This is a genomic window from Deinococcus planocerae, from assembly GCF_002869765.1.
Classification (GTDB): Bacteria; Deinococcota; Deinococci; order Deinococcales; family Deinococcaceae; genus Deinococcus; species Deinococcus planocerae.
This window is the reverse complement of the sequence record NZ_PNOR01000017.1, coordinates 57,058-106,416: the sequence shown is the minus strand read 5'-3', so window position 1 is coordinate 106,416 and position 49,359 is coordinate 57,058. Positions and strand designations below refer to the sequence as shown.

Sequence of the window (49,359 nt, the reverse complement as noted above, 5' to 3'; positions counted from 1 at the left end):
AGGTGAATCGGCTCAAGACCATCAAGCGAAGCATGTACGGCCGGGCAGGGTTGGACCTTCTCAAGGCCAGGGTGCTTTACCGGCCTTGACGCCCGGCGGCCCGCGTCACCAAAAGCGAGGGAGACCCTTAAACATGACCGGCAGGGGCGGATTCTGCCCGAGGCCCGCCCGGCGCTCGCACCCGCAGACGACCTGCGCCGCGCGAACGTGTTCGTGGCGCACGGTATTGATAACGCGAAACTCGGCCCCCACCACGGTTACGTGAGCCGGTCGCCGCTCACCGACCCTACGTCCCACGAGGACGACCTGGGCCACGAGATCGGCACGCCCGTTCCTGTGCAGGACTGACTGGGTGACCCCGGGACACGGGCGAGGGTTCCGGGGCGCGCGCGGCCCTCTCTCGCCCCTCAGGTGCGGCCCAGGGACGGCAGCAACACATGGTCGACCACGCGCAAGATCAGCCTCTCGTCCACGGGCAGACCGAGGGCCGCCGCGTAATGGAAGGCGATCCCCGGAAACACCTCGGCGACGATACCCACGTCCACGTCCTTCGAGATCAGCCCGATGGAGGCGGCGCGGCCCAGCACCTCGTGGAACAGCCGGTCCACGGGGGACCCCAGCGCCTCCCGCGCGGCGGCGCGCAGCTCTGGGTCGTGCCTGGCCGCCGTGTGCAGGCTGGCGAGCACCCGCTGGCTGCGGCCATCCTCCTTGAGGTACGCCCGCCCGCACGCCAGCAGGTCCTCCCGCAAGTCCCCGGTGTTCGGCACCTCGGGCACCGGGAAGAGGTCCGAGGCCGCCGCCATGACGAGCGCCAGCTTGTTCGGCCACCGCCGGTAGATCGTCGCCTTGCTCGACCCGCACCGCCGGGCGACGGCATCGCAGGTTAACCGCTCGTAGCCCTCCTCGATCAGGAGGTCCTGCGTGGCCCGCAGCAGGGCGGCCTGCACCCCCGCGTCGAGCGGGCGACCAGCAGGGCGAGGGGGGGCGGTCATGCTTGACAGCATAGCACCCGATACGGTACGGTCTCGTATCGAAACGTGGAGGTTTCGGTATCCCACTTCCTCACCTCTGCGCCAGAGAGGGCCCTCGCCACGAAGGAGCAGAGCCATGAACGAGCAGGCCGAGATCACCCCCCACGCCGTCAGTGTCCAGGCAGCGCCCCTGTACTGGCAGGTCGGCATCCTGTGGGCGGTGCTCGCCACCGGGGCACAGACGGGGGGCGCCTACGCCCTGATGTGGGAACTGTGCCCGAGAGGGTCCGGACCGCCGCCCCACTTCCACGATCAGGACGAGCAATTCTACGTCCTGGACGGCGAGATCACCTACCGGGCGAACGGCCAGGAACTCAGGGCCACGGCGGGTTCGTCCTGATCCCGCGCGGGACCGTGCACGCCTTCCGGGTGGACTCGGAGACCGCGACCCTCCTGAATTCCTATACCCCGGCGGGCTTCGAGCGCGTGATCACGGAACTCGGCGAACCCGCCCACGTCCCCACCCTCCCGCCGGAAGGTCGGCCCGCGGCCCCGGGCGACCCCGAAAGGGCCGAGCGGCTCTTGCGGGAAGTCGGGCTGCACCGCGTCCAGGAACCCGACGTGCTGCGAGCAGGCCACGCCGGGGCCCGGCCTTGACGGTCACGTGGCCCGGTGTGCCCCCCGGCCCCGCGCGTCCTCTGTCCTGACCTCCTCAGCCCCTCACTCCCCACCCGGAGGCCGAATGACCACCCCAACCGTCCCCACGACCCTGATCGAGCCGTTCCACCTCTCCGTTCCCGAGGAGCAGCTCGCCGACCTGCGTGCCCGCCTGGCCCGCACCCGCTGGCCGGAACAGGAGACCGTCCCCGACACCAGCCAGGGGCCTCAGTTGGCAAAAGTTCAGGCGCTGATCGAGCACTGGCAGCACCGCTACGACTGGCGAGCCTGCGAAGCCCTGCTCAACGGCCTGGGCCAGTTCCGCACCACCATCGACGGGCTGGACATTCACTTCCTGCACGTCCGCTCGCCCGAGCCCAGCGCGCTGCCCCTGCTCATGACTCACGGCTGGCCGGGCTCGGTGCTGGAATTCCGCAAGGTGATCGGCCCGCTCACGGACCCGGCGGCCCACGGCGGCGACCCTCGGCAAGCTTTCCATCTGATCCTGCCCTCGCTGCCCGGCTTCGGGTTCTCGGGCAAACCCAGCGGGACCGGCTGGGGGGTCCCGCGCATTGCGGATGCCTGGATCACGCTGATGGACCGCCTCGGCTACAGCCGCTGGGGCGCGCAGGGCGGCGACTGGGGCAGCGCGGTCACCGCCGCCATCGGACGCCGGGCCCCGGCGGGCTGTGTGGGGCTGCACTTCAACTTCGTGATGTTCCAGCCGACGCCGGAGGAGGTGGCCGGGGCGACCCCGGAGGAGGGGGCGATGATCGCCAGCGCCCGGCATTACGTGGACGTGCTCTCCGGCTACGCCAAGCAGCAGGGCACGCGCCCGCAGACCATCGGGTACTCGCTGGCGGACTCCCCGGTGGGGCTGGCCTCGTGGATCTACGCGATGTTCCAGGACGTGTCCGACAGCGGGGGGAACGCGGAGGCGGTGTTCAGCCTCGACGAGCTGCTCGACGACATCATGCTGTACTGGCTGCCCAACACCGGCGCGTCCTCCGCGCGGCTGTACTGGGAGGCGGCCCAGGCCGGACGGGCGGGCCCGCCCCCCACGGAGCCGATCACCGTCCCCGCAGGCTTCAGCATGTTTCCGCGCGAGATCATCCGGACATCCAGGCGCTGGGCTGAGCGCCGCTACAGCAACGTGATCCACTTTGGCGAACTCGACCGGGGCGGACACTTCGCGGCGCTGGAGCAGCCGGAGCTGTTCACCCAGGAGCTGCGGGCGAGCTTCGGCCACGTCCGCTGAGTCCAGCCGAGGCCGCGTCATCCTCTCTCTTTCCAAGGAGCAACGTCCTCTCATGACGAATCCTGAATTCCCTGTCCCCGTCCGTATGGACGGCCTGAGCCTGCCCGTCGCCGACGTGGCGGTATCCGTCGCCTTTTACACCCGCCTGGGGTTCACGGTCGAACTCACCGACCCCTCGGGCAAGGGGTTTGCGCTTCTCAGGATCGGCGGCGGGACCATCGGCCTCCAGCGGCACAAGGGCGAGGACGCGCCGCGGATGCGCGACGGCATCCATGTGGAACTGAGCACCGAGGACCTCGACGGCCTGTACGCCTGGATGCAGGAGGCGGGCATCCCGGTGCAGAAGGCGCCGCACGACCGTCCCTGGGAGCGGGTGATGGTGCTGCGCGACCCCGACGGCTTCCGGGTCGAGTTCGCCCAGGGCGAGCGCGGGCACAACCGGCCCGGGTAGGCCGACCCAAGTGGGCGGAGGGTCAGGTCCGTAGGGAATGGAGTGTGCGAGTCAGACGCCAGCCGCCCGGACCTGACAGCCTTCAGAAGGAGAAGGGCCGTCGCTGAGCTTCTGTGACGGTCCCTCGAATTTGCTTCCGTGCCCAGACGCACTGGACTCCCGTGTCCACATTCCGCGGCATCTCAGGACGGCCCCCAACACTGTCCCGAATTACTCTCCGTTGCCCAGGGCCGCCCCCGTTCGCGCTTATTTCCCAGTATAGGTGAAGGCGAGGACGCTGCCGGGGTTGGCCAGGTCCGTCACGGGCTGGTTGTCCTGGCCGAGCATCTGCCCGGCGCTGTCCGTGATGACGTAGATGGTGCGCCCGTCGTTCGACACGGCGGTGTCGCGGTAGCGGTTGTTGGTCGGCAGGGTCTTGATGGCCTCGCCGCGCGTGTTCAGGCCGCTGGGCATGATGGGAACGCGGTAGACCGCGCCGTGCTTGAGGCTGGGGACGAGCAGCGAGCGCTCCCAGCCGGGAATCCCGGCGCTCTCGTACACCTCGATGCTGCTGGGCGCCATGTTGGGGCGGTAGAGGTTGGTGTTCGGGATGGGCGTGTCCGTGAAGTCGTGCCCGTTGGGGACCGTCCAGAGGGTGATCAGGGCGTCTTTGAGGTTGGGGGCGCTGAACTCCGTCTCCCGGCTCTGGGGCACGCTGTCGGGGATGGTGTAGGGGGCCCAGGTCAGGCTGGCGCAGTTCGGGGCGGCGCTCCAGTTGCCGTACACGTACGATTGGTCGTCCTGGTACCCCACGACGTTCGGCCAGCCGTAGTTGCCCGCGCGCTCCAAGACGTTCACCTCGTCGTCGGTGTTCGGGCCCTGCTCGCTGGAGTACAGGACGCCCTGGCGGCTGAAGTCGATCCCCTGCGGGTTGCGGTGCCCGACGGTGAAGACGTGGCTGACCACGCCGTTCAGGCTGGGATTGTCGTCCGGGATGCTGCCGTCGAGGTTCAGGCGCAGGGTCTTCCCGGTGTAGTTCACCCAGTTCCCCGCGGTGATCTCGGCGGCGGTGGGCAGCACCTGCGAGGTGATGGGTTTGCAGTAATTGGCGAACTGGTTGTGCCCCAGGTCACCCATCGTGAAGTACAGCTTGCCGTCCGGCCCGATCTTGAGGCGCCCGGCGTTGTGGTCGTTTCCGGCGGGCAACTTGTCGATGACGAGGCTGGGCGCGGTCAGTTGCCCGCTCGCCCGGTCGAAGGTGTAGCGCACGATCTTCTTCGTGGGGGCCTCGGCGGTGCCGGAGGTGTAGGCCACGTACACCCAGTCACGCCCAGCGTTTTTCAGCAGGTCGGGGTGCAGCGCCATCCCCAGGACGCCCTGGTGCTGCCCGCCCGCCAGCACGTCGGGAATGGTGACGGCGACCTGCTTTCGTCCGGTGGTGGGGTCCACCCGCACGACCCGCTTCCCGAGGCGTTCGGTCACCCAGAGTTGACCGTCGGGACCGAGGGTCATTTCCCAGGGCATTTCCAGGCCGGTCGTGACCACGCGCAGGGTGAAGGGCTCGCCGACGGCCTCGCCATTGCCGGGAACGCCGGGAAGGGTCGAGGCACAACCGGCCAGGGTGACGGAGACGAGCAGGGTGCCCAGGGTAAGGGGGGTAAGTCGGAAGTTCATGACAGACCTCCTTCAGGGAAGCGGGGTGAGGATAACTTACCTCACGCGGGGGCGCCCAGGGCCGTGAGGTCCGCCCCCAGGACCTCGGCCAGTCGCGCCGCCCGGCCCAGCCGCACGTGCCCGGTCTCGGTGTCCACGACGAGGGCGGGAACGCCTCGCACGGCACGGGCCGCGTCCAAGGCGTCGGCCCAGGCGTCCCCGCCGGGCGTCAGCGGCACGTTCGCCCGCCCGTCGGTGAACAACACGAGCTGCGCCCCCCTCTCCCCCGCCAGCACCTCGGCGGCGAGGCTCAGGGCGTGCGCGAGCGGCGTGCGGCCCCCGGTCGGCGCGGCGGTGATCGCGGCCTCGGCGGCGTGCGGGTCGGTCGTGAAGCCCAGGTCGAGCGTCGCCCCCGTCGCGCGGAAGGTGATCAGGGCCACCCGGTCCCGGCGCGTCTGCTCGCGCAACAGGGCCAGCATCGCCCCCTTCACCGCCCCCATCCGCTCGCGCGTGCCCATGCTGCCGCTCGCGTCCGCCACGAAGAGGACCCGCCGCCCGCCCGTCTCCTCGCGGACGGGGGCGTGAAAGTCCTCGCGGCGGAGGGTGACCGTGCCGCCCCCGCTGACCGCCGTTCGCGTCAGGGCGGCGCGCAGGGTGTCTGGAGTGGCGAGTGTGATCGGCTGGGCCTCGGGGACGGCGCGGACGGTGCGGCCCGGGCCACCCTCGCCCCGCCGCGTGCCGGGGATGGGGGAGGGGAGAGGGAGGGTGAGGGAACCCGCGCTCACGCTGGGGGCGAAGACCTCCTCGGGCCCGTCCGCCGAGGGGACTTGAGCGGACTGTGACCGGGATGTGTCCGTCTGCGGGGGTGGGGTCTCCTGCGGCGGCGCGGGGGGAGGCGGTGGGGGAGACGGCGGCAACCGCGGATCGCGGCGGTGCGTCAGCACGAGGGGGGCGATCCGGTGCAAGTCGCCTTCCCGCACCTCCTCCCGGCCCTCCAGCGCGGCGAGCGCCCGGGCGGCCCGGTGCAGCACGAGGTCGGCGCGCAGGCTCCGCACTCCCGCCCTGGCACTCAGGGCGGCGATGGTGTCGAGGAGCCCGTCCGGCACGGTGACGCGCGGCAACCGGGCACGGGCCGTGGCGAGGCGGGCGGCGAGTGCCTCCTCCGCCTGCTCCCACTCTCCCGCAAAAGCCAGCGGGTCGGCCTCAAAACGCATCCGGCGCCGGACGATCTCCGCCCGCTCCCCCGGCGCGGTGGGCGCTTGCACGTCCACGCACAGCCCGAAGCGGTCGAGGAACTGGGGGCGCAATCCACCTTCCTCCGGGTTCATGCTGCCGACTAGGGCGAGGCGGGCGGGGTGCTCGGCGCTCAGGCCGTCGCGCTGTACCCGGTTCACGCCCATCGCCGCCACGTCGAGGAGCACGTCCACGAGATGGTCGGCGAGCAGGTTCACCTCGTCGATGTAGAGGACGCCGCCGTGGGCCGCCGCGATCAATCCGGGCCGCAGCCGCACCTCACCCCTGAGCGCCGCGTCGAGGTCGAGGGTGCCCACCACCCGGTCCTCGGTCGCGCCGAGGGGCAGGTTGACGAAGGGGGCAGGCGTGCCGTCCGGCGCGGGGGGGAGCAGGGCTGCGAGCCCGCGCGCCGCCGTACTCTTCGCCGCGCCGCGGTCGCCTCGAATCAGGACGCCGCCGATGTCCGGCGAGACGGCCAGCAGGGAGAGGGCCAGCACGAGGTCCGGCTGGTGGGCGACGGCGGAAAGGGGGTAGAGGGGAGTCATGCCCTCACCCCGAAGGAAGCAAACTCAATCTGAACGAGGCTCGGTGGATGTGGGAGGCGGCGAATCCTGCCGCTCTGCCTCCGTGTCCTCCAACGGCAGGAGGCGGGCACAAGGCCGACCATAGCGCGTGAGGATAACCTCCTCGCCCTGGTGGGCACGTTCGACAAACTCGTCCCACTGCTTTCGCGCGGCAGTGAGGCCAATGATGACCATGCGTGTAGTGTATGACCCCTCATCCTCATGGTCTGGAACTCTCCACCCGCCCCACCTCGCCCCGCCCCTCCAGCAATCCTTCGCTCTCGGCGAGCAGGTTCTGGAGGGCGCCCAGCGTCTCCGGCTCCGGCCTCCACAGTTCGCGGGCGTGGGCTTCGAGGAGGCGACCGGCGATGGCGTTCAGCGCCCAGGGGTTCGACCCGCGCAAGAACGCCTGGTTCTCGAGGTCGAGGGCGTACGCCTGCGCCACCCCCTCGTACATGAAGTCGTGTGCGATCTGCGCGGTGGCATCGAAGCCGAAGAGGTAGTCCACCGTCGCCGTCTGCTCCAGCCCGCCCTTGTAGCCGTGGCGGCGGATGCCCTCCAGCCACTTGGGATTGACCACCCGCGAGCGGTACACCCTGAGCGCCTCCTCCCCCAGGTCACGGACACGCGCCCGCTCGGGGTTGGCCGTGTCGCCGAAGTAATGTCGGGGCTGGGCGCCACTCAGGCTGCGCACCGACGCGATCATTCCGCCGAAGAACTGGAGGTAGTCGTCGCTGTCGAAGATGTCGTGCTCGCGGTTGTCCTGGTTGTGCAGCACGAGCTGGGTGACGGCGAGGCGGGCGCGGAAGTCCTCGCGGGCATCGGTCCCGGCCTCGGCGGCGGTGTAGGCGTACCCGCCCCAGTTGACGAAGGTGCGCGCGAAGTCGGCCTCATCCTGCCAGTTCCCCTCGTGAATGAGGTCGAGGATGCCCGCCCCGTAGGTGCCCGGCGCGCTCCCGAAGAGGCGATAGGCGGCACGGGATTGAGCCTCTTCTGGCGGCAGTTCCCCGAGGCGGCCCGCGAGGTCGGCCAGATAATGCTTGCGCGGGTAGTTCTGCTCCTCCGGCTCGTCCGCCCCCATGGCGAGGTTCACCGCCTCATCGAGCAGGGAGATCAGGTGCGGGAAGGCGTCGCGGAAAAAGCCGCTGATCCTCACCGTCACGTCGATGCGGGGGCGGCCCAGTTCCTCCAGCGGGATGAGTTCCACCCCCGTCAGACGGCGGCTCTGCGGGTGCCACACGGGCCGCGCGCCGAGGAGGGCGAGAATCTGCGCCACGTCGTCCCCCTGCGTGCGCATGTTGCTCGTACCCCACACGCTGATGGCGACGTGTTCGGGGTAGGCGCCCGCCTCCTTGAGGTGCCGCTCCAGCACCTCCCGCGCGAGGTTGCTCCCCACCGTCCACGCCGCCTGCGAGGGCAGGGCACGCGGATCGACCGCGTAGAAGTTCCGCCCCGTCGGCAGGATGTGGGCGAGCCCGCGCGAGGGGGCGCCACTCGGCCCGGCGGGGACGTACCGCCCGGAGAGGCCCGCGAGCAGGTGCGCGATCTCGTCGGTCGTGGCATCCAGGTTTGGCTTCAGGACCCGGCAGGCATAGTCGAGGGTGGCGGGCAGAGTGCCAAAATCCTCCAACGGTCCCAGCGTGATCGCGAGCGCATCGGGAATGGAGGCGGGGTCGAAGTCCCGCGCCTGAAGCGTCTGGTAGAGGTGTAACGCCAGTTCGTCAATGAGTTCAAGCGCGTCTCCGTTAGAGAGGACGGGACGGCCTGCGAGTTCGCTGAGGTCGCGTTCTTTTCTCCCTCTCCCCTCGTGGGACTGGTACAGCTCTGCGGGGCAGCTCTGCGAGTCCGAAGGAGAGAGGGCCGGAGTGAGGGGGAACGCAGACGACTCCACCGCCAACCGCCCCCCCGGATTCTCCAAAAGCGCCCCCAACTCCAACCCCAGCACCCCCGCCAGCCCCGCGTGCAGCCCCGGCACTTCCGCATTCGCCAGCCGCGTCAGAGCCCGCAGCATCTCGGGCAACCCCTCCCCTCTCGGCGCCTGCCCCAGCACGTGCAGCCCATCCCGAATCTGCGCCATCCCCAGCTCGCACAGGTAGCCGTCGATGTCTTCGAGGAGGTGCGCCACGTCCGCCCCGTTCATCTCGGTCAGGGTGACAGGCACGCCCTCCGGGGTGAACGCTTCGTCCCACTCGTGAACGTGGTCGCCGTGATCGCGCCGCAGCATCGTGCCGAGGTCGGTGCCCAAGTTCGCCCGCTGCACGAGGTCCCAGATTTGCCCCTGAAGGAGCGGCAACTTCGAGGGGTCGAGGAGTTCCAGTTGGTAATACTCGTCCACCAGCGCGGCGAGTTCGGCGAGCGGCCCGTAGGTGTCGGCGCGTGTCAGGGGCGGCGGCAGGTGGTCGAGGATCGTCGCGTGCGCCCGCCGCTTGGCCTGGGTGCCCTCGCCGGGGTCGTTGATCACGAAGGGGTAGAAGAGGGGCAGGTCGCCCAGCAGGGAGTCGGGGAAGCACTTGGCACTCAGCCCCACTCCCTTGCCCGGCAGCCACTCCAGCGTGCCGTGCTTGCCGACGTGGACGATGGCGTCCGCACCGAAACCGCCCCGCTCCGGAGACTCCCGCAGCCAGCGGTACAGCGCGTGGTAGTGGTGGGTGGGGGGCAGGTCGGGCGTGTGGTAGATCGCGTCCGGGTCCATGCCGTACCCGCGCGGGGGTTGCAGGGCGACGAACATCTTTCCGAAGTGGACCCCAGCGAGGGCGAGGGCACCGTCGTGGACGTAGGCTGACCCCGGCGCCTCGCCCCACTGCTGCCGCATCCGGCGTTGCTGCGCGTCTGGGAGGTCGGCAAACCACGAGCGGTAGAGGTCTGCCGGGACGTGCGCGGCGGCCTGCGCGAGTTGGGTGGGCGTGAGTTGCGTCGTGTCGTACGTGGTGCGAGCAAGAAGGGCGTGCATGAGTTCGTCGCTCGTGGCGGGCAATTCGCCCACGTCGTACCCCTCGGCCTTCAACGCGCCGAGGATGTGCAGCAGAGAGGCGGCGGAGTCCAGCCCCACCGCGTTCCCCACCTGGGACGCCTTCGCGGTCGAGTTGGTGAAGACGAAGGCGAGGCGCTTTTCGGCGTTCGGCAGGTGACGCAGACGGGCGAGGCGCACGGTGATTCCGGCGAGGCGGGCGGTGCGTTCGGGATCGGCGACGAGACGCGCGGCGTCCCCCGCTTCCTTCTCCTTGAAGGCGAAGGGCACGCCGATGATGCGCCCGTCGAACTCGGGCAGCGCGACGTTCATCGCGGTATCGAGGGGATTGAGCCCGCGCGCGCTCGTCTCCCAGGGTCCGCGCGCCCCGCCGCTCGTGATGCCCTGCACGACGGGCACGCCCAGCCGTTCCAACGCTCCCACGTTTGCCCCCGCCGCCGTCACGTCGCCCGCCTGCACGTCGGCCATAGCGAAACTGAGGGTGGAGATGAGGGCGTCCACCTCTCCCCGCAGCAGCGCGAACGCCTTCGGGTCCCCATTCCCATCCACATCCTTGAGGCTGGTCGTGAAGACGGGCAGAGCATTGGCTCCCGCCTCGTCCAGCGCGGTCACGAGCGAGTCGATAAAGGCCGTGTTGCCGCTCAGCGCGTGGGCCCGGTAGAGCAGGACGCCGACGGCGGGGCGGCCCGGGGTGCGAAGGCGTTGCCAGTCCTCCAGCGTCGCGATCTCGGGCAGGTCGGGGTGGTAGATGCCGTGTTCGGGCAGGGCGAGGGGTGGCTGCGCGCCGTATCCTGTCAGCCGTAGCGTGTCGCTGAGGGAGAGCAGGAGTTCGCGCGTGTTCTGCCACCCACTCGCCGCCAGATACGCCCGCGCCGTGTCGAGCGTGTGGGCGGGCGCGAGGCTGAGGGCCGCCAGCTCCGCGTCCGGCTCGTTCGTGCCGCTGACGAGGAGGAGGTGTTGCCCGGCCTTGCGGGCATGGTCGAGTAGGAGTTCCGCCCCCGGCACTGCCGAGAACTTCCCGTGAATCCGCAGGAGGACGACCTCGGCCTGTCCGACCGCCCCTGAGAGCAGCGTCGCCATCTGCGCTTCGGAGCGGATACCGCCGAGCGCCACGCCGGTGACCGGGCCGAAATCGGCGGGCAAGGTCTCCTGCGCCGCGCGGAGGTTGAGCAGGTCCGTATCCGCGTGGGTCAGGAAGGCGAGGCCGAAGAGTTCGGCGGGCGCCTCGGGGGTGGCGAGGGGCGGGGCGACGGTCCCGGCAGCCGCGCTCCCCGCCGCGTCCCACGCGTAGTAGTTGAAGGTGTACTCCACGAGGTCGGGCGGGGGCGGCAGGTAGCCGTCCGCGTTCAACATCGCCTCGATGTAGTCGAAGATGGCGCGCACCAGCCACGCGTCGTTGACCGAGTGGAACCACACGTCGTGCCCGTCGAAGACGAGGTGGGCGACGTTGGCGAGGGAACAGGGCCCCAGGCAGCCCCCCTTCGTGAGGTGGACGGCGTTCCTGATCTTGCGCCGGGTCCACTCGTCCTTGTACACATCGGCGGGCGCGGCGGCGTACCCCTTGTCCGTCCGCCCGCAGCAGCAGCCGTGGAAGCAGTAGCTCAGGTGCCCACGCTTGCGGACGACGTTGATCGTGCGCCCGTCGGCCCGGGTCACGCGCTGTCTGGAGGTGGGCTGGCGGGGGGCGGGGCGGGTCACGCTGACCTGCCCCGGCGCCAGCGGGACCACACCTGCGCCGTGAGGAAGAGCACGAGGGCCACCCCCGCTAGCCAGAAGCCCAGCGGGGAGATGTCCACCGCCTCCCACGCACTCAGGGCGCGGGCCGACGGGAAGTGTTCGCCCACCCACGCCGCCAGGGTTACCACGCCGACCACGAGCGCGAGGACGCCCGAGAGCCCGGTGATCAGGAGGTTATACACACGCTTTGCGCCGGGTCGGTCGAGCGCCCAGGCGTAGGCGTGGGTCATGAACGCGCCGTTGAGGGTATCGAAGAGGGTCATGCCCGCCCCGAAGAGCAGCGGCAGGGCCAGGATGGCGCTCCAGCCCAGATGGTCCTGCCCGGCCTGCCCGGCGAGGGCGAGCAGGGCGATCTCCGAGGCGGTGTCGAAGCCCAGCCCCATCAGGAAGCCCAGCGGCAAGACGTGCCACTGACGGCTGACCAGCCGGGTCAGGGGGGCGATCACGCGGGCGAGGAGGCCGTGGTGGTGACCCTCGTCCCGCCCCTGTAGGGTCCGCCACACGGCGTGGAGGTTGAACCCCGCCACGAGCAGCAGGTACACCCCCGCCACGAAAGGCCCCACCCAGCCGCCGAAGACGCCGATCTCCTCCTGCGCCCCCAGCAGCGCCCGACCGATAACCGCCGCCGCAATCGCCATCAGCAGCACCACGCTGGAGTGCCCCAGGCTGAAAAAGAGTCCGACACCGTACGCGGGCCGTCCCAAGGTCAGCAATTTGCGAACGGTATTGTCGATCACGGCGATGTGGTCGGCGTCCCAGGCGTGCCGCACCCCGAAGAGGTAGGCGGTCAGCCCCAGCCCCCACACCAGCGGTTCGGCGAGCGCCGACGGCACCAGCAGCCCGAGGGCGAGGACGTGGAGCGCCAGCACGGCCAGCAGGTAGGGCGCGCTCAGGGTCACGGTCTTCCGCGCCGTGACGGGAAGGAGGCCCGGCACGCTCATCTCAGGCCCACCGCTGCGGAAGCGCCTTTTGCAGCGCCTCGATGACCTTCTTGCGGCTGACGTGGTAGCCGATGAAGACGAGTTCGTTCGGCGCGTCCGGTCTTGAGGGGGCCGGGTGCGTCTCCACCCTTGAGCGGACGGCCTGCACCGCGTACCGCCCGCCGTCCCCCCCCTGCACGAAACCCTTCACGCGCAGCACGGGAAAGACGCGGGCCACGTTCTGCACCGTCCTCACGAGGTCGGGGACGCTCTGCACGTCGTCGCTCGTCAGGCGGAAGGACTGCCAGCCGGGGTCGTGCTCGTGGAAGTGCTGGTGGGTGCTCAGGCTGTGGACGTGGGCGTCGAGGTCGCCGTGCGAGTGCCCGTCGAGGGTGGAGTGGTCGTGGAGCGGCCCTGACAGCTCGCCGGGCGCACCGCTCACCGGGCCGTGGTGGGCCGCGCTCCGCCGCGTGCCGTGCAGGTTCAGCCCGAGGGTGAGCTGGGTGTCGAGCTTCGCCCCGTAGGCGAGTTCCAGGAAACGCACGCGGGGAGCGCGGTAACGCACGTCCGCCTCGGCCTGGAGGAGGTCGGCGTCGCTGAGATCGTCGATCTTGTTCAGCACCGCTACATCCGCGAACTCCAGTTGGGCGTCGAAGACGCGGGCGGCGCCCCGGGTGGCCTCGTCCTCGGCGTCCGGGCTGAAAGCTCCTGCGAGCAAGAGGGGCGTGTCCACGACGATGAGCGTGGCGTCGAGCGCGAAATCGGCGGCGAACTCGCCTTCCTCCAGCGTGACCATCACGGCGGTCGGGACGGCGAGGCCGCTCGTCTCGATCAGCACGTGGTCGAAGGTGTGGCGGCGTTCCCGCAACACTCGCAGGGTGCGCCGGAAGGCGTCCCCCTCCCCCCCGTAGGCGAGCAGGCCGCCGTGAACGTCGTGCAGCTCCACCCCGTCCTCGCGGACCTCCAGCAGGGGGCCGTCGATGCTGACCTCCCCGAACTCGTTGACGATCAGGGCCAGGGTGCGGTCGTGCGTCTGCCCCAGCAGGTTGCCGAGCAGGGTGGTCTTGCCGCTGCCCAGAAAGCCGCTGACGATGGTGACGGGCGTTTTGAAAGTGGTCATGCGTGCTCCATGAGGGTCTGGAGGGCGGCGATCAACTCGTCCCCGCTGTGGAAGGCGCCGGGGACGGGGGCCGGGCGGCGGACGACGATCAGGGGCAGGCCGAGTTCCCGGGCGGCCTCGCGCTTGGCAGTGAAGCCCCCCACATCCCCGCTGTCCTTGGTGACGACGGCGCCGATGTTCCAGGCCCGCCACTGGGCCACGTTGAACTCGCGGGTGAAAGGGCCGATCATCGCGCAGATACGGTCGGGGCGGATACCCAGGCTCAACGCCCGTTCGAGGACGCCGGGCTGCGGGGTGAGGCGCACGAACACGTCGGCACCCGGGGCGGCGTGCAGGAACGTTTCGAGGTCCTTGCTGCCCGTCGCCAGGAAGACGCGCCCGGAGTGCGAGGCGACGCGGGCAGCTTCATCAATGTCGTCCACCAGGGTCAGCCCGGTCGTGTCCTGGGGCAGTCCGCTCGCCCGCTCCAGGCGGAGGTAGGGCACGTTCAACTCGGCGCTCAGTTCCCGCAGTTGCGCGGTGATGGCTTGCGCGTAGGGGTGGGTGGCGTCCACGATGGCCCGTGCCCCGCGTAGTGCCCGTCGCCGCGCCTCCACACCGGGCGGACCGTCGTACAGGTGCAGGTTCGGATGCTTCGGCGCGACCTGGGCCCCCAGCTTGGAGGCCACGCTCAACGTCACCCGCTCGCCTTCTTCCGCGAGGCGCAGGGCCAGGGCGTTGCCGTCGCGGGTGCCGCTGAAGACCCAGACGGCGCCTTCGGGCTGGGAGACGGGGGCGACCTCCTCCCCCCGCCAGTCGTTGTAGCCGCGCGGGGTGTACATCCACCGCCCCTTGCGCGTGGTGAAGCGGTTGCCGATCACGACCGTCGTCAGCATGTCGAACTCATCCGAGAGCAGCGCCTCCAGGGTGGTGACGCGCACCTCCTGATCCTCGCGGTAGGCGTTGCGGACGACGCCGCAGACGGTATCGGGCCGCTTGTGTTCGAGCATCAGGCGCAGGACGCGGTACACGCCCTCCCGCCGCGCCCGGCTCTGCACGTTGTAGAGAACGCAGGCGAGGTCGGCCTGGGCGATGTGCCGCGCCCGCTCCTCGATCCACTCCCAGGGGCACAGCAGGTCCGAGAGGCTGAGGGTGGCGAAGTCGTGGGTGAGGGGCGAGCCTAGCAGGCTGGCGCAGGCGGTCGCGCTCGTGATGCCGGGGATGACCTCCACGCCGAAGGGCGGCTCCTCGGGCAGGTCCTCGAAGACCAGGCCCGCCATCGCGTACACGCCGATGTCCCCGCTGCTGACGAGGGCCACCCGTTTGCCTTCCCCCGCCTTCTGGATAGCGAGTTGCGCCCGCACCTTCTCCTGGGTTAGCGGCGGCGTCAACACCTCCTGGCTTGTGATCAGGGGCGCGACCCAGCGCAGGTAGAGGTCATAGGCGACGATCACGTCTGCCTCCACCAACGCCTGCCGGGCCCGTTCCGGCACGAGCGAGAGGTCGCCCGGCCCGACGGAGACGAGGCTGAGGTGCCCGGTCACGCGCTCACCTCCAGGGGCAGGCGGTCTTCCACCACGGCGACGGTCACACCGTTTAGTGCCGTCTTCGGCACGATGAGCCGACCGCGCGGGCTGGCGATCAGGGCGCAGGGCTCGCACACGCCGGGCAGTCCCACGCTTTGCTGCACCCACGCGCTCGGCTGGGTAACGCAGGGGCGGGCCTCTATGTCGGCGTGCGCCATCACCCGCAGCGGCAGCCCGTATTGGTCGCAGAAGGCGAGCAGTCCGGCCTCGTTCGCCTTGAGGTCCACGGTCGCGACCTCGCGCACGTCGGTGAGGGGACGACCGGCCAGGGCGTGGGTCACGGCGGCCTCCACCTGCTCCACGCTCACGGCGCGCCGACAGCCGACTCCCAACGTCAGGGGGCGCGTGGCCTCGGTGGCGGTGGTGACGACGGGGACGGCCCCGGTCAGGCGGGCGACCCGGTAGGCGAGAACGTTCGCTCCCCCCTCGTGCCCCCCCAGCAGAGCGACGGCGAAGCGGGCCGCGTCGTCCAGCACGACGACCGCCGGGTCGCTGTGCTTGCTCTCGGGCAGGCCGGACAGGAAGCGGACCGCGATCCCTACTGCGCCGATCAACACCCAGGCCCGCGCGGTGCGGAAAGCCGTCTGGAAAGCGGTGAGTTGCCGACCCGCCTCCTGCCAGGGTCGGTGCAGCGCCGCTCCCAGTCCGTCCGCGAGCCGTTCGGCCAACGCCTCGGATTCGCGGCGCACGGGCCACACGGCCAAGTCAGACAGGGCAGCCGTCACGCCTCCCCCCCTTCCTTCACGGCGCGGCGGAAACGGTGGGCGTAGGCGGGGTCGTACAGGCGGCTCGTCGTCTCCAATGCCTCCGGCTCGCTCAACGCCGGGCTGACGATCAGCATGGTCGTGAGGGCCCACTCGCTGACCCGAATCTCGGAGAGGAGGCGGCCCAGGGTGCTGACATGCCGCCGCTCCTGGGGCTGGCTGGCCCGCTGCACGAGGGCGACGGGCATGTCAGGACCGTAAGTGTCGAGCAAGTCCGCCACGATCTCGGGAAGCTGGTTCCCTCCCAGGAAGACGCACAGGCTCGCCCCGTGCTCTGCGAGGCCGCGCAGGTTCTCGCGCTCGGGCACCGGACTCGCGCGGCCCGAGGCGCGGGTAAGGATCACCGTCTGGGTGACGTTGGGGCGGGTCAGTTCGGCCCCCAGCACAGCGGCGCAGGCGGTGAAGCTGCTCACGCCCGGCACGACCTCGTACTCGATGCCCAGTTCCCGCAGGGCGCGCATCTGCTCGGCGGTCGCCCCGTAGATGGCGGGGTCGCCGCTGTGGACGCGGGCCACGTCCAGCCCCTGTTCCAGCGCGCGGCGGTAAAGGGCCACCTGCTCGTCGAGGTTCAGCCCCGCCGTGTTCACCCGCTCGGCGCCTTGGTGCGCGTGTTCCAGCACCGCCTCGGGCACGAGCGACCCGGCGTAGAGGATGAGGCGGCACGACCCCAGCAGCCGCGCGCCTCGCAGGGTGATCAGATCGGGGGCACCGGGACCGGCGCCGATGAAATAGACCTTCAAGAAAACCTCCGAGGGGGCTCGCGGCGAATCAGCAGGACACTCAGGTAGCCGAGTCGGCCCGCGTCGGGGGCGGGATCAAGCGAGGGCAGCACGACCTCGCCGTCCAACCCGAGGCGATGTGCCAAAGCGCAGTGTTCGAGAATGCCGAGGTCGGAAAGCAGGCTCAATACACCCGCCATCCGCCGTCCCACCTTCATCAACACCACCACGTCGTGCGAGAGGATGTCGGCCCGCAACGCCTCCAGATCGTCCGGGCACGGCAGGATCAGCACCCGTTCTTTCCCCTCCCCGAGGCTGAAGCCGGTCAGGGCGGCGGCGGTCGCGTAGCTCGTCACGCCGGGGAGGACGCGCCTGGGCAACTCGGGCGCCTCGCGTCCCAGGGCGGCGACGAGGTAGCCCAGCGTGCTGTACGTCATCGCGTCCCCGATGGTCAGGTAGGCGACGCTGTGCCCGGCCCGCTGGTGGGCGGTAATCTCCCGGGCGAGGGCGGCGTAGTGCTCGCCCAGCCGCGCGTCGTCGCCGTCCATGTTGAATTCCACCTCCCGCACCCGTTCGCGGGGGAAGTCGAGGTCCCGCAGGGCCGTCAGCGCCACCGACGCCTCCGACACCCGGGAGCGCGGGGCGTAGATGAGGTCGGCCCGTTGCAGGACTTCGAGCGCGGCGACGGGGAGCAGACCGTAGGAACCGGGACCGACGCCCAGGCCATAGAAGGTGCCGGGATGGGTCACGCCTCCGCCTCCCCCAGCCCGGCGCCGTCGAGGGCGAAGAGGGCGGCGCGAACCCGCTGCACTCCCGGCGCCCGGCCATGCAGGGTGCGGGCCACCTGCCGGGCGACTTCTTCCCACACCTCCGCGCCGCGTTCGTGCCCGGCGAGCAGGGCGACGCAAGCATCCACCGTGTTCGCCTCCGCGAGAGCTTGCACGGTCGGCGCGGCCACCCCCAGCCCCTCAGCGACTCTCGCCACCGCGTTCATCGCCATGCCGCTGTGCTGGCTGTGCGTATTCCAGTCGCCGTTGAGCACCTTGGCGAGCTTGCCGGGATGCCCGGCGACGAGGAGGAGGGGAAGGGGGTGGACGGTCTCCTCCAGCGCGTCCTGAAGAGCATCCAGCGCCGCCCCCACAAAATTGCTCATCTGGACGATGGCCTGTGGAGGCACGTTCAACGCCTCCCGGGCGTAGTCGCGGCCCAGCTTGCCGGGCGTGAGGACCACCGCCTCCGGGCGGGCGTGGACGGCCACCCGCACGTACACCTCGACCGAGGCCATGTACGCCTCCAGACTCATCGGCTCCACGATGCCCGTCGTGCCCAGGATGCTGATGCCGCCGACGATGCCCAGCCTCGGGTTGAAGGTCTTGCGGGCGACGGCCTCCCCGTTCACGCAGCCCACCGTCACCGCGAACGCCTCGTGGCCCGCGACCTCGTGCGCCGCCCGCCGCATCATCTCGCGCGGAACGGGATTGATGGCGGGCTCGCCCACCGGGACGCGGATGCCGGGAGCGGTGACGGTGCCAACCCCCTCTCCGGCATAGAAGGTCATGGGCAGGCGTGGGTCAGCGAGCGGCGTGACGGTCGCCCAGATCGTCGCCCTATGCGTCGCGTCCGGGTCATCCCCACCGTCCTTGATGACCTCCGCGTATGCCCCTACATCCGTCAAACGCACGTTCTGCACGGGTAGAAGGAGGCTCTGGTCCCCGTCCGGCAGGGTGATTTCCACCTCCGCCTGATCCTCTCCACGGACGAGCAGCAGCAGGGCCGCCTTCAGGGCCGCCGTCGCCGCGCTCCCCGTCGTGAAGCCGCGCCGCATCCCGTTCGGCGCGGGGAGGTTCAGGTCGAGGCGGGTAGGGGGCGTCATGAGCAGGCTCACGTCCCCGCCCCGGCGGCGGACACGGCGGCCAGGCGGTTTTGCGCCTCGATCATCAGCGCGTTCACGACGCTGCTCGCCCAGGGACTCCCACCGCGCGTGCCCGCGTTCGTGACCCGGGGGACGCTCAGGCAGGCGCGCAGCGCGGCCTTGCTCTCCCGGGTGCCCACGAAGCCCACGGGCAGACCGATCACCAGGCCGGGCCGCCAGCGCCGCTCGCGGATCAGGCGCACCGTTTCAAAAATCGCGGTGGGCGCGTCCCCGATGGCGACGATGCAGTCATTCCCGAACTTCTCGTAGGCGCGGCGAATGCCCGCCGCCGAGCGGGTGATCCCGGCCTCACGGCTCAGCAGGTGCGTTTCCGCGTCGTGCACCCCGCACCAGACCTGCACGCCGAGTTCCGCGAGAAGCTGGCGCTTGAGGCCGCTTTGCACCATTGTCACATCCGTGACGACGGTCAGGCCGCGCAGGATCGCCATGACGCCCGCCTCCGTCGCGCCCGGCGAGAAGAAGAGGTCCTCCACGATGCCCGGATCGCCCGCCGTGTGGACGAGGCGTTGCATGGCGTAGCGGTCCGCCGCGTTCACCGCCGACCAGTCCCGCAGCCCCTCGATGATCTCGAAGGACTGCGCCTCGATGGGGTGGGGCTCGTAGGGCTGGATGGTTTTCCGTTTCGGTGCCTCGCCGCCCGCCAGCAGCCCCCGCACCGCCCCGTGGTGCCCCACCTGCGGCTCGCCGACCTGCGCCTCGTAGCCCACGACGCCCACCCGGTACTTGCACAGGGAGCAGTTCATGTGTCCGTGGCCCTGCACGCCCTCGCGCGCCCGTTCCAGAAACACCCGGGCCACCTTGGGATGCGGCCCCAGATGCCCGGCGGTCAGGAACTCGGTGCCCGGCCAGCGTTGGGCGGCGGCCTCCACCGCCGAGCGCACCCGGCGGGCGAGCACTCCGTCGAAGAGGAGGTACGGCAGCACGACCACCCGCGCGAAACCGAGACGGGCGGCGCGGGCGAGGCCGGTGGGAAGGTCGGGCTTGGCCGTCCCGCTGTAGCAGACCAGGCTCGCCCCGTACCCCAGCCCCTCTTCCAGAAAGCGGGCCAGCTTGTGAACGTCCCCGTTCGCGTCCGGGTCGGTGGTGCCCCGCCCGACGAGGAGGAGCAGCGTCTCATCCCGTCTGACCTCACCCGCTGCGCCCGCCTCCGCCTCGATCAGCCGTTCGCGGCACACGTCGAGGAGAGCGGGGTGGAGGTCCATCGCCGCCCCGTAGTGGAAGGTGACGTGGGGAAACTCGCGGCGCAGGGCGTTCAGCTCGCTCGGCAGGTCGTTCTTCGCGTGGGTGGCGGCGAGGAGGACGCCTGGAACAAGCACAATTTCCTTCGCTCCCGACGCCACCGCTTCCCGCGCCGCCTCGTCGATGGTGGGGGTGTTGAATTCGAGAAAGCCGTGGGTAATGACCCGATCCGGCTCCAGCGCCTTGACCTCCCGCACCAGCGTCTCGAACTGCGCCGCGCTGGCCGGGTCGCGGCTGCCGTGCGCGGCGAGGACAATCGCGTAACCGTTCATCGTTCTCCCTCTAGACCTGTGGGCAGGGGCGTCAGCGCGCGGATCAGCAGGATGCTCATGTCGGAGAAGTCCCGCCCCTCCAGCTCGCCCAGCGTGCCCGCCCAGGTCGCCTCGTGCCGCGTCAGGTTCTCCCAGACCTCGACCCGGTGGGCGGCGCCGACCCCTCCCGCGAGAAGGTACGAGGCCACGTCCTTCGGCATGAAGTCCCAGGGGCGCGGGATCACGATGGCGCCTCTCCCGGCCCGCAGCACGTCGCGCAGGTGGGTCTTGAAGGGCGTCAGGTCGCCCCGGCGGTGGAAGGTGAGGAAGGTCGTCTCGTCGAAGCAGACGCGGCCCCGGCTTGCCAGGATCTGCGCGCTGGAGATGCCCGGCACCGTCTCGACCGGGTGCCCGCAGGCCGTCTCCACCCGCTCCAGGTATTGAAAGCCCGAGAAGTGGATGTCGCCCATGAACACGACGACGCAACGGTTCCCGGCGTGGTGGAGGGCGGCGACCTCGGCGAGTCGGGCCACCTGATCGCGGTAGCTCATCGTGACGACCTCGGCTCCCCCGGGGATCAGGGGCCGCACCACGTCCACCACCGCATCGAAGCCCGCCACCACGTCGGCTTCCCCGATCAGGGCCGCGCCGCGCCGGGTCAGGAAGTCGAGGTGGCCGGGGCCCGCACCGACACAGACGATCACGCCGTGCCTCTCGGCGGGGGGCGAACATGAAGGAATGCACCTTCCGGGACCACGAGGAGTAAGGGGGGGGATGACACAGCGGCGACTCCGGGATGCAGGGCGGAGACGGTCCGGAGGGGCGCACATCGAAAGCCCGCTCCAGCCGGGGCCGGAGCGGGCAAAGACGGCCAGGGGGGCCGGATATGCGCGAACTCACAGGGTGGCCCTCTGACGGCGAGAGGTGCCCCGTCTTCACGGGGCGTCCCTGGGTGGCATTCGGGCTGACAGGTCTTCTCGCCTGCTTACCGCTGCGCGACAGCGCCGGACTCTCACCGGACTTCCCCAACACCAGGTCGGGCCAGAGTAGCAGAGAAAAGGTCAGGTGGTCACTCGTGCCTCAGGCCGGGGCTCCCCCCGAAGTTTGGTCGGTCACCACTCTGTGCCGCGAGCGCCTCACCGGGATGCCTGGACTGGGGTCACGTTCCCCGCGCTCGACACCCCCCCGCGGGCAATCAGGTCTTCGTGTGATGACGCCCTGTGAGGCGCGGCGCGTCAGCTCAACGGCCTGTGTGGGGAGGGGAGACGGTCTCGAACACGGCCACTCGAACGGAGACGACCGTTTGCCTGGGCAGGCTTGTGCCGCGAACACACCGCCGGGGCCGCTCCGGGGGCGAGGTCGTCAGAGAAACTGCCTTCCCCCGTCCACGATCAGCGTCTGCCCAGTCACGAAGGCGCTGCCGGGCGAGGCAAGGAAGAGGGCCGCCCCCACCACGTCCCCCGGCTGCTGGGCGCGGCGGATGGCTCCCCGGTCGACGCCGTAAGTTTGTGCTCCCTCCATCAGCCCCAGGCTGGCCTCGGTGAGGGTGAAGCCCGGGGCGATGGCGTTCACGGTGATCCCGTCCGCGCCGAGTTCGCGGGCCAGCACGCGGCTGAGGGCGATCACGCCTCCCTTGCTGGCGACGTAGTGCGCCCAGAGGGGACTGCCGCTCATGACCGTGGCGCTGGCGATGTTGATGGTGCGGCCAGCCCCACGGGCGCGCAGGTGGGGCGTCACCGCACGGGCGCACAACCAGGGGCCTTTGAGGTTGACGCCCATCACCCGGTCCCAGGTGGCGGGGTCGATCTCCGTGAACGGGGCGCGTTCCAGTCCGCCGTACAGGCTGGGATTGTTGATCAGCACGTCGATACCGCCGAACGCCCCCGCGACCTCCTCGGCCATGCGGAGGGTGCGCCCCTCGTCGGAGACATCCACATGGACGCCCACGGCCTGCCGGGTGTCGGCGTACTGGCGGCGCACGGCGTCGGGGCGCGCGGCGGCGGCGTAGGCGAGGAGCTTTTCTTCCTGGGCGGCCTCGTAGGTGGGCTCCAGGCGCAGCACCGCGTCACAGGTGGCCTGGGCCTCGGTGAGCTGGCCGGAGCGGCGGTAGAGGCTGGCGAGGCGGGTCATCGCCGTGAGGTGCATGTCGCGGAACCAGGCGCGGCGGCCCCAGCACCATTCCAGGGTGGCGTTTGCCGAGCCGTCGAGCGGAACGTCCGCCAGGAACTCGCCGGTGTACAGGCGCTCGGCGGACTGGTACGCCAGAATCGCCTCCGAGAAGTCGTTGGCGGCGTCCAGGGCCGCGCCCTGGTGGCACAGCTCCTGGTACATCGGGACATCGAGCCAGGTGTGTTCCGGCACGTCGAGCAGGTAGCGCCCGTACTCGTGGCGCAGGAAGGTGCGGCCCTCGCCCCCCGGCTGGGTGAGCACCTGCCGCAGGCAGCGGACCAGCAGGTAGAGGCGGCCCAGGCCCACGTCGAGGTCGTCCGTGTCGGGCCATAGCAACTCCACGAGTTCCTCGGGCGTGGCCCCCTCCTCGGCGCGGAACAGCAGGAACGCGAACAGTGGCCGCAGCTTGCGGGTGGAGGCACCTGGGCCCCGCCATTCCAGCGGCGTGCCGTCCTCGCGGTACACGCGCAGGCCGCCGAAGGTCCGAATCTTCCACTTGCCGCCCGCGCCCCCCACGATGACCAGGGGCGGCAGGGTGTCCAGCGTGTAGTGGGGCTGAACCGGCGACGGGGTTGTGGCGGACTGCGGGCGCTCCTGAAAGGCCGGGTCGAGCCCTTCCAGCCAGTGCCCAAAGTGCGCCCGTTCGTCCTGGCGGGTGATCAGGCGCGGCGGCACGAAATGCGGGTTGCCCAGCACGCGCCCGTCCGGGGCCAGGACCTGCGGGTGCAGGTGCAGGCTCGCCAGCAGTTGCCCGCCCAGCATCAGGTGGCGGGGGTGCAGGCAGAGAAAAGCCACCGGCAGCTCGGCGGTGAGGTCGTGGACGCCCGCCTCGTACTCCTGGTGGTACACGGCCCCGGCGGGGGTGCGGACGGCCCAGCCCAGTTCCACCATAATCAGCACGCCCGCCGCCCCGCCGTCGAGCGCCTGCCCCACCTGCGCCCGCAGCCGCGTGAGGATGGTGCTCACCCGGAAGGGCGCGGCGTGGAAGCCCAGTTCGGACGCGGGCCGCACGTCGCCCTCCCAGTCGCCCAGCTCGGCACGAACGCGGTCCACCACCCCATCGTCCGCGATGTACAGCCAGGCCCAGCCCCGCTCGCGGTATGTCTGAATCTGCTTCCGCAACAAACCCCAGGGCCGGGTGTGCCCCTCGTCGTACACGGCGAGGTGACGGCTCACGCCCCCTGCCTCCCGGTAACCAGGGCCAACTTTCCTGGGCTCACGGTGACTCCAGTGTAGGGGGTCGTCTTGGGGGCACCCCGGCTCATCTGCGGAGCGTGGGACCCTCGGGCTGTGGGCAGACGATGACAAAGGCCAGGGGGGCGGAAGGAACTCCCCTCCGCCCCCCGCCGACCGTTAGCGTCAGGACCTGCCGGGCTTGACCGGGAGGCTGGTGCTGAGCTTGACCTGCCCGCCCCCGACCTTCATCACGTACAGGGTGGCCGCCTTGCGGTCCCCGACGCTGTTGAAGCTGGCCGTGCCCGACAGCAGCCCGCTGAAGTTGCCCTTGCGGATGGCGCTCTCCACCTGGGCGCGGGTGGGCGCTTTGTTCCCGTTGGCCTTCGCCGCGTTCAGGATGCCCTGGAGGACCACCTTGGCCGCGTCGTACCCGTATACCGCGAAGCCCTGGGCGGGCTGGCCGAACGCCTTCTGGTAGTTGGCGGCGAAGGTCTTCGCGGCGGGCAGCGCCTCCACCGGGGCCGCGCCGGTCGTGAAGTACAGGTTCTCGGCGCCCGGCCCGGCGATCTTGAGCAGTTCCAGGCTGTCCAGCCCGTCCCCGCCGACGACCGGGGTGGTGACGCCCGCGTCGCGGAGCTGGCGCAGGAACACGCCCACCTGGTTGTAGATGCCGCCGAAGTAGATCGCGTCGGGGCGCTGGAGCTTGATCTTGGCGACGATCCCGGAGAAGTCGTTCTTCTCCTCGGTCCCCTCGTTCGCCACGACCCGAACGCCCTTCGCCCGCAGCGCCTTCTCGACCTCGTTCGCCAGCCCCTCGCCGTAGGCGGTCTTGTCGTTGAGAATGTAGACCTTCTTCGCCTTGAGGGTGTTTTGGATGAAGCCTGCCCCCGCCGGGCCCTGCGCGTCGTCGCGCGCCACGATGCGGTTCATGTTGCTCAGGCCCCGGTCGGTGACGTTGTTCGCGGTGCTGGCCGAGCTGACCATCGCCACCCGGCTGGGGGCCAGGGCGGCACTCACCGGAATGGTCACGCCGCTGTTCAGGGCCCCCACCACGGCGAGGACCTGACGGTCGGCGGCGATCTTGCGCGCGGCGGCGGTGCCGGTGGCGGGGTCGGCCTGGTCGTCGAAGGGCACGAACTGGAGGGTCAGGCCCAGCTTCTTAAACTGCGGCTGGTACTCACGGACCGCCAGCTCGATGCCGTTGCGGGCCTGGGTTCCGATGGCGCCCTGCCCCCCGGAGAGCGGCGCGAGGCTGGCGACCTTGATGGTGCTCTGGGCGCTGGCACCCCCGAGGGCGAGGGCGGCGATCACGGTCAGGGAGGTCTTCGTTTTCATCGGTGCTCCTGGAGAAAGGGGATGGCGTGAGGGAATGTGACGCTGAATCCCGGGGAAGTTTAGCTACGGTCGGGAAACGCTTGATTGCCCAGGTGTGAGAAGGCCCGTCCTGCGTTCAGGAAGTGGGGACGGCCCGCGGCGCGGACGATGTGCTCCGGACCGTAGAACTGGGGCAGCGTCGCCGACGGTGCGGCCCGCTGGTCCCACGCCCCGGGACGAAACCTCAGGCGTTGTAGGTGCTGCTCGCCGTCGTGCCGCCGCGTCCGGTCCAGTTGGTGTGGTGGAACTCGCCGCGCGGGCGGTCCACCCGCTCGTAGGTGTGCGCGCCGAAGTAGTCGCGCTGGGCCTGGAGCAGGTTCGCGGGGAGGCGGGCGGTGCGCGAGCCGTCGTAGTACGCGAGGGCACTGGAGAAGGCGGGGGTGGGAATCCCGCCCAGCACCGCCATGCTGACCACCTGCCGCCACGCCCCCTGCGCCCCCGCGATGGCCTCCCGGAAGTAGGGCGCGAGGAGCAGGTTGGGCAGGTCGTGCTGCTCCCCAAACGCCTCCGCCACCCGGTCGAGGAAGGCCGCCCGGATGATGCACCCCGCCCGCCACATCCGCGCGACGCTTGCGAAGTCGAGGTGCCACCCCGCGTCCTGGGCGCTGAGCTTCAGCAGTTGGAAGCCCTGGGCGTAGGCAGCGATCTTGCTCGCGTAAAGGGCCTGCCGCACCTGCTCCACGAAGGCGTCCCGGTCGGGGACGGACACGGGTGCCTCCGGGTCGGGCAGAAAGTGGCTCGCCGCCACCCGCTCGTCCTTGAGGGCACTCAGCGCGCGGGCGAAGACGGCCTCCGCGATGGTCGCGGCGGGGCTCCCCGCGTCGAGGGCCGCCACGCTCGTCCACTTGCCGGTGCCCTTCTGCCCGGCGGCGTCGAGAATCACGTCCACCAACGGTTGCCCCGTCGCCTCGTCCGTCTTCGTCAGGATGTCGGCGGTGATCTCGATCAGGTAGGAGTTCAGCTCGCCCCGGTTCCACTCGGCGAAGACCTGGGCCAGTTCGGGCGGGGTCAGGCCGCCGACCTCCCGCAGGAGGTGGTACGCCTCGGCGATGGTCTGCATGTCGGCGTACTCGATGCCGTTGTGAACCATCTTCACGAAGTGCCCGGCGCCCTCCGAGCCCACCCACTCGCAGCACGGCGTGCCGTCGGACGCGCGGGCGGCGATCCCCTGAAAGATCGGCTTGACCGCCTCCCACGCCTGCGGGTTGCCGCCGGGCATGATGCTGGGTCCGGTCAGCGCTCCCTCCTCCCCACCCGAGACGCCCGTGCCGACGAAGAGCAGACCCTCGGCGGCGAGCTCCTTCGTGCGCCGGGTCGAGTCGGCGGGGTGGCTGTTCCCGCCGTCGATGATGATGTCGCCGGGTTCGAGGTGGGGCTTCACGAGCGCGATGAAGTCGTCCACCGCCTGTCCGGCCTTCACCATCAGCATGACCTTGCGCGGGGACTTGAGGGCCGAGACGAACTCCTCCAGGGTGGCCGCGCCCACGATGGTCTGGCCCCTCGCGCGCCCCGCCGTGAACTCGGTGACCTTGCTGACGGTGCGGTTGAAGGCGGCGACCGTGAAGCCCTTGCTCGCCATGTTCAGGATCAGGTTCTCGCCCATCACCGCCAGCCCGATCACGCCGATGTCGGCCTGGGCGGGATTCTGGGCGGCGGGGACGACCTCCGGGGTGGGCTGGGTCATGACAGTCTCCTTTCGCGGTTCGGGGGGAGCAGGCCTTTTTCTTAACCGGGTGCGGCATGTCCGCGCCGACGACAGCGAGCTTGGATGTCTTGCTGGCTCTTTCGACCCTCTCCCCCTGCGGGACTTGCAAAGCTGCGAAGCAGAGAGGGCGTTGCGAAGCAAAGGGTGAGGGGGCGTGTGACCAGCCAAACCTTCTCCTCAGAGCCAAGCGAAAGAACTGCTCTGGGTTGATAGAAAAGCCTGCACCTTCCGGACCGCTGCGAATGAGGGTGGGCGCCGAGGGTTACGCCGGTTCAGTCGGCGCCGGGTCGGCCAGCTCGGCGGCGAGGCGCTGACTGATCTCCTCCAGCGGTCGGCTGATGTCCACGGTGAGGGCGCCTCTCGGCACCTCCAGCGCGGCGAACTGGCTGTCGAGCAGGGTGACGGGCATGAAGTGCTGCCGCGCCCGCATCCGCTCGGCGATGAGTTCCCGGCTGCCCTGGGCGAAGACGATCCGCACGCCCTGAAGGTCACCGATCAGGATGCGGCGGTAGCTTTCCTTGAGGGCGGAGCAGGCGAGCACCACCGGCTTGTCCCGGCGCACGTGGTCGGCGATCATTTCGTGCAGGGCCTCCAGCCAGGGCACGCGGTCCTCGTCGGTCAGGGGAGTGCCGCGGCTCATCTTCTCGCGGTTCGCGGCGGGGTGGTAGTCGTCGGCGTCGGCGAAGGCCCACCCCAGCCGCCCGGCCAGCGCCGCCCCGATGGTGGTCTTGCCGCTGCCCGACACGCCCATGACGATGACGGCGTTCGTCTTCACGGCAGACTCCAGGGCCAGTTCACGCACGAGCGCACCTCGGGGAAGAGGACGATATCCGCCTTGCCCTTGAGGGTCAGGGTGGTGACATGTGCGGGGTCACCCAGAAGCCCGGCGGCGAAGCGCAGGGTCGCCCCGCTCACGCTCACGTCGTCCACCAGCAAGACGCGTTTGCCGCCTAGGTCCATGTCGGGCGGGAGGAGCAGCCGTGGCTCGTCGCCGCGCGGCTTGTTGTCGTCGTCGCGGTAGTTCACCCGCATCACGGTCAGCGGGACGCGCAGTTGGTGGGCGACGAGGCTGGAGGGCACCAGGCCGCCCCGGGCGATGCCCACCACCAAGTCCACGTCCGGCAGGTCGGCGCCGTGCAGGCGGTCGCTGATCTCGGAAAAGGTCAGCGTGACTTTGGCAGTCGCCGTGGTCATTCCTCCCCCCTGTACCTGTACAGTGTCTCCCCGGCCTTACGAACGAGCAGCACGCCCTCGTCCTCGCGGCCTTCGTAGTCGTCGAGGTTGATGGAGTCGGGGTCGAGGTAACCCAGGTTCAACCGGGCGCAGTCCTCGGGGCTGACGCGGCTGGCGAGGGTCACCTTCACGCGCGGCACCTCGTGGCCGTCCACACACTCGCCGTCGCCACGCACGTGGGTGCTGTGGGCGATCACGCCGAGCGGCACGTGGTCGAACTTTTCCCACTGGTTCAGGAAGTACGGTACCGTGTGATAGCCGATCTCGGAGATGTAGCGCCCGTGGACGACGCTCACCTCCTCCAGGTGCGGTGCGTAGATCACCAGCTCGCCGCCGTCGGCGAGGGCGGGGTCCAGCTTGTACATCGCCTTGCCCGCCGTCCACAGCTCGTCGTACATCGGGGGCGCGGCGGACAGGATGAAGCGGTAGGGCTGCTCCACCCAGACGATGTGCCGCTCGCTCGACAGGTCCGCCGCCGCCGACCAAGCCTCCAGGTGATCACCGACGAACATGCCCCCCAGCCCCTTGCCCTGCACCACCAGGGCGATCAGGGTGAGGGGCGTCTGAAGGTGGGTCGCCGCCTCGTGGATCAGGGCGCGCACGGGCGTGTCCTTGATGCCGATGGTGCCGCGCACCCCTGCCAGGGCGCCGAGCCAGTGGGTGACGTTGATCATGTCCGCGCCGCTGATCCCCGGGAAGAGGTACTTCGCCCCGCCCGAGAAGCCCACCACCTCATGCGGGAAGGTGGGCCCGAGAATCACGAGTCTATCGGCCTCCACCGCCGCCCGGTTGATCAGGATATCCACGTCGCCGCCCAGGGTGGGGTGCCAGCGTTCCCCGGCGATCTCCTTCACCTTCTCCTGCGTCACGGTGCCGATGCTGACGAGCGTTTCGGGGTCGGCCCACTCGTGGTTCAGCAGGCGGATGTGGCCGTACTTGCCTTTCCGCTCCTCCTCGGTCAGGCCGAGAATCTGGCGGATGTGCTCGTCCGTCATCGGCGGGTGGGTGCCCAGCGCCACCATGAAGTCGAGCTGCGAGGCGTCCGAGAGCACGTCTGCGAGCAGGCGGAACAGTTGCGGCAGCGGCAGGGTGCGGGTGTGGTCGGGGATCAGGACGAGGACCTTCTGGCCCGTGAAGTGGCCCCGCAGCGGCTCCAGGGTGCGGGTAATTGTCCCCTCATCGAGGAGTTCGCCTGGAGGGGCAACGGCTCGGGCCAGAAGGGTCACCGCGACAACTCCTTTTCGCCGCGCTGGGGACTGGACACGGCCTGGCCGGAGGACGGCTCGCCCTTTGAGGGGCGGTCCACCCAGAACTCGCGCAGGACGTGGGCGGCCATCTTCGGCGTGCGCTGGCGGGTGAACACGCCCTTCATATTAAGCCCGCCCACCCGCATGATGCTCTGCACGGCGGCGAAGTCCGCGAAGTTCCAGACCTGCATCCCGGCCACGTAGTCGCGCTTCTCGGCCTCCTCGAGGTGGAAGCGGATGTAGTCGGCCTGGTACTCCTCGGTCCACATGACGGGCGGCTGGCCGTGCATCCCCGCCATCGTGTCCGCGCCGAACTCGGTCATGATGATGGGCCTGCCGAACTGCTCCCACAGGCGGTCGAGTTCCGCCGTCAGCCCTTCGCGCGCCTCGCCCAGTTGCCCGCCCAGGATGTACCAGCCCCAATAGCGGTTGATGCAGATTACGTCCGTCTCCGCGAGCCAGGCGGTGGGGCCGCCCATCAGGCCGACGAGGGTGACGGGCCGCGTGGGGTCGAGGTCCTTGGCCTGCCGCAAGAGGGTGTTGAGGAACTTCTCGCCGCGCTCGGCGGTGGGGTCGTCCTTGAACTCCTCTTTCGTGCCCGCCCCGGCGAGCCTCAGGTTGCCGGGCATGGGCTCGTTCGCCACGCACCACATCACCACCGAGGGGTGGTTCTTGTCGCGGGCGATCAGTTCGTCGATCTGCTGCTGGCACATCCGCAGCCGGGCGGCGACGTTCTCCTCGTTCTCGAAGTTCAGCGAGACGGCGGGAATCTCGTCGATGATCAGGAAGCCCTCCTGGTCGGCGAGCATCATCTCCTCCTCGGAGTACGGGTAATGGCTGGTGCGGTAGGCGTTCGCGCCCGTCCAGCGCATGAGCTGATAGTCCTTGACCAGCAGGGGCAGGTTCAGCCCCTTGCCGCTGGCGATGAAGTCCTCGTGCCGCCCGAAGCCGTTGAGCTTCACCGGCTCGCCGTTGAGCAGAATCTTCCCGCCCTCCACGGCGACGGTGCGGATGCCCACCTTGAGGCTGTAGTGGTCGTCCTCCGTGCGGACGTGCAGGTCGTAGAGGAAGGGGTCCTTGTCCGACCAGCGCCGGGCGTTCGGGACGCGCAGCTCGGCCTCGGCCACCCCGTTCTGGAAGGTCAGGTCGGCCCCCAGGTCCCCCAATTCCAGGCGGCCCGTCCCGGCGTCCGCGTGGACCGTCACCCTGACCACGCCGTCCGTCCCCTGGAGGTCGGTCACGACCCTCACGTCCTGGATGTGCCGCTGCGGCACCGAGTACAGCCAGACCGGGCGGTGCAATCCCGCGAAGGGGAAGAAGTCATAGGTCGTCTTGGGGTAGGACGCGAAGGCGCCGATGGCCGAATCCATGTTCCCCGACGGCACCCGCTGGGGCGAGAGGTTGTTCTCCACGCTGACGGCGACGGTGTTTTCCTCGCCCCACCGCACCTGATCGGTGATGTCGAACTCGAAGGGCAGGTGCCCGCCCTCGTGCGCGCCGACCTTGGTGCCGTTCACGTACACCTCGGCGTAATAGGGCGCGGAGCCGACGCGGATCATGACCCGCTGACCCCGCCAGCCACTCGGCACGTAGGTCTTGCGGACGTACCACGACAGGTCGAGGTAGTTGAACAGGTCGGCGTACTGCTCGTTCCAGCTTCCGGGCACGGCCATCGGGCGGACCTCGCCGCTCAGGCCCCCGGCCCAGCCCTCGGCCTCGCCCACGTGGTTCGGGTCGGTTCGGAAATCCCAGATGCCGCTGAGGTCGAGGCGGTTGCGCTTGTCGTTCTGGACGGGATAAAGCATGGGGGTGCTCCTTTCGCGAATCGGTGAGGGAGGCGAGCCTGACCCACCTCCCTCGGGGGTTCAGTCGGTGGCGGTGGCGGTGGCCCTGACCAGGGCGTCCATTCGGGCCTTGTCGCGGGGGTAGGTGCGGTAGAACAGGAACCAGTACAGCGCGTTGACCGCGTAGGGCACGGTGACGAGCCAGAAGAACACCGGGCGCAGGCCGTACTGCTGCGCGAGCCTGCCGAGGTACAGCGACAGGATGGCCGCGATGCCTCCCTGGATGAAGGAGAACAGCAGCGCGAACGAGGTCGAGCGGTACTGCGGGGGAACGACGGTGGAGACCATCGGCAGCACGCAGCCGGAGAAGCCGATGGAGCCGATCAGCCCGAAGATGAACCAGATGCCGTAATCGAAGGTCCGGCTGGGCCAGTCGATCTGGGTGGCGAGGAAGCTCATCCCGGCGAAGAGCACGAGGTAGATCTGCATCAAGACGATGCGGCCCTTGTCTCCCATCCTCTTCACGAAGGAATCGCCCATCAATCCGCCGAGAAAGGAGCTGATGCCGAAACCCGCGATAAAGGTGGTGTAGAGGTAGGTCGCCTCGGTGGGGCTGTAGCCGCGCACATCGGTGAAGAAAAAGATCATGAAGGCGAGCAGCACCAGGCTGGTGATGAGCAGCAGTTGCACGGCGAGCAGCGCCATCGTCGGAATAGCCAGAATTTTGGGCACGTCGGCGAAGCGGAACTGGTCTTCCTTGCCCTGGCGCAGGCCCGCCTTCTTGAGGGCGTCGCGGGGGTCTTTCACGAAGGCCCACACCATCACGCCGGTCAGGAGGCCGATGCCGCCCATGATGTACATGCCGTAGCGCCAGCCCTCGTTGTCGGGGATGTTCCCCAGTTGTCCGAGGACGGGCGTGATCACCAGGCCCAGCAACGTGCCCACGGAGCGGAGCGTTCCGAACGCCTTGCCACGTTCCGTGTCCTTGTACAGGTCGGAGAGGATGCCGTTGCTGATGGGTTCTGCGGCCACGGTGCCGATGAGTCCGATGCCGTACAGCAGCAGAAACTGTTGATAGGACTGCGCGAAGCCCGCCGCCAGCGTGAACACACCCCAGAAGGCCGTGATGATCAGCACGCTCTTGCGGCCCCAGCGGTCGGCGATCATGCTCCACAGCGGCCCGAAAACCATGCGAGCGACGCGGCCCAGGGCGGTGATCACACCGATCTCGGCCAGGCCGATGCCGAAGCCGTTGCGGATCAGCGGCCCGATCACGTTGAGCAGGCTGCCTTCCGTGTTCTCGATGGCGTTGAAGAATGACAGCGTGCCCACCGAAGCGCCGCGTGACCTGCGGGCCTCGTTCAGGACGGCCTCCTCCGGGGTGGGCGGCAGCGGGGGCTGAGGCGTCTGGCCGGGCAACATGGTCGTCATGGCTTCCTCCTGAGTGAGGGGGCGAGGCGGGGAAGAGGGCCGCATCCTTGGGCAGGGCCAGGGGCGCCTGCGCGGTCGGTCACTTCAGGTCGAGCCGGTACGCCCGCACCGCCAGGTCATGCGCCGCCAGCCGGGCCAGGTGCCGCGCCTCTTCGGGGGCGAGGATGCCCCGTCCCACCTGCCCGGCGAGCCAGTTGCAGACGGTTCGGCGCCAGACCTCGTGGCGGGCGGGGATGCTGGGGAAGGCGCGGGTGTCGTCGTTGAACCCGGCGGTGTTGTGCAGGGTGGCCGTCTCGGTCACGGCGTCCAGATAGCGCTCGATCCCCTTCACGCTGTCGTGGAACCACCACGGCGGCCCGAGGCGCAGGCTGGGGTAGTGCCCGACCAGGGGGGCAAGTTCGCGGCTGTAGGTGGCCTCGTCCAGGGTGAAGAGGATGGCGTGCAGCTCGCGCCCCGGCGTGTGGTTGCCGAAAGCGTCCAGCAGGGGTCGCAGGCCCTCGGTCCAGTTCACCCGGTGCGGGATGTCTGCCCCCATGTCCGGGCCGTACTTCTCGAACAGTTCCCGGTTGTGGTTGCGGGTGGAGCCCACGTGGAGCTGCATCACCAGGCCGTCTTCCTCGGCGCTGAGGCGGGCCTGGTCGAACAGGGCGTGCCCCTCCAGGCGCCGGGCCTGCTCGGGTATGAGGCGACCTTGCAGGGCGAGGGTGAACAGGCTTTCCGCCTCGTGCTCGGAGATGGGGGCGATGTCCGCCGTGGCCGCGCCGTGGTCGGTGGCGGTCGCTCCGGCAGCCTTGAACGCCTGACGCCGCTCCCGCAGGGCGTCCAGCAAGTCGCGGTAGCTGCCGATGCTGCGGTCGGTCACCGCCTCCAGCTTCTCCAGCCGCCCCTTCCAGCCCGGTAGATTCATTTGCAGCAGGCCGTCCGGGCGGAAGGTGGGGATGACCCGGTAGCCGTCCGCCTGCGCCCTCTGGTGGGGTTCGGTGCTGTCCTCGGCGGCGTCGGTGGTGGCGAGAATCTCGATGCCGAAGCGGCGGAACAGGGCGCGCGGGGTGAACTCCGGCGTGTCGAGGCACCCCTGAATCTGGTCGTAGACCTTGCGGGCGTTGCCGGCGTTCGGCTTTTCCTTCACCCCGAACAGGCGCGTCAGCTCGATGCGGAGCCACAGCCCGCTGGGGGTGCCGTCGAAGAGGTGGAAGTGCGCGCAGAACACCTCCCACGCCTTCAGGGGGTCGTAGCTGCCGGGGGCCTGCCCCACGCCCAGCGCCCCGGGCGGCACCCCCTGGCTGTACAGCAGGCGGAAGAGGTAATGGTCGTACTTGACGAGCAGTTCGGTGGGGTTGGCGAAGCGCGCGTCCGGGTCGGCGAGCAGATTTGGACTCACGTGCCCGTGGGGGCAGACTAGCCCCAGACCCTCGACCACGCGGTAGAGGTCCAGCGCCGTGTCGCGCACGCGGGCGCCTTGCCCGAAGAGGAAGTCCTCGGGGACGCTCCAGTCGCGGGAGGTCATCGTCAGACCCCTGCGAAGGCGCTGAAGCCGCCGTCCACCGGAACGATAATCCCGGTCACGAAAGCGCTGTGCGGCGAGACCAGCCAGCGCAGGGTACTCGCGAGGTCGCCCGGCTCACCGAAGCGTCCCTGCGGCGTGTGGGCCAGGACCGACTGTGCCCGGGGCGTGGGACTGCCGTCCCCGTTCAGCATCAGGTAACGGTTCTGCTCGGTCAGGAAAAAGCCTGGCGCCACCGCATTCACCCGCAGGCCCCGCCCGTACTGCTGCGCGAGGTTCACGGCCAGCCACTGGGTGAAGTTGTCGACGGCGGCCTTGCTGGCGCTGTAGCCCAGCACGCGGGTGAGGGGGCGGACGGCGGACATGCTGGAGACGTTCACGATGACCCCCTGGCCGCGCTCGCACATTCCCCGCGCGAACGCCTGGGTGGCGGCGACCGTGCCGATCAGGTTCAGGTCGATGACCTTCTCCACCGCGCGCAGGTCCACGTCGAAAAAGGTGGTGTCCGGCGTGGTGGACGCGCTGGGCACGTTGCCCCCGGCGGCGTTGATCAGGATGTCGGTCCCGCCCGCCCGGTCCACCTCGGCGGCGGCGGCGTGCATCGAGGCCGGGTCCAGCACGTCGAACACGAGGGGTGTCAACCGGCCTTGCAACTCGGCCCGGTTCGGGTGGCCCTCCAGCACCTCGGCAATAGCTTGTTCGGAACTCTCGGCGGTCCGGCCCCCGACGTACACCGCCGCGCCGTCCTCCGCCAGCGTCAGGGCCATCACCCGGCCCAGGATGCCGCTGCCGCCCGTCACCACGGCGCGCTGACCGTGCAGGGGCCCGCTCACCCGTCCACCTCCCCGGGAAGGCGCGGCGTCCGCCGATGGTGCGAGACGCGACTGGGGCTCGCGGCGGGAGAAACGGCCCGGATGCACGGGGAGAGTTGACGCATAACCACCTCTGCTGAGGAGTGTGGCTGGGAGAGTGGGAGCCTCCACCGTAGGGCAGGGCGAGGCGGAGGCGTCGTCTCCCAGCGGGACGGACTGTTTTTGGAAATCGGTTTCCCAGAGATTAGGCTACGGTTGATCTCGCTGTCAAGCGGTTTCCGGAACGCTACAGTCACGGAGGCGTACAGCCCGACCGAAAATCGTGTCTAATACGAGCAGAAGTTTCCCAGCCTATCCCGAGACACCCGCCGTCGTCGCCCGTGTGCGCCCATCTCACCCAAGCAGAGGCCGTCATGACCAAACGCAAGAAACCGACGATTTCCGACGTGGCCCTGGCGGCTGGGGTGGCCCGCTCCACCGTCTCCAAGGTCGTCAACGGCACCCAGAAGCTCCAGCCCGAGACCGAGAGAAAGGTTTGGGAAGCGGTTTCCAAACTCGGCTACCAGGCCAGCCTCCACGCCCAGATCCTGAGTACCGGGAGGACGCGGGCGCTGGGCATCGTCTTGCTCGACATCCTCAACCCGCACTTCACGGCCCTGGTCAAGGGGGCCAGCCAGGTGGCGGCACAGGCCGGGTACGCGGTGCTGCTGGTGGACGCCCAGGAAAGTGCCCAGCGCGAGAGCCAGCTTATCGAGACGCTGCGCGCCCGCACCGACGGCCTGATCCTCGCCGGGTCCCGCCTGAGCGACGAGGAACTCCGTGAATTGCACGACCCGGAGCGCCCCATCGTCACGGTGGGCCGACCCGCGGCGGGGCTGCCTGCCGTCACCGTCGCCGAGGAAACGGCGGCCTTCCAGCTCACGAGTCACCTGATCGCCCAGGGCCGCCGCCGCATCTGTTACCTGGCGGGCCCGCCCTTCTGGGTGGACGCCGGGCGCGAGCGGGGCTACCGCGCCGCCCTCACGCGGGCCGGGCTGGACGCCCAGGTCGTCCGGGCCACGTCCCCCGACGTGCCGGGCGGCGAGCAGGCGAGCGCCCAGCTCCACCAGGGCCGGGAGATGCCCGACGCCGTGGTCTGCTACAACGACCTGATCGCCATCGGCCTGATGACGGCCCTGGGCGCCCAGGGCTTGCGGATTCCGGAGGACATCGGCGTGGCGGCCTTCGGGAACCACCCGCTGGCTCCCCATCTGTCCCCGCCCCTGACCCTGATGGAGATTCCCAGCCAGGGGCTGGGGGAGGACGCCGCCCGGCTGCTGCTCGGCCTGATCGACCTCCCCCAGGCCGCCCCGCCGCCCCAGCGTTTCGGGGTGCTGCGCGTCCGGCAGTCCACCCGCCCCCTGGTCCTCTCCGGCCCGGCACAATAGCCCTATGTCACGTCTCACGGAAACGACCGTCCTCGTCACCGGCGGCGGCCAGGGCATCGGGCGCGCCTTCGCCCTGCGCTTTGCCGCGGAGGGGGCCCGCGTGGCCGTCAACGACCTGAGGGAGGAAGCCGCCGCCGCCGTGGCCGAGGAGATCGGCAGAAATGGGGGAGAGGCGCTCGCCGTGCCGGGCGACGTGTCCCGGTCCGGAGAAGTGGACCGGATGTTCGGGGAGCTGGAGCGTGAGTGGGGGCCCGCGGGGGTCCTGATCAACAACGCGGCGATCACCAGCGACCAGCGGCATTTCCTGGAGGCGGACGAGGCGTGGTGGGACACCCTGCTCGGGGTCAACCTGAAGGGCGTCTTCCTGTGCTCCCGCCGGGCCGCGCCCGCGATGGTCGAGCGGCGCTCGGGGGTCATCCTGAACGTGTCGAGCGGCGGCGCCACCCGCGCCCACCGGGGCTTCACCGCCTACGACGCCGCGAAGGGTGGGGTCGAGGCCCTGACCCGCGCGATGGCGCTCGACCTGGCGCCCTACGGAGTGCGGGTCAACGGCGTGACGCCCGGCTTCATCAACACCTACGGCCTGAGCGGCGAGGACCTGAGCACCCGCGAGGGGGTCGTGCCGCTGGGCCGCTACGGCACCCCCGAGGACCTGACGGGCGCCGCCCTCTTCCTGGCCTCGCCCGACGCGGCCTACATCACGGGCCAGTTCATCGTGGTGGACGGCGGCGTTCTCGTGCAGCAGCGTTCGGCGAACGTGGATACCTTCCCGCTGAGCCGCTTCCCCAAACGGTGAGGGCGTAACGGCTGGGCGTCGGCGGCTGGCGGTTCCTCCTCTCCGTCTCGCTCGTCCAGGCGTCCTGGTCGGCGGTGCCCGCGTCCGGGCTCTCCCCGGTCTCGTCGGGGGGAGAGGGGAACGTGTCCGGCTCTTGCGGTTTACCCGTGCGCTGCGAGGTGTCCTCGGTCCTGCTGCCCGTGGCTTTCGCTCTCTCGTCCGTCATTCGGTTCTCCTTGGGATGGTGTGGCTCAGCCTGGGAACTCCGGGGGACGGGCCGCCTGGGGAGGTGGGAAGGCGTGAAGTCGGGAGTCAGCCCGCCCGCCCGAAAACGCCCGTCCAGAGTTCGCGTCTGCCGTTTGTCCTCGAAGGTCCTCCCAAACTCGGCGTTCCGCCGCTCCACTCAAAAGCTGGCGGAAGCCCGGGAGAAGCGGTCCAGGGCGAAGGCGCGCAGATCAAAGCGCATGTGTTCGTCAAGCACCCGTTGTGCCATCGCCTCGCCAATGGCGGCAGAATGCTTGAACCCGTGCCCGGAGCAGGGCGAGGCGATCAGGATGCGGTCGCAATCCGGGTGGTGGTCGAGAATGAAGTCATGGTCGGAGGTGGACGTGTATAGGCACGTCGCCGCTCGCAACAGGCGTGGACTCACCCCGAGCAGGCGGCCCCGCACGTGCTCGCGGTACATCGCCTCCCCCTCGGCCACGCTGACCTCACGGTTCACGTCCTCGGGCGAGGTCGGATCGGCGATGGCGGCGGCGGCGACCTTGACGCCCGCCGCGAGCTGCGGAAAACCGTAGAAATAGTCGTGGTCGCGGGGACCGTGACTCCAGATGAACACGGGGAAGTGCTCGGGGGAGTACGCGCGGGCACGCTCCGCACCTTCGGGCTCGAACCAGTACAGCACCCGGCGCTGGACCCGCAACAGCCGCCGGAGCGCTTCCCCCAGCAACTGGGCCGCCCACGCGCCCACGCTGACCACGACCCGCCCGGCCCGGTACTCACCCCGCGTGGTCCGCAGCCGAACACCGTCCCGAAGGGGCTCGATCTCCAGCACTGTTTCATCCGTGTGGATGTCCGCGCCCCGGTGGCGGGCCTGTTCGAGTTGGGTCCGCACACAGGCTTCAGGATGGACCACGCCCGCGCCCGGTTCGTAGTAGCCGCGTTCGCCGCCCCGCAAGCCCAGTTGTGGAAAGCGCCGGGTCAACTCGGGGGCCTCCAGAATCTCGTGCGGAATGTCGTAACGCCGTGCGGCCCGAATGGTGCGTTCCAGGAAGCTGGCCTTGGAGGGATGGGGAGGCTCGTCGAGGTGGCTGCTCAGGATGAGGCCCCCGCACGTCAGCATCAACGCCTCGCCGGTGGCGGCTTCCAGCTCACGCCAGATCTCGTGGGAGCGCAGGACGAACGGCACATACGCTTCCCCTTCGCCGATGGCCTGCCGGGTGATCCGGCTCTCGCCGTGGGTGGAGCCGTGGGTGTGAGGGGGCGCGAAGCGGTCGATCCCGATCACCCGCGCGCCGCGCTTGGCCAGTTGATACAGGCTGGCGCTGCCCACCGCGCCCAAGCCGACGACGACGACCTCTGCCGTGTCCATTCCTCAAGCTTACGGTCCTACGGGGGATCGAATGCACGGGTGCCGGCGTGTGTTCGGTCTGGGCAGAGACCGGCGCAGGTGTCGCCGCGCTCATGGGAACATGATCGACCTGAGGGTTGACGGCGCGTGGCACCCCGAAGGAGTGTCTGCCGAGGACACCTATCCAACAGGACACGAGCGAAGCACGTTGCCAGGGCGTTGTCTCGTTCCCGCCCCTCGACGGCTGTTTTCGGGCGCTTGAGCCTATGACGCGTGAAGGGGCCGTGCGACCGTCCATATCGCCCTGCGGACACGGGCCCTCCCCGAGGTGTCGCTCGGCAGCTCCCCTCAGCGCGGCGGCGGACCGGGCGAACCCGCCGGGTAGTCCTCCAGCGGCACCCGGTTCTCCGCCCACGCCTGCAAGACGGGCGTGAGCACCCGCCAGGACTCCTCGGCCTCGTCGCCGCGGATGGACAGGGTGCTGTCGCCGGTCAGCACGTCCATCAGTCGGTGGTCGCGGAGCCGAAGACCTGAGAGTTCCCCGGAAGCTTGCCCGCGTCGCGCAGCTCGGCGAGGGCGGGGAGCAGGAACCGGCCCGCGAGGTCGCCGGTCGCGCCGAACAGCAGGAGTCTCTCGATCATGTGCCCCACCCCTCCTGGTGACCGGCCACCTAACCGGCGAACTCGCGCACGGATTGGCCCCGCACGCCGACCTCCGCGCGGAAGAGGGACCCGGCCAGCGGGTCTTCGCCCGGCTCCAGGTTCTCGCGCGACGTGGTGACGTAGAGCGTCTCCAGCCCCGGCCCCCCGAAGGTGCAGGCCGTGACCTTCCTCGCGGGCAGCTCGATCACGCCCGCCAGTTTGCCGTCCGGCGCATAGTGCCGCACCGCGCCCCCGCCTGCGAGGGCCACCCACACGCCCCCCTGCGAGTCCACCGTCAGGCCGTCGGGCCGCAGCCTCTCGTCCGTGAGGTCCACGAAGGTCCGCCGGTTGGTCAATCCCTTGTTCCGGTCGTAGTCGAAGACGGAGACGCGGAAGGTCGCGGTGTCGTTGTAATAGGCCAGCATGGCGTCCGGGCTCCACTCCAGGCCGTTGGAGACGGTGACGCCCTCCAGCACCACCTCGACCGTGCCGTCCGGGTTCAGGCGGTAGAGCTTGGCGGCCCCGGGTGTCTGGTCGTAGGCCATCGAGCCGCAGTAGAAGCGCCCGTCGGGGTCGCAGCCGCCCTCGTTCATGCGGATGCCGGGGTCAGACCAGACTTCCGGGAGCGTTCTGATCGTCCCGTCCGGGTCCTCCAGCGCGAAGCCCCGCTCCACGCCGATCACGGCGCCACCCCCACGGCGGGGGCGCAGGGCGGCGGCCACCTTACCGACGTGCTTGCGGCCCACCGAACCGTCCGCCCCCAGCGACAGCACGTCCCCCGCGAGCATGTCCACCCAGCGCAGGCCGCCCCAGCGGTCCGACCAGACCGGGCCCTCCGCGTGGTAGGCCACCGGGTCGGTCACCTGTTCTGCGCGCATCCCCTCACCTCCGGAGTTTGCGGTGCCGCTACAGCACCCCGCCGCCCAGAAACAGCCGCAGCGCCGCGAGGGCGATCAGCACGAGGTTCAGGACCTGGCCCTGCCGACTGCGGCCCACCGCGCCGAAGATCAGCCCCAGGATGGCGAGCGGCAGGGTCAGAAACCAGTTCGTCCAGCCCAGCAGCGGGATGAAGCCCAGCAGCAGCGCGAGGGCCGCGAGGACACCGGCGACGATAGACAGCGTGTTCCACATAGCAATTCCTCCGGGTGACGCCCCCGCGTCCCTCGAATCTTCCCGCCTCGACCTGTCGGATATACCACAGTCCGGCCCACGCTTTCGCCGAAGTCCGCAGGTGTCCGACCTGACCGGACCATGAGCTACAGATTTGCACGTTTTACTCGGGTTCTCACTTTTCAGACAGCTTCGTCCTCCACCCTGAACGGACCCCGCGTCAGTCTGCCCGCCTGCCGACTCCTCTCCGCCTTCTCAGGAAGGGGCATGAACGATGGCCGACACCCGACCGTTTCGTTATCGGGCGACTTTTCAGGATCCCCAGCAGGCGAAGGAGGACTTCGCCGCCGTCTCGGCGCTGCACCGGGCCGGGCTGCTCGGCACGTACAGCGCCGCCCTGATCACCCGGGACCGCTCGGGCGAGGTGCGGCTTTCTACCCGGGAGCTGCCCGCCGAACGCGCCGCGCTGCTGGGCGCCCTCCTCGGGGCCGTGCTCGGTCGGCTGCTCCACCTGTCCCCGCTCGTCGGGGGCCTGCGTCGCGGCGATCCGCTGGCGGGCGGAGATTCCGGGCGCGGGCGAGTGGCTGGTCGGCCTCAGCGGCCTGCTGCTCGTGATCCTGGGCATCCTGCTCTTGCTCAATCCGCTCGCCGGGATCATCACGACCGCGTACCTCGTCGGGTTCTACGCCGTCATCGCGGGCATCGTGCTGACCCTGCTGGGCTTTTCGGCTGCGGAGTCTGTAGCTCCCTGCCTGGCAGGGTAGGCCCCGGCGGCCCGACACCGAAATCAGAAGGGAGGGCAGTCCCATGACCGGACCCACGCAGACGGCGCCCATCCAGACGACCACATCCCTCCCCCCCTCGCCCCACATGGTCTGGATTCCGGGGGGCACCTTCCGGATGGGCTCGGACGAGTTCTACCCCGAGGAGCGCCCCGCCCACCGCGTCACCGTGGACGGGTTCTGGATGGACGAGCACCCCGTCACGAACGCCGAGTTCGCCCGCTTCGTCCGGGCCACCGGGTACGTGACGGTGGCCGAGCGGGCGCCCGACCCCGAGGGCTACCCCGGCATCGACCCGGCCCTGCTCGTTCCCGGCTCGCTGGTGTTCCGGCGCCCGGGGGGCCGCGTCGACCTGCGCGACCCCGCGCACTGGTGGGCCTACGTCCCCGGCGCGTGCTGGCGTCACCCCGAGGGACCCGGAAGCACCCTCGACGGACGCTACCGCCACCCCGCCGTCCACCTCGCCCATGAGGACGCCGCCACCTACGCGGCCTGGATGGGCAAGACGCTCCCCACCGAGGCGGAGTGGGAGTTCGCCGCGCGCGGGGGGCTGGACGGCGCTCGCTACGTCTGGGGCGACGACCCCACGCCGGGGGGGCAGCAGATGGCGAACACCTGGCAGGGCGAGTTCCCGTGGCTGAACCTGGAGTTGGACGGGTACGCGGGCACCTCCCCGGTGTGCGTCTTCCCGCCGGGCGGCTACGGCCTCTACGACATGGCGGGCAACGTGTGGGAGTGGACGAGCGACTTCTTCCGGCCCCGTCACCCGGGCGAGGCGGGGGGGGCGTGCTGCATCCCCCGCAACCCCCGGGTGGACTCGGCGGGGGGGAGCCACCCGTCCGGGGGGCCGGACGCCCAGATTCCGCGCCGTGTTCTCAAGGGCGGCTCGCACCTGTGCGCCCCGAACTTCTGCCTGCGTTACCGCCCGGCGGCCCGCCAGGGCGAGGCGGTGGACACGTCCACGGGTCACATCGGTTTTCGCTGCGTCGTCCGGGCGACGTGAGGCCCGGCAGGGGAGGAACGTATGGGTTGTCTGTTCGGCATCTTCGCGGGTCTCTTTCCCCGGCTGGGTGTGCTCCTGATCTGGCTGGCGCGGCCCGTTCTCTTCACCGCCGCGTTTGGCGGGGCGTGGTTGCTGCCGATTCTCGGGGTGATCTTCCTGCCCTTTACCACGCTGCTCTACGTCCTGCTGTGGACCCCGGCGGGGCTCCCCGCGCTGAGCTGGCTGTGGCTGCTCCTGGCGGTGCTGCTGGACCTCGGCGGCTGGGGCAGCTCGGGGTACGCCAACCGGGGCCGCTACGTCGGGCGGCGGGCGTGAGGGGCATCCATGTTTGAGTTCCTGCAACGGCTCGCCGGGTTCGCCGTCCCGATCTTCGTGATCTCCACCATGCTCAACGTCGGCCTGACCCAGAAGCTGCCCGACATCGTGGGGTACTGGAAGGAGTGGCCCTTCGTCCTCAAGATGCTGCTGGCGAACTTCGTCCTGGCCCCGCTGGTGATGATCCTGGCGGTGAACCTCTTCACCTTCCCCCCGGCGCTGGAGGCGGGCCTCCTGATCTTCGCGCTGTGCGCCGGGGCGCCCTTCCTGATCAAGCTCACCCAGACCTCGGAGCACGACCTCGCCCTGGGCGCCGCGACCATGCTGCTGCTGATGGTGGGCACGGTCATCTATGCGCCCCTGGTGCTGCCCCTGGTGCTGGAAGGGATCAGCGTGAATGCCTGGGCGGTCGCCCGTTCGCTGTTCCTGCAACTGCTGCTTCCCATCGCGGTCGGGATGCTGCTGGCGCAATTTCTGACCGGGTTCGCCAAGACGATTCAGCCGTGGGCCGCGAAGATCGGCAACTACGCCCTGTACGTGGTGCTCGGCGCGACCCTGATCGGCTACCTGCCCAACATGCTGGACATCGTGGGGACGGGGGCCATCCTGCTCGGTGTCGTGTTCGTGCTCGCGGCGTTCGGCATCGGGTACGTGCTGGGCAAGGGCGAGGACCACACCGAGGACGTGGGCGCCCTGGGCACCGCGCAGCGCAACACCGCCGCCGGGCTGATCATCGCCACCCAGAACTTCAGCGACCCCAACGTGCTGGTGATCCTGACGCTCTCCAACGCGCTGGGCATCGTCATGCTGCTCTTCCTCGCCCGCAGGCTCAGCCGCGACAACGAGGGCCAGACCGAGCAGGCTTGATCGTCACCCATCTCGTGGGGCAGCTCACGGCGGGAAATTTAGGGAGGGAACGTATGGCGAAAGAAAACGGCGGGGACGAACAGAAGAAAGCGCAGCCCAAGGACGGACAGGGCGGCGGGCAGCAGCGGCCCAACATCCTGGTCCTGTGCATCGACCAGTGGGACGTGCATATGAGGTTGCCGGAAGGCGTGGAATTGCCCGCCCTGGAACGCCTCCAGAATCAGGGGGTCACCTTCGACCGCCACTACTGCACCGTGCCGATCTGCACGCCGTCCCGCGCGACGATGTGGACCGGGCAGCACGCCAAGAAGGTCGGGCTGTGGGACAACACCAACTTCGCCTGGATTCCGACGGGCCTCTCGCCCGACGTGCCGACCCTGGGCACCATGCTGCGCGAGCAGGGGTACTACACGGCGTTCAAGGGCAAGTGGCACCTCAGCGAGTCCAAGCCGGGGCCGGGGATGCTGGAACCCTACGGCTTCGCCGACTACCAGGAGTGGGGCGACATGTTCGGCTCTCCCCTCCAGGGCGAGATGCTCGACGGCACGGTCGCCTTCGAGACGGCGGACTGGCTGGAGAACATCGCGCCGGGGATAGACCAGCCGTGGCTCCTCGTCGTCGGCATGGTCAACCCGCACGACATCATGTTCTACTACTCGGACTCAGAGGCCGAGTTCCCCGAGGGCGGACCCATTTTCAAGAACATGCTGCATCCGGCGCAAAAACTCGGCTTCTTCCAGGACTGGGACCCCGAGTTGCCCGCCAACGTGCACGACGACCTCTTGCAGCAGCCGATGGGCGTGCATTCCTACCAGGAAAACATCCGCATGGTGTACGGGGCGCCGCCCGAGGGCCGCGACGACCTCTGGAAGTCCCGGCGCAACTACCTGATCAACTGTATGCGCCGGGTGGATATCGAATTCCAGCGGATTCTCGACGTGCTCGACCGGCAGAACCTCTGGGAGAACACCATCGTGATCTACACCAGCGACCACGGCGAGATGAACGGTGCCCACGGGATGCACCAGAAGGGCGCGATCCACTACGACGAGGCCGCCATCGTCAACATGACGGCGGTCGTGCCCGGCGGGCCGCAGGGCCAGCGCACGGGCTCGGTCGGCTCGCACGTGGACCTCGTGCCCACGCTGCTCGACTTCGCCGGGCTGGGCGAGGACGAGATGCGCCTGCGCTACCCGCAGCTCCGGGGGCGGTCGCTGCGCGGGGCGATCCTCCACCCGGAGCAGCCGGGGCCGCGCGGGAGTGCCCAGCAGCCGGGCGACGGGGCACTCATTACCTGGGACGGCCTGAACATGCTCGACCCCGAGTGGAATGCCAGCGGGGGGCTGGGCGCCGTCTCCGACCTGGGAGCGGGCTTCAAGGACGGCCCCGACGCGGCCCTCAAGGAGGCGGGCGAGAAGTACGGTGCCCCCGATTTCGGACGGCGGACCTTTTTCCGCGCGGTCGTGGACGGTCAGTACAAGCTGGTGCGCTGGTTCAACCCCCAGGAGTACGCCCGGCCCGGTAACCTGAACGACCTCTACCGCCAGAGCGACGTGACCCTGCACGATCTGGTGAACGACCCCGGCGAGATGGAAAACCTCGCCAGCCTGGACCACCCGGGGTACGACCCGGCGGTCCTGAAGCGGATGCTGGGCAAGCTGGGCGCCCTGATCGAGCGCGAGCTGGACGACGACGACTGCCCCTTCGACCTGAACATGTTCGGCACCCGCGAGATGAAGTACAAGCAGGCGAAAGCCGAGGCGAGCGGGGATGACTGACCCGGCTACCCCCATAAGAGGAAGCGGCCCGCCCCCATGAGCGGTCTCAATCTGCGCACCCTCCCCAACGATCTCGTCGCCGGGCTGGTCAACGGCGTGGCGAGCGTGCCGTCCAGCATGGCGACGGCGGCGCTCGCGGGCGTCAACCCGGTTTTCGGCCTGTACGCCATCACCGTCGCGCCCGCCGTGGGGAGCCTCCTCGCCAGCTCGCAGATGATGCAGGTGGCGACCACCGGAGCGTCCGCCCTGACGGCGAGCCAAGCCATCGCGGGCTACTCGGAGAATCAGCGGGCCGAAGCCCTTTTCCTCGTCGTCGCGCTCGCGGGCGTCTTCCTGGCGATCTTCGGGCTGCTGAAGGCCGGACGCCTGGTGCGCTACGTCTCCTACCCGGTGATGACCGCCTTTCTCTCCGGGGTGGCGCTCGTGCTCGTCTTCGACCAGTCGGCCCAACTCGTCGGCTACAGCCCCCAGGGGCAGACCAGCATCGGGGAGTTCGTGGACCTGCTGCGGAACCTCGGGCAGATCAGCATTCAATCCACCCTCGTCGGGCTGCTTGCGCTCGCCATCATCGTGGGGCTGTCGCGGACGCGGCTGAGCAATGTCTCCTCGCTCATCGGGCTGGCGATCCCGACCGCCATCGTCGCGTTCTGGCGGCCCGACGATGTCCAGATCGTGTCCGACGTGAGTACGATCCCGCGTGGCCTGCCGCCGTTCGGGCTGCCGGACCTCAGCCTGCTCTCGGCCAACCTGGTCTTCTCGGCGTTCGCCCTCGCGGTCGTCGTCGCCATCCAGGGCGCGGGCATCAGCCAGAGCTACAAGAACCCGGACGGCAGCCGGGCCAACCCTTCGCGCGACATGTTCGCGCAGGGGGCCGCCAACGTCGCCGGGAGCCTCGTGTCGGGGATGCCCACCGGCGGCTCGGTCGGGCAGACCGCGCTGAACGTGAGCGCCGGGGGCAAGAGCCGCCTGGCGGGCATCTTCCACAGCCTGTCCATGCTGGCGATCATCCTGCTGGTGCCGGGCCTGGTGAGCCTCGTCCCCATGCCCGTGCTCGCCGCCGTGATGATCGTGGCCGGGGTCGGCGCGATCCGCTTCGCGGACTTCGGCGCCATCTGGCGCACCGCCGGGTCGGGTCGGTGGGTGCTGGTCGTGACTTTCCTCGCGTCGCTCCTCGTCTCGGTGGCGGCGGCGGTCGCCATCGGTGTCGTGGCGGCGGTCGTGCTCAGCCTCTCCTCCGCGGCGAGTGACGTGAGGGTGCGGGCCCTCGTGCAGCAGGAGGACGGCGAGATTCACATCGTGGACCCGCCGAAGAAGCTGCCGAGCCGCAGCATCACCGTGATCGAGGTCTACGGCATCCTCTTCTTCGCGGCGGCCCGCACGCTCGGCGACCGTCTGCCGGACCCTGCCGGGGCCGAGCGTCCCGTGGTGGTGTTGCGCCTGCGGGGGAATCACCAGATCGGTTCGACGCTGATCGAGGTCCTGAACGACTACGCGCACGAGCTGGCGGAGGCGGGCGGGCGTCTCTACCTGGCGGGGATGGACGAGCAGGTGGGTGAGCGCCTCCAGCGCGCGCGCAAGTTCGATCTCGACAAGGAGGTCGTCCTCGTCCCGGCAAGTCACATCCTCGGGGGGGCGACGCAGGAGGCGGTGTCGGCGGGGGCCGAGTGGCTGCGCCAATTCGGGACCGACGTGGAAACGCGTGACGAAGTGGCGGCATGGAAGGATTGAGGCGTCAGGAGGGGCGGGGCGGGCGGCTGTTCCTCAGCGGGCCGGTGCGCCGGGAAAGTCCGCTGGGGGACGACCGTAGCGATTTGTCGGTCTATTTTCTGAGGACGCCTGGCTCGTTCACCCCCTCTGCTGCGCAGCTCTGCGAGCCCCAACATCCCCCCAGAGCACGCTTGATGCGCAATGGAAATTTGATGTGTAGGAGGCGCTCTTGTTCCCTCTCCCCTTGCGGGAGAGGGTTAGGGAGAGGGGTGGCGAGCCTCGCTCGCCCCGCTTCCAGACGACGAAAACCCTCCTGCCGCCCATTTCCAGTTCGTATCAAGCGTTCAAGGGGGAGAGGCAAAAGAAATAAATCCTCGCAGTGCTGTGATCATCCACCAGGGACGGGCCGGGAGAGGAACCATGAGTGACCCGATGCCCGCCACCGCCAAGGCCGCCCCCGGCGAGTCGCGCTGGGGCAAACTGCGGCAGGACACCATCGCCGGATTGATCAACGCCGTGGTCAGCGTCCCCGACGGGCTGGCCTCGGCGGCGCTGGCGGGGGTGAATCCGGTCTATGGCCTGTACACCAGCATCGCCGCGCCCGTCGCCGGGAGTGCCCTGGTCAGCGCCCAACTGATGCAGGTGTCCACCACCACCGCCTCGGCCCTGGCGGCGGGGCAGGCCATCGCGAGCTATCCGGCGGCCCAGCGGGACGGGGCGCTGTTCCTGCTCGTCCTGCTCGTCGGCGTCTTCCTGGCGATCTTCGGCGTGCTGCGGCTGGGGAGGCTGGTGCGTTTCGTGTCGCACGCGGTGATGACCGGCTTCCTGACCGGGGTGGCGGCGGTGCTCGTCCTCGATCAGCTCGCGCCGTTGGTGGGGTACAGCCCCCGGGGGGCGAACGAGATTGTGCAGTTCGTGGACCTGCTGCGGAACCCCGCGCAGTTCAACGTGCCCACCGTCGTGACGGGCGTGGTGGCCCTCGCCCTCGTCTTCGGGCTGGCGCGGACCCGGCTCGCCACGCTGGCCTCCCTGGTCGCGCTGGTGGTGCCGACGCTGCTGGTCGTTTTGCTGGGCTGGGGGGCGGTGCAGCAGGTGGCGGACGTGAGTCCCATCCCGCGCGGCCTGCCCACACTGACGCTGCCCGACCTTGGCCTGCTCTCGCCCGCGCTGCTGCTGGCGGCCCTCTCGCTCGCGGTGGTGATCGCCGTGCAGGGGGCGGGGGTCAGCCAGAGCGTGGAGAACCCCGATGGCCGCCCGGTCAACCCCTCGCGGGACATGATCGCGCAGGGGGTGGCAAACGCGGCGAGTGGCCTGCTCTCGGGCATCCCAGCGGGCGGCTCGGTCGGTCAGACGGCGCTCAATGTCAGTATCGGCGCGCGCACCCGCTGGGCGGGCATCTTCGGCGGCGTCTGGATGCTCGCCATCGTGTTGCTCTTTCCGAGTCTCGTCGGGCGGGTGCCGATGGCGGTCCTCGCGGCGCTGATGATTCAGGCGGGCATTAGCGCGATCAACACGCGCGAGGTGCGCTCCATCTGGAAGACGGGTGGCGCAGCCCGCTGGGCGATCCTCGTGACCTTCGCGGCGACGCTGGTGCTCTCGGTGCCCGTCGCAGTGGCGGTGGGCGTCGGGCTGACGGTGATCCTCTTCCTGTCCTCCTCGGCGAGCGACGTGACCGTGCGCGAGCGCCTCACCCTGCCCGACGGGCGCGTGGCCGAGGTTGTCCCGCCGAAGACCCTGCCCAGCGAACAGGTCATCGTGCTCGACGTGTACGGCAGCCTCTTTTTCGCGGGGGCGCGGACCCTGCGGGAAGCCCTGCCCAGCCCCCAGGGGAGCACCCGCCCGGCGGTGGTGCTGCGCCTGCGGGGCCGGACCCGGGTGGGCGCCACCCTGATTGAGGTGCTCGACGACTACGCCGACGACCTCGCGGAGGTAGGCGGGCGGCTGTACCTCAGCGGGGTGGACGAGGACGTGGGCGAGCAACTGCGGGAGGCGGGCAAGCTCGACATGGGCGGCTCCGTCCATGTGGTGCCCGCCGGGGACGTGATCGGCGCCTCGACGGACCAGGCCGTGACCTCCGCGAGGGGCTGGCTGGGCAGCATGCGAAGCGACACGCCGCGTATGAAGAGGGCCTAGGGGACGAGGAGACAGAATGTTTCAAGAGCTTCAACAATGGGCCGTCCAGATCGAGAGGTTTCTCGAATACAACCGCGACGTGGGAGACGTGGGGGGCCTCGCGATGGCCCTGCGGACGCTCCTGATCTACGCCTTCTCGTTGTTTCTGGTCCGCATCGGCAACAAACGCTTTCTGGCCCAGGCGTCGGCCTTCGACGTGATCATCGGCATCATGCTCGGCTCGGTAATGAGCCGCGCCATCAACTCCTCGGCCCCGCTCTTTCCCACCCTGGGGGCCGGGCTGGTCCTCGTCGGGCTCCACTGGTCGCTGAACAGGCTGTCCTACCATCTCGACTGGCTGGGTCCCCTCCTGAAGGGCAACCCGGTGCTCCTGATCAGAAACGGGGAACTTCATCAGGATGGGTTGAGGAAAAGCGGCATCTCCGAAGGTGACCTCGAACAGGCGCTGCGGCTGCAAGCCCAGGAGACGGACCCTTCCGGGATCAAGCTCGCCTACCTGGAGCGCAACGGGAACGTCAGCGCGATGACCAAAGAGAGTGAGCCGCGCGTGTTGGAGGTCAAGGTGGAGGACGGCGTGCAGACGGTGCGGATCAAGGTGGAGTAGCAGGGCGTGGCCGGGGAAGGAAGTAGAGCTGGGGGACGGCAGCGACGGGTGAAAGCGCCGAATGGACGACTCAAGACCACAGGGAGGGCAAGCTATGGATCTCGGTTTGCAGGGCAAAACGGCGCTCGTCACGGGCGCGGGCTCCGGCATCGGGCGGGCGGTGGCGCTCACCTTTGCGGCGGAGGGAGCGAACGTCGTCCTGACCGACCTGAAGCAGGAGGGCCTGGACGA

At 69.6% G+C, this 49,359-nt stretch carries 44 protein-coding genes and 1 riboswitch (1 of these 45 only partly in view); of the genes, 15 read left to right on the top strand and 29 right to left on the bottom strand.

Annotated features, from left to right (window positions below):
• Nucleotides 1-407: 407 nt before the first annotated feature.
• Complete coding sequence (locus A7B18_RS11580) at nt 408-992, bottom strand: TetR/AcrR family transcriptional regulator (RefSeq protein WP_180970125.1); 585 nt, start codon at nt 990-992, stop codon at nt 408-410.
• Between the two features lie 115 nt (nt 993-1,107).
• On the opposite strand from A7B18_RS11580, the gene A7B18_RS22255 reads away from it, so the two are divergent.
• The 4 genes from A7B18_RS22255 (at nt 1,108) to A7B18_RS11565 (ending at nt 3,337) form a co-directional block, all read left to right on the top strand.
• Nucleotides 1,108-1,371: a cupin domain-containing protein gene (locus tag A7B18_RS22255; protein ID WP_219722128.1), complete on the top strand. Its 264-nt coding sequence runs from the start codon at nt 1,108-1,110 to the stop codon at nt 1,369-1,371.
• Nucleotides 1,372-1,385: 14 nt separating this feature from the next.
• Nucleotides 1,386-1,628: a cupin domain-containing protein gene (locus A7B18_RS22250; RefSeq protein ID WP_219722127.1), complete on the top strand. Its 243-nt coding sequence runs from the start codon at nt 1,386-1,388 to the stop codon at nt 1,626-1,628.
• 85 nt (nt 1,629-1,713) lie between these two features.
• On the top strand, nt 1,714-2,886 hold the full coding sequence (locus A7B18_RS11570) for an epoxide hydrolase family protein (RefSeq protein ID WP_102126851.1): 1,173 nt from the start codon (nt 1,714-1,716) through the stop codon (nt 2,884-2,886).
• A gap of 52 nt (nt 2,887-2,938) precedes the next feature.
• The gene (locus A7B18_RS11565) at nt 2,939-3,337 is read left to right on the top strand and encodes a VOC family protein (protein WP_102126850.1); all 399 of its coding nucleotides are present in this window, start codon (nt 2,939-2,941) and stop codon (nt 3,335-3,337) included.
• 246 nt (nt 3,338-3,583) lie between these two features.
• Here the strand turns inward: A7B18_RS11565 and A7B18_RS11560 are convergent, their stop codons facing one another.
• From A7B18_RS11560 to A7B18_RS11450, 23 genes are all read right to left on the bottom strand, one after another.
• A complete protein-coding gene (locus tag A7B18_RS11560; protein WP_102126849.1) occupies nt 3,584-4,990 on the bottom strand; it encodes a glucose/sorbosone family PQQ-dependent dehydrogenase in 1,407 nt (468 codons plus the stop codon).
• A gap of 41 nt (nt 4,991-5,031) precedes the next feature.
• Nucleotides 5,032-6,747 carry a VWA domain-containing protein gene (locus A7B18_RS11555; protein WP_102126848.1) on the bottom strand — a complete coding sequence of 572 codons (1,716 nt, stop codon included), beginning with the start codon at nt 6,745-6,747 and terminating at the stop codon, nt 5,032-5,034.
• A gap of 24 nt (nt 6,748-6,771) precedes the next feature.
• Nucleotides 6,772-6,960, bottom strand: coding sequence for a type II toxin-antitoxin system Phd/YefM family antitoxin (locus tag A7B18_RS23120; RefSeq protein WP_102126847.1), 189 nt, complete (start codon nt 6,958-6,960; stop codon nt 6,772-6,774).
• A gap of 25 nt (nt 6,961-6,985) precedes the next feature.
• Nucleotides 6,986-11,431 carry a cobaltochelatase subunit CobN gene (locus A7B18_RS11545; protein WP_102126863.1) on the bottom strand — a complete coding sequence of 1,482 codons (4,446 nt, stop codon included), beginning with the start codon at nt 11,429-11,431 and terminating at the stop codon, nt 6,986-6,988.
• On the bottom strand, nt 11,428-12,411 hold the full coding sequence (locus A7B18_RS11540) for a HoxN/HupN/NixA family nickel/cobalt transporter (protein ID WP_102126846.1): 984 nt from the start codon (nt 12,409-12,411) through the stop codon (nt 11,428-11,430). Before A7B18_RS11540 ends, A7B18_RS11545 begins: the two co-directional genes overlap by 4 nt.
• Nucleotide 12,412: 1 nt before the next feature.
• The gene (locus A7B18_RS11535) at nt 12,413-13,510 is read right to left on the bottom strand and encodes a CobW family GTP-binding protein (protein ID WP_102126845.1); all 1,098 of its coding nucleotides are present in this window, start codon (nt 13,508-13,510) and stop codon (nt 12,413-12,415) included.
• The gene (gene cobJ, locus A7B18_RS11530) at nt 13,507-15,033 is read right to left on the bottom strand and encodes a precorrin-3B C(17)-methyltransferase (RefSeq protein ID WP_102126844.1); all 1,527 of its coding nucleotides are present in this window, start codon (nt 15,031-15,033) and stop codon (nt 13,507-13,509) included. The genes A7B18_RS11535 and cobJ overlap by 4 nt, the downstream gene beginning before the upstream one ends.
• Nucleotides 15,030-15,800: a cobalamin biosynthesis protein gene (locus tag A7B18_RS11525; RefSeq protein ID WP_102126843.1), complete on the bottom strand. Its 771-nt coding sequence runs from the start codon at nt 15,798-15,800 to the stop codon at nt 15,030-15,032. The genes cobJ and A7B18_RS11525 overlap by 4 nt, the downstream gene beginning before the upstream one ends.
• Nucleotides 15,797-16,579 (bottom strand): precorrin-4 C(11)-methyltransferase, encoded by a 783-nt coding sequence (cobM, locus tag A7B18_RS11520; protein ID WP_102126842.1) that lies wholly within the window; start codon nt 16,577-16,579, stop codon nt 15,797-15,799. Before cobM ends, A7B18_RS11525 begins: the two co-directional genes overlap by 4 nt.
• Nucleotides 16,576-17,307 carry a precorrin-2 C(20)-methyltransferase gene (gene cobI / locus A7B18_RS11515; RefSeq protein ID WP_102126841.1) on the bottom strand — a complete coding sequence of 244 codons (732 nt, stop codon included), beginning with the start codon at nt 17,305-17,307 and terminating at the stop codon, nt 16,576-16,578. The genes cobM and cobI overlap by 4 nt, the downstream gene beginning before the upstream one ends.
• Nucleotides 17,304-18,431 carry a cobalt-precorrin-5B (C(1))-methyltransferase CbiD gene (gene cbiD, locus A7B18_RS11510; protein ID WP_102126862.1) on the bottom strand — a complete coding sequence of 376 codons (1,128 nt, stop codon included), beginning with the start codon at nt 18,429-18,431 and terminating at the stop codon, nt 17,304-17,306. Before cbiD ends, cobI begins: the two co-directional genes overlap by 4 nt.
• 8 nt (nt 18,432-18,439) lie before the next feature.
• Nucleotides 18,440-20,002: a precorrin-8X methylmutase gene (locus A7B18_RS11505; RefSeq protein ID WP_102126840.1), complete on the bottom strand. Its 1,563-nt coding sequence runs from the start codon at nt 20,000-20,002 to the stop codon at nt 18,440-18,442.
• A complete protein-coding gene (locus tag A7B18_RS11500; protein ID WP_102126839.1) occupies nt 19,999-20,811 on the bottom strand; it encodes a cobalt-precorrin-7 (C(5))-methyltransferase in 813 nt (270 codons plus the stop codon). Before A7B18_RS11500 ends, A7B18_RS11505 begins: the two co-directional genes overlap by 4 nt.
• A gap of 103 nt (nt 20,812-20,914) precedes the next feature.
• Nucleotides 20,915-21,042, bottom strand: a riboswitch (cobalamin riboswitch).
• A gap of 301 nt (nt 21,043-21,343) precedes the next feature.
• Nucleotides 21,344-23,326, bottom strand: coding sequence for an SDR family oxidoreductase (locus A7B18_RS11495; RefSeq protein ID WP_180970124.1), 1,983 nt, complete (start codon nt 23,324-23,326; stop codon nt 21,344-21,346).
• Between the two features lie 183 nt (nt 23,327-23,509).
• The gene (locus A7B18_RS11490) at nt 23,510-24,661 is read right to left on the bottom strand and encodes a branched-chain amino acid ABC transporter substrate-binding protein (RefSeq protein WP_102126837.1); all 1,152 of its coding nucleotides are present in this window, start codon (nt 24,659-24,661) and stop codon (nt 23,510-23,512) included.
• Between the two features lie 223 nt (nt 24,662-24,884).
• Nucleotides 24,885-26,384, bottom strand: coding sequence for a decarboxylating NADP(+)-dependent phosphogluconate dehydrogenase (gene gnd / locus A7B18_RS11485; RefSeq protein WP_102126836.1), 1,500 nt, complete (start codon nt 26,382-26,384; stop codon nt 24,885-24,887).
• 283 nt (nt 26,385-26,667) lie between these two features.
• Nucleotides 26,668-27,207 carry a gluconokinase gene (locus tag A7B18_RS11480; RefSeq protein WP_245872845.1) on the bottom strand — a complete coding sequence of 180 codons (540 nt, stop codon included), beginning with the start codon at nt 27,205-27,207 and terminating at the stop codon, nt 26,668-26,670.
• Nucleotides 27,177-27,599 carry a phosphoribosyltransferase gene (locus tag A7B18_RS11475; RefSeq protein WP_102126835.1) on the bottom strand — a complete coding sequence of 141 codons (423 nt, stop codon included), beginning with the start codon at nt 27,597-27,599 and terminating at the stop codon, nt 27,177-27,179. Before A7B18_RS11475 ends, A7B18_RS11480 begins: the two co-directional genes overlap by 31 nt.
• Nucleotides 27,596-28,864, bottom strand: coding sequence for a lactate racemase domain-containing protein (locus tag A7B18_RS11470; RefSeq protein WP_219722126.1), 1,269 nt, complete (start codon nt 28,862-28,864; stop codon nt 27,596-27,598). The genes A7B18_RS11475 and A7B18_RS11470 overlap by 4 nt, the downstream gene beginning before the upstream one ends.
• Entirely contained in the window at nt 28,861-30,690 is a 1,830-nt protein-coding gene (uidA, locus tag A7B18_RS11465; protein WP_102126834.1) for a beta-glucuronidase, read from the bottom strand. Before uidA ends, A7B18_RS11470 begins: the two co-directional genes overlap by 4 nt.
• 60 nt (nt 30,691-30,750) lie before the next feature.
• Nucleotides 30,751-32,100 (bottom strand): MFS transporter, encoded by a 1,350-nt coding sequence (locus tag A7B18_RS11460; RefSeq protein WP_180970123.1) that lies wholly within the window; start codon nt 32,098-32,100, stop codon nt 30,751-30,753.
• 79 nt (nt 32,101-32,179) lie between these two features.
• The gene (gene uxaC, locus A7B18_RS11455) at nt 32,180-33,607 is read right to left on the bottom strand and encodes a glucuronate isomerase (protein WP_102126832.1); all 1,428 of its coding nucleotides are present in this window, start codon (nt 33,605-33,607) and stop codon (nt 32,180-32,182) included.
• A gap of 2 nt (nt 33,608-33,609) precedes the next feature.
• Nucleotides 33,610-34,437, bottom strand: coding sequence for an SDR family NAD(P)-dependent oxidoreductase (locus tag A7B18_RS11450; protein ID WP_219722125.1), 828 nt, complete (start codon nt 34,435-34,437; stop codon nt 33,610-33,612).
• Nucleotides 34,438-34,829: 392 nt separating this feature from the next.
• Here A7B18_RS11450 and A7B18_RS11445 point away from each other — a divergent pair, with 392 nt between their 5' ends.
• Both A7B18_RS11445 and A7B18_RS11440 read left to right on the top strand, forming a co-directional pair.
• A complete protein-coding gene (locus A7B18_RS11445; RefSeq protein ID WP_102126831.1) occupies nt 34,830-35,843 on the top strand; it encodes a LacI family DNA-binding transcriptional regulator in 1,014 nt (337 codons plus the stop codon).
• A gap of 4 nt (nt 35,844-35,847) precedes the next feature.
• The gene (locus A7B18_RS11440; RefSeq protein WP_102126830.1) at nt 35,848-36,639 is read left to right on the top strand and encodes an SDR family NAD(P)-dependent oxidoreductase; all 792 of its coding nucleotides are present in this window, start codon (nt 35,848-35,850) and stop codon (nt 36,637-36,639) included.
• 382 nt (nt 36,640-37,021) lie between these two features.
• Here A7B18_RS11440 and solA read toward each other — a convergent pair whose 3' ends face one another.
• The 5 genes from solA to A7B18_RS11415 all read right to left on the bottom strand — a co-directional run bounded on the left by solA (nt 37,022) and on the right by A7B18_RS11415 (nt 39,960).
• Nucleotides 37,022-38,209, bottom strand: coding sequence for an N-methyl-L-tryptophan oxidase (gene solA, locus A7B18_RS11435; protein ID WP_102126829.1), 1,188 nt, complete (start codon nt 38,207-38,209; stop codon nt 37,022-37,024).
• A gap of 327 nt (nt 38,210-38,536) precedes the next feature.
• Nucleotides 38,537-38,692: a hypothetical protein gene (locus tag A7B18_RS11430; protein WP_102126828.1), complete on the bottom strand. Its 156-nt coding sequence runs from the start codon at nt 38,690-38,692 to the stop codon at nt 38,537-38,539.
• The gene (locus A7B18_RS11425; RefSeq protein ID WP_102126827.1) at nt 38,692-38,829 is read right to left on the bottom strand and encodes a hypothetical protein; all 138 of its coding nucleotides are present in this window, start codon (nt 38,827-38,829) and stop codon (nt 38,692-38,694) included. The genes A7B18_RS11430 and A7B18_RS11425 overlap by 1 nt, the downstream gene beginning before the upstream one ends.
• 29 nt (nt 38,830-38,858) lie before the next feature.
• Nucleotides 38,859-39,707: an SMP-30/gluconolactonase/LRE family protein gene (locus A7B18_RS11420; protein ID WP_102126826.1), complete on the bottom strand. Its 849-nt coding sequence runs from the start codon at nt 39,705-39,707 to the stop codon at nt 38,859-38,861.
• Nucleotides 39,708-39,735: 28 nt separating this feature from the next.
• Nucleotides 39,736-39,960, bottom strand: coding sequence for a hypothetical protein (locus A7B18_RS11415; RefSeq protein WP_102126825.1), 225 nt, complete (start codon nt 39,958-39,960; stop codon nt 39,736-39,738).
• Between the two features lie 524 nt (nt 39,961-40,484).
• On the opposite strand from A7B18_RS11415, the gene A7B18_RS11410 reads away from it, so the two are divergent.
• From A7B18_RS11410 to A7B18_RS11370, 9 genes are all read left to right on the top strand, one after another.
• Nucleotides 40,485-40,703, top strand: coding sequence for a DUF308 domain-containing protein (locus tag A7B18_RS11410; protein WP_102126824.1), 219 nt, complete (start codon nt 40,485-40,487; stop codon nt 40,701-40,703).
• 43 nt (nt 40,704-40,746) lie between these two features.
• On the top strand, nt 40,747-41,724 hold the full coding sequence (locus A7B18_RS11405) for a formylglycine-generating enzyme family protein (RefSeq protein ID WP_219722124.1): 978 nt from the start codon (nt 40,747-40,749) through the stop codon (nt 41,722-41,724).
• A 21-nt stretch (nt 41,725-41,745) separates the two neighbouring features.
• Nucleotides 41,746-42,039 carry a hypothetical protein gene (locus A7B18_RS11400; RefSeq protein ID WP_102126823.1) on the top strand — a complete coding sequence of 98 codons (294 nt, stop codon included), beginning with the start codon at nt 41,746-41,748 and terminating at the stop codon, nt 42,037-42,039.
• Between the two features lie 9 nt (nt 42,040-42,048).
• A complete protein-coding gene (locus A7B18_RS11395; protein WP_102126822.1) occupies nt 42,049-42,906 on the top strand; it encodes a bile acid:sodium symporter family protein in 858 nt (285 codons plus the stop codon).
• Nucleotides 42,907-42,959: 53 nt separating this feature from the next.
• On the top strand, nt 42,960-44,684 hold the full coding sequence (locus A7B18_RS11390; protein ID WP_102126821.1) for a sulfatase-like hydrolase/transferase: 1,725 nt from the start codon (nt 42,960-42,962) through the stop codon (nt 44,682-44,684).
• Between the two features lie 36 nt (nt 44,685-44,720).
• The gene (locus A7B18_RS11385; RefSeq protein WP_102126820.1) at nt 44,721-46,412 is read left to right on the top strand and encodes a SulP family inorganic anion transporter; all 1,692 of its coding nucleotides are present in this window, start codon (nt 44,721-44,723) and stop codon (nt 46,410-46,412) included.
• A 399-nt stretch (nt 46,413-46,811) separates the two neighbouring features.
• A complete protein-coding gene (locus A7B18_RS11380) occupies nt 46,812-48,524 on the top strand; it encodes a SulP family inorganic anion transporter (RefSeq protein ID WP_219722123.1) in 1,713 nt (570 codons plus the stop codon).
• A 16-nt stretch (nt 48,525-48,540) separates the two neighbouring features.
• Nucleotides 48,541-49,128 carry a DUF421 domain-containing protein gene (locus tag A7B18_RS11375; RefSeq protein WP_102126818.1) on the top strand — a complete coding sequence of 196 codons (588 nt, stop codon included), beginning with the start codon at nt 48,541-48,543 and terminating at the stop codon, nt 49,126-49,128.
• A gap of 94 nt (nt 49,129-49,222) precedes the next feature.
• Nucleotides 49,223-49,359, top strand: the 5' end (the start) of a protein-coding gene (locus tag A7B18_RS11370) for an SDR family NAD(P)-dependent oxidoreductase (protein WP_102126817.1). 616 nt of this gene lie beyond the right edge of the window; only the first 137 of its 753 coding nucleotides appear in the window; it begins with the start codon at nt 49,223-49,225; the stop codon falls past the right edge of the window.

Coding starts and splice junctions, on each gene's coding strand:
- A7B18_RS11505 (WP_102126840.1), bottom strand. CDS start 20,002: ATGAACGGTTACGCGATTGTCCTCGCCGCGCACGGCAGCCGCGACCCG.
- A7B18_RS11395 (WP_102126822.1), top strand. CDS start 42,049: ATGTTTGAGTTCCTGCAACGGCTCGCCGGGTTCGCCGTCCCGATCTTC.
- A7B18_RS22255 (WP_219722128.1), top strand. CDS start 1,108: ATGAACGAGCAGGCCGAGATCACCCCCCACGCCGTCAGTGTCCAGGCA.
- A7B18_RS11400 (WP_102126823.1), top strand. CDS start 41,746: ATGGGTTGTCTGTTCGGCATCTTCGCGGGTCTCTTTCCCCGGCTGGGT.
- A7B18_RS11540 (WP_102126846.1), bottom strand. CDS start 12,411: ATGAGCGTGCCGGGCCTCCTTCCCGTCACGGCGCGGAAGACCGTGACC.
- uidA (WP_102126834.1), bottom strand. CDS start 30,690: ATGCTTTATCCCGTCCAGAACGACAAGCGCAACCGCCTCGACCTCAGC.
- A7B18_RS11430 (WP_102126828.1), bottom strand. CDS start 38,692: ATGGACGTGCTGACCGGCGACAGCACCCTGTCCATCCGCGGCGACGAG.
- A7B18_RS11460 (WP_180970123.1), bottom strand. CDS start 32,100: ATGACGACCATGTTGCCCGGCCAGACGCCTCAGCCCCCGCTGCCGCCC.
- A7B18_RS11490 (WP_102126837.1), bottom strand. CDS start 24,661: ATGAAAACGAAGACCTCCCTGACCGTGATCGCCGCCCTCGCCCTCGGG.
- A7B18_RS23120 (WP_102126847.1), bottom strand. CDS start 6,960: ATGGTCATCATTGGCCTCACTGCCGCGCGAAAGCAGTGGGACGAGTTT.
- A7B18_RS11390 (WP_102126821.1), top strand. CDS start 42,960: ATGGCGAAAGAAAACGGCGGGGACGAACAGAAGAAAGCGCAGCCCAAG.
- A7B18_RS11555 (WP_102126848.1), bottom strand. CDS start 6,747: ATGACTCCCCTCTACCCCCTTTCCGCCGTCGCCCACCAGCCGGACCTC.
- A7B18_RS11380 (WP_219722123.1), top strand. CDS start 46,812: ATGAGTGACCCGATGCCCGCCACCGCCAAGGCCGCCCCCGGCGAGTCG.
- A7B18_RS11440 (WP_102126830.1), top strand. CDS start 35,848: ATGTCACGTCTCACGGAAACGACCGTCCTCGTCACCGGCGGCGGCCAG.
- solA (WP_102126829.1), bottom strand. CDS start 38,209: ATGGACACGGCAGAGGTCGTCGTCGTCGGCTTGGGCGCGGTGGGCAGC.
- A7B18_RS11475 (WP_102126835.1), bottom strand. CDS start 27,599: ATGACCACGGCGACTGCCAAAGTCACGCTGACCTTTTCCGAGATCAGC.
- A7B18_RS11385 (WP_102126820.1), top strand. CDS start 44,721: ATGAGCGGTCTCAATCTGCGCACCCTCCCCAACGATCTCGTCGCCGGG.
- A7B18_RS11500 (WP_102126839.1), bottom strand. CDS start 20,811: ATGTGCGCCCCTCCGGACCGTCTCCGCCCTGCATCCCGGAGTCGCCGC.
- A7B18_RS11375 (WP_102126818.1), top strand. CDS start 48,541: ATGTTTCAAGAGCTTCAACAATGGGCCGTCCAGATCGAGAGGTTTCTC.
- A7B18_RS11420 (WP_102126826.1), bottom strand. CDS start 39,707: ATGCGCGCAGAACAGGTGACCGACCCGGTGGCCTACCACGCGGAGGGC.
- A7B18_RS11425 (WP_102126827.1), bottom strand. CDS start 38,829: ATGATCGAGAGACTCCTGCTGTTCGGCGCGACCGGCGACCTCGCGGGC.
- cbiD (WP_102126862.1), bottom strand. CDS start 18,431: ATGACGCCCCCTACCCGCCTCGACCTGAACCTCCCCGCGCCGAACGGG.
- A7B18_RS11415 (WP_102126825.1), bottom strand. CDS start 39,960: ATGTGGAACACGCTGTCTATCGTCGCCGGTGTCCTCGCGGCCCTCGCG.
- A7B18_RS11405 (WP_219722124.1), top strand. CDS start 40,747: ATGACCGGACCCACGCAGACGGCGCCCATCCAGACGACCACATCCCTC.
- uxaC (WP_102126832.1), bottom strand. CDS start 33,607: ATGACCTCCCGCGACTGGAGCGTCCCCGAGGACTTCCTCTTCGGGCAA.
- A7B18_RS11445 (WP_102126831.1), top strand. CDS start 34,830: ATGACCAAACGCAAGAAACCGACGATTTCCGACGTGGCCCTGGCGGCT.
- A7B18_RS11565 (WP_102126850.1), top strand. CDS start 2,939: ATGACGAATCCTGAATTCCCTGTCCCCGTCCGTATGGACGGCCTGAGC.
- gnd (WP_102126836.1), bottom strand. CDS start 26,384: ATGACCCAGCCCACCCCGGAGGTCGTCCCCGCCGCCCAGAATCCCGCC.
- A7B18_RS11535 (WP_102126845.1), bottom strand. CDS start 13,510: ATGACCACTTTCAAAACGCCCGTCACCATCGTCAGCGGCTTTCTGGGC.
- A7B18_RS11560 (WP_102126849.1), bottom strand. CDS start 4,990: ATGAACTTCCGACTTACCCCCCTTACCCTGGGCACCCTGCTCGTCTCC.
- A7B18_RS11580 (WP_180970125.1), bottom strand. CDS start 992: ATGACCGCCCCCCCTCGCCCTGCTGGTCGCCCGCTCGACGCGGGGGTG.
- A7B18_RS11570 (WP_102126851.1), top strand. CDS start 1,714: ATGACCACCCCAACCGTCCCCACGACCCTGATCGAGCCGTTCCACCTC.